This window comes from Actinacidiphila sp. bgisy145 (genome assembly GCF_057708125.1).
In genome coordinates this window covers 1-57297 of the sequence record NZ_JBYIRL010000002.1, presented here as the reverse complement: position 1 = coordinate 57297, position 57297 = coordinate 1, and the positions used below count along the sequence as shown (strand labels likewise).

The window sequence follows — 57297 nt, the reverse complement described above, 5'->3', positions numbered from 1 at the left end:
AGGTGATCGGCCGGCCGGCGCGCTCGGCGATGCCGAGCACCACCACGTTCGCGGACGCGCCGATCGCGGTGGCGTTGCCGCCGAGGTCCGCGCCGATCGCCAGCGCCCACCACATCGGGTGGTGCCGGTCCCCGCCCAGGTGCTGGACCAGGTCGGCGGTGACCGGCGCCATGGTCGCCACGTACGGGATGTTGTCCACGACGCCGGAGAGCACCCCGGAGCCGCCGAGCAGCAGCATCGAGCCGCCGAGCTCCCGGTCGCCGACCGCGTGCGCCAGGGTGTTGGAGACGTGCCCGATCACCCCGGTCTCCACCAGCCCGCCGATCATCACGAACAGCCCGGCGAAGAACGCGAGGGTCGGCCACTCGACCTCGGCCAGTACGTCCTGGGTGCGGACGGAGGCCACCGCCGTCAGCAGCCCCGCGCCCAGCAGGGCGACGACGCTGGGCTCGTAGCCGAGGACCGGTTGCAGCACGAAGGCGGCGACGACCGCGGCCAGCACCGCCAGGCCCTGCACGAGGGTGCGCCGGTCGCGGATCGAGGCGCGCGGGTCGAGCGCCATCACCTCGGCGGCGCGCTCCGCGTCGTAGCCGAAGGAGGTGCGGAACATCACCCGGGCCAGGCCGATCAGCACCAGTACGAGCAGCGCGGCGAGCGGGGCGAGGGTGAGGAGGAAGTCGTCGAAGGTCAGCCCGGCGCGGCTGCCGATGAGGATGTTGGGCGGGTCGCCGACGAGGGTGGCGATGCCGCCGATGTTCGAGGCGAGCACCTCGGTGATCAGGTACGGCGCCGACGGCAGGGCGAGGCGTTCGCAGACCAGCAGGGTGACGGGCGCGACCAGCAGCACCGTGGTCACGTTGTCCAGCAGCGCGGAGACGGTCGCGGTGATCACGGTGAGGGTCACCAGCACCCGGAACGGCCGGGCCCGGGCCTGCTGCACCGACCGGACCGCCAGGTACTCGAAGAGGCCGGTCGGCTTGAGGACGCCGACGATCACCATCATGCCCAGCAGCAGGAAGATGACGTTCCAGTCGATGCCGGAGCGCTCGGAGTAGAAGGCGGAACCGCCGTCGGTGGCGCCGATCAGCAGCATCGCCGCGGCGCCGCCGAGTGCGGCGGCGACCCGGTGTATTCGCTCGGTGACGATCAGGGCGTACGTCCCGACGAAGACCGCGACGGCGGCCCACGCCTGCCAGTCGGCGGTTCCGGCGGCTGTTCCCGAGGCCGTCGACAGCACCGGCACCAGCTCCTGTCAGCGAAGAGAGTTCTCCTGTCCTCGCCGACCAGACTTCCCGGCACACCAGCGGCCAACATACACGACGGGGTCCGTCCCCCGACAGGCTCCGCCCGCCGGGGGACACCCCCGCGAGCTGACGAGGTGTCAGCTCAGGTCACTTCTTGAAGGCGTAGTCCATGAGCTTCTTGGCGTCGGAGGTGCGCGCGTTCACCGAGGTGGAGGCGAGCACCGTGCCGATCACGGTCTTCTTGCCGCGGGTGGCGGCGAAGACCAGGCAGTAGCCGGCCTCGGGGCCCGAGCCGGTCTTCACGCCGATGGTGCCGGAGTAGGTGCCCAGCAGGGTGTTGGTGTTCGTCCACGACATGTAGCGGTAGCCGCCGGACTTGGTGGTGACCTTCTGCTTGGTCGACTTGGTCTTCACGACCGCGCGGAAGGTGCTGTTCTTCATCGCGTTGCTCGCGAGCTTGGTGAGGTCGCGCGGCGTCGAGTAGTTGCTGCCGTTGCCTATGCCGTCGAACGAGTCGAAGTGCGTGTTCTTCAGGCCGAGCGACTTGGCGGTGGAGTTCATCTTGCCGATGAAGGACTTGACGCGGGCGGCGCGGGTGGAGCCGGTGCCGAACTTGTCGGCGAGCGCGTAGGCGGCGTCGCAGCCGGACGGCAGCATCAGGCCGTAGAGCAGCTGCCGGACGGTGAGCTTGTCGCCGACGATCAGGTGCGCGGACGACGCGCCCTTGGCGACGATGTAGTCGCTGTACGCCTTCTGCACCGTCACCTTGGCGTCCAGGTTCAGGTTCTTGGTGGCCAGGACCACCCGGGCGGTCATGATCTTGGTGGTCGAGCCGGTGGAGCGGCGGGTGTCGGCGGCCTTGGTGTAGAGCGTGGCGCCGGTGCCGTTGTTCATGACGTAGCCGCCCTTGGCGGCGATCGACGGCGCCTTGAGGGTGGTGGCCGCGGCGGTCTTGGCAGCCGTGGCTCTGGCGGCGGTGACTCTGGCGGCCGTGGCCGGGGCGGACCGCGCGGAGGCGGGTGCCGCGTGCGGGGCCGCCGCCTGCGCCGCCGGGGCGGCGAGCGCGCCCGCCGCGACGAGGGCGGCGGCCGTGACCACCGCCGCCGAGGCCCGGCGGATGCTGCTGGTGTCGGTACTCACAACTGCTCCATAGGTCAGTGGGGCGGCATGCGGAAGTGCCGCTCACCGGAGAGACGTTGGGCACGGCCCAACGGTGCACCCGTGCCGCAATTATTTTCTGACGATCCGTCTTACCGATCCGCGAGCGCCGAACCAGCCGCCGGAGCAGCCGCCGCAGCAGGGGGCGGAGCAGAGGGGCGGACGGCGGGAAGGGGCGGAACCGGCGCCGGCGGGTTGCCGGGTGAAAGACGATCAGCGCGGAAGGAACTTCCGGGGCTGTCGGGCCGGTTCCGCCCCGCCCTCATGCTGATGCACTTGAGTCGCTGTTGCAAGGAGTTCGCAATAAAGGTCTAGGGTGGGTCGCGGCCGTCAGTTCCCACCCGCTGAAAGGGGCCGTGCCTGATGGGCACCTACGCGCTTCCCGACCTGCCGTACGACTACTCCGCGCTCGCGCCGGCGATCACCGGCGAGATCCTCGAGCTGCACCACGCCAAGCACCACGCCGCCTACGTCAAGGGCGCCAACGACACGCTGGAGCAGATCGCCGAGGCCCGCGACAAGGACGCGATCACCCCGACCGGCCTGGTCGGGCTGGAGAAGACCTTCGCGTTCAACCTCTCCGGCCACGTCCTGCACTCGATCTTCTGGCAGAACCTCTCCCCGGACGGCGGCGACCGCCCCGACGGCGCGCTGGCCACCGCGATCGACGAACACCTCGGCGGCTTCGAGGCGTTCAGGAAGCAGCTGACCACCGCCACCGCGTCGGTGCAGGGCTCGGGCTGGGGCGTGCTCGCCTGGGAGCCGGTCGGCAAGCGCCTGATCGTCGAGCAGGTCTACGACCACCACGGCAACGTCGGCCAGGGCACCACCCCGCTGCTGGTCTTCGACGCCTGGGAGCACGCGTACTACCTCCAGTACAGGAACGTGCGGCCCGACTACGTCACCAAGCTGTGGGACCTCGTCAACTGGACGGACGTCTCGCGCCGGTACGCCGCCGTGTCGGCCGCCGCTTCCGCGTGACCGCCCGGGCCGGGCGGAGGGCTCCGCCCGGCCCGGTCCGCACGTCCGGTCCGCCGGCCCCGTTCGCCCTGGTCGGCCACCCTTCTGCGGCCTCGCGCGCCCGGGGCGAGAATGGAGGGCGAGGCAGATCCGCCATGCCGAGCGAGGTGGTCGTGTGGACCAGGCAGCCATCAGCGTCTCCGGCCTCAGCAAGCGGTTCGGCGCCGTGACGGCGCTGGACTCGGTCGACTTCGACGTCCGGCCCGGCACCGTCTTCGGCCTGCTGGGCCCCAACGGCGCGGGCAAGAGCACCGCGATCCGCATCCTGACCACGATCCTGCGCCCCACCGGCGGCAGCGCCCGGGTGCTGGGCCACGACGTCGTCCGCGAGGCCGGCACCGTACGGAACCTGATCGGCCTGGCCGGGCAGTACGCGGCAGTGGACAAGAACCTCACCGGCCGGGAGAACCTGCGGCTGATCGGCCGCCTCACCCACGTACGGCGCTCCCGGACCCGGCAGCGCGCGGCCGAACTGCTGGAGCGGTTCGACCTGACGGCGGCCGCGGACCGGCCCGCGCGCACGTACTCCGGCGGGATGCGCCGCCGGCTGGACGTCGCCGCCGCGCTGGTCCCCGACCCGCCGGTGCTCTTCCTCGACGAGCCGACCACCGGGCTCGACCCGCAGAGCCGAATCGCGCTGTGGGAGATGATCCGCCGGCTCGTGGCCGACGGCACCACGGTGCTGCTCACCACGCAGTACCTGGAGGAGGCCGACCAGCTCGCCGACCGGGTCGTGGTCATCGACCACGGCCGGGCCATCGCCGACGGGACCCCCGCGCTGCTCAAGGCGGAGCTGGGCAACACCGTCATCGAACTCGACATGGGCGGCCCCGGCCGGGCGGAGCGGGCGGCCGGCGCGCTCAGGGGGCGGCTGCCCGAGCCGCCCGGCACCGAGGGCGACCGGCTGCGGCTGGTCTCGCACGACGGCTCGCGGCCGCTGCTCGGGGTGCTGCGCGCGCTGGACGAGCAGGGCCTGGTGCCCGAGGGCGTGGCGGTGCGCGAGTCCAGCCTCGACGACGTGTTCCTCCAGCTGACCGGGCACCGCAGCGGCCCGGCCGGCGAAGGCGGGCCCGGGGACGGGTCCGAGCGCGGGTCCGGTCGCGGGTCCGCGGGCGGCGCGTCCGGGGGCGGCGAGGCGTCCCGGGAGGCGTCGTGACCGGGGGCGTGCTGGCACCGGCGGCACCGGCCCGGCCGCTGTCCCGGCTGCTGCGGACCGCCGGGGACGGCGCGGCCGTCGCCTGGCGGAACCTGATCGGGCTGCGCCGGGTGCCGCGGCTGCTGGTCTTCTCCACCATTCAGCCGCTGGTCTTCGTCCTGATGTTCCGCTACGTCTTCGGCGGGGTCGTCGCGCCCGCGCTGCACGGGGTGTCGTACGTCGACTTCCTGATCCCCGGGATCTTCGTGCAGACCGCCGTCTTCGGCGCGATGAACACCGCGATCGGGCTGGCCACCGACATGCAGACCGGGCTGATGGAGCGGTTCAGGTCGCTGCCGATGGCCCGGTCGGCGGTGCTGGTCGGGCGGACCATGGCGGACCTGGTGCGGAACGTCTTCGTGGTGGCGCTGATGACGGCGGTGGGCTTCGCCATCGGGTTCCGCATCCACGCCGGGGTGCCCGCCCTGCTCTGCGGCATCCTGCTGGTCCTCGCGTTCGGCTTCGCGATGTCCTGGATCTTCGCGGTGGTCGGCATGGCCGTCGGCGACCCGGAGACCGCCCAGGCCGCGGCCTTCCCGGTGCTGGCGCCGCTGGTCTTCGCCTCCGCGGCGTTCGTGCCCGTCAACACGATGCCCGGCTGGCTCCAGGCGTTCGCGCAGCACCAGCCGGTCTCACGGACCGCCGAGGCGGTACGGGCCCTGGTGCTCGGCGGGCCGACCGCCACGGACGTGTGGCAGGCCCTGGCGTGGGACGCGGGCATCGTCGCGGTGTTCGCCCCGCTGGGCGTGTGGCTCTACCGCAGGGCGGTGTGACGGGGCGGGGGTGGGTGCGGCCGGGCTCGGGCGGCTTGACATGATGCCGGAATGAGCCGTGACCGCCGTACCGCACTTCGCTCCTCCCGGATTCCGCGCGCCGCCCGGGCGGTCGCGGGCGCGGCGGCCCTGGTCGCGCTCGCCACCGGCTGCACCCACTCCGGCTCCGCGCACGCGGCGCCCTCGCAGTCCCCGACGGCGGCGGACACGCCCGGGCGGGCGGTCGTGCACGAGGACGGCGTCGACCTCACGATCAGCGACGCCGTCGCGCACCTCGACAGCGCGGGCAACGGCACCCTGACGATGGCGGTCCGCAACGACAGCGGGGTACCCGAGCACCTCGACATGGTGGGCGCCCCGGACGCGGGCCGCGGTGCCATCGCCGGCCGCACCACCGGGAAGACCGGGGACCCCGGTTCGCTGATGGACGCGGGGATCTACCTGCCGGACGGCACCACGGTGACGTTCGGCGGCGCAGGCCCGACCGTCACCTTCACCGGGGTGCACGGGGTGACCGCGCAGCACACGCTGCCGTTGATGCTCCAGTTCGGAGTGGCCCGGCTGGTCCACCTGTCCGCGCGCGTGGTGACGACGGGCTGACAGCGGCGGGCGGCAGCCGTACGCCCGCTTGTACGCGTACGCCCGTACGTCCGTACTCCTCACGCACCCCGCGACTGCGCGGCACTGCGCGGTTTTGCTGCCCGGCTGCGCTGCCCGGCCTTCCTACCCGACCGCCGCGTCGTCGGAGGGGTCCGGGGCCTCGAAGAGGCGCTTGCGTTCCAGGACGACGACCGGGCAGTTCAGCGCCGTGGCGATCTTCTGGAGGTTGACCGGGGTGGCGCTGCGCCAGCCCGACTCGATCTCGCCCATCAACTGCTCGGAGATACCGACGAGGTCGGCGAGCGCGCGTTTGGTGAGGCCGGACTTCTCCCGCGCCCAGGTGACCGCCTCGGGCTCCTGGTAGAGCCGCCTCGGGCGGGAACGGCGGCGGGAAGTCATGGGGGACAAAGTAGCGCGTAGTAGGGCGGCCGATCAAGCAACTACGCGCGCACTGCGCGGCAAAAGCGCGCAGTAAGGCACTGACCCGCAGGTCGGGGACGGTTGCATGGCTCGCACGATGCGTGGAATTGGACTCGGAGCGCGTAGTAGTGCGAAGCTCGCGGTATGACTGAGGGCCTGCGGCCGCCCCCCGAGGGGCTGTTGCTCATCGCGGCGCGGGAGCGGCAGGACGAATCCGGGCACAGCGTCGCGCACAAGACCGCACTCAGCGCGGCGATCCTCAAAAAGCTCGGCTACCCCCCGAGCAAGCTTGGGCCGCTGAGCGAGACGTACTGGCGCAGCGTCGTCGGCGGGTTCGCATGGGTGGGCAAGAAGAAGGTCAAGGCCACGCCCTACGCCCGCGCAGTCGCCCGGTACGCCTACGCCCTCGGCGTGACCGCCGAGGAGCTGACGGCCGCGGGCCGCGCCGACGCCGCGGATCTCCTCCGGCTGATCCAGACCGAGGTCGCCAGGGAGGAGAAGGAGCGGCGCGACCTCGACGCCGCCCGCCGCGCCTCCGGCAACCCGGCCCGCGTGGAGGAACGTTGGCTCCTGCTGGAGCCGCTGCTGCGCCAGGCCCCGGTCGGCCTCGACGCCTACGAGCGCGACGACTTGCGCGACCGCGTCGACGGCCTCCTCACCAAGAGCGCGCAGTGGCAGGCGTCGCAGGACTCCGACCAGGACCCCGACTCCGCCGTACCGCCCGCCAGGTCCGCGAAACCGGCGAAGTCGGCCAAGTCGGCGAAGTCGGCGAAGCCCGCCAGGTCCAAGGCGGCGAAGACCGTCAAGAAGGAGAGCCGGAGCCCGCGCAACCGCTAGGGCCTGTCGTTTGGATCTCCGTGGGAGAAGGAGCGGGGTCCGGTGCGTGCAACTGCAAGGCGGAGGAGGGAGTCGACGCTGGGGGTCCCTCCCACGCCGCAGGCTGTGGGGGAGTCGGTGACCGACGAGAACGCAGCAGATGTGCGTGCCGGGCGACGCGACGCCGCGGAGATCCGAACGACAGGCCCTAGGCCGGGTCTGACCGCATCCCGCCTGGCCGGCGGGGGCTGGCCCGCACGCTCTCCCCTGCCTCCGGCGGGAGACGCCCCCAGCGTTGTCGGTCGTCGGCGCGGCCCGCTGCCTTCTGTCCCCAGAGCCTCGCCCGGGAGGGCCCCACCCTCCGCCTTGCGATCGGGCCGGCTCCCACGCCGCAGGCCACGGGGGGAGCACCACACCCCGTCGGCCTCCGCCCTTGGGCGGGGCGACGCCATCTGCCGGACACGGCCCAGCCGCGCCCCACTGCGCACCCGGCCGTCGGCACTGCGCGGGCGCTCGAACTGCGAAGTCGCGGCTGGCGTGGGACCGTGAGAAGGGCTTTGGCCTGTTTTGCCACGGGCCGTGCGCGAAAGGCGGAGTGCCATGACCCATCTCTCCGGCGGCGATGCGGAAGGCCACACGGAACGCCCTGCGGAAGGCGGCGCGCCCGGCGGGATGCCAGGAGGCATGCTGCCGGGCGGCGGGGCGCTGGCGGCGCTCGCCCGGGCCGCCTGGCAGGTGCTGCTCTTCGCGGGGATCGCGGCGATCGTGCTGGGCGTCATCGTCCTGGCCTGGCCCGGCGAGACGCTCCTGGTCGTGGGCGTCCTGTTCGGCATCTACCTGGTGGCCAGCGGTGTGCTCCAGCTCGCCGGCGCCTTCGGGCCGCACGTGCCCGGCGCGATGCGGGCCCTGCACTTCGTCACGGGCGCGCTGTGCGTGCTGCTCGGGCTGATCTGCTTCCGCGGCGCCGCCGAGTCCCTGCTGCTGCTCGCCCTGTGGATCGGCTTCGGCTGGCTGCTGCGCGGGATCATGATGCTCTCGGTCGCGATCTCCACGGAGGGCCTGCCGGCCCGGGGGTGGCAGATCTTCTTCGGCGCGATCACCCTCATCGCGGGCATCGTCCTGATCGTCTCCCCGTTCGGCTCGCTCGCCGCGCTCACGGTCGTCTCCGGTATCTGGCTGCTGGTGCTCGGCATCTCCGAGGTGGTGCACGCGCTGAGCCTCCGCTCCGTCTCGTCCCGGTGACGGCCGTCACCGTCCTGTCACAGGCCGTGGGCGCGGGAAACCCGAGGCCGTGGATCATGCTCTTCCCCGGTGTCAGTCGACACAAATGACCGGAATATCACCAGGGGAAGCCATGAACCGCCGTCTCGCGTCCGCCGCCGTCGTCCTCGGCTCGGCCGCCGCGCTGCTCAGCACCGCGGGGGCGTCGTACGCCGCCACGGGCGCGCCCGCCGCGCAGCCCGCCGCCGCCTCCGTCACCTGGCAGCCGTGCTCGGAGCCGTCCGGCTACGACCACTTCTTCGAGCTGCGCTCCGCCACCGTCCACCACGGCAAGGTGACCGTGCGGGTCACCCCGGAGACGTGCCGGGTGAACAAGCACGACGACGAGGACGTCGACTACACCGCGACCGGCGCCGCGCGCACCCTCGTGGTGCCCGCGTCCGCGTCGGTGAAAGTCCTCAAGGACACCACCTCGCCGCACAAGGTCACCCCGCGCTGGCTGGTGACCCACGACCTGGACCACGCCCACTTCTCCTACCGCCTCGACGCTCGGCACCAGGTCGGCGCGATGGAGCAGATCTACCACCCGTGAGGGACCGCTGACGCGGGGCCGGGGGGGGTGGCAGGATCTGTCGCCATGGACTTCTCCGAAGTGGTTCGACGGCGGCGGATGATCCGGCACTACTCCGACCGCCCGCTGGCTCCCGACGTGGTCGAGCGGGTGCTCGCGTCCGCGCTGCGCGCCCCGTCGGCCGGGTTCTCCCAGGGCTGGGCGTTCCTCGCCCTGACCGACCCGGCCGACCGGGCCCGCTTCTGGCCGTTCGTGCCGACCCGGGTGGAGCAGACCCCGACCATGCAGGACGCCCCGCTGGTCGTGGTGCCGCTCGCGCACAAGGCGGCCTACCTGGCGCGGTACGCCGAGCCGGACAAGGGCTGGGAGGACCGGGCGGAGGCGCGCTGGCCCGCCCCGTACTGGTACATCGACACCGGCATGGCCGCACTGCTGATGCTGCTGACCGCGGTCGACGAGGGCCTGGGCGCCTGCTTCTTCGGCATCATGCCCGAGCATCTCCAGCCGTTCCGCGAGGAGTTCGGGGTGCCCGAGGAGTACGCCCCGATCGGCGGGATCACGGTCGGCTACCGGGCGGACGACGTGCCCGCGCAGAACCCGCGCACCGCGCAGCGCCGCCGGGACCCGGCCGAGGTGATCCACCGCGGCAGCTGGGGCCGCCACGCCTGAGGCCGGACCCGGCCCCGAGCCCCGCCCGGAGCGGGGGCTACCAGCGGTTCAGTGCGGCCCGGGCGACGGCGACCGGATCGCCGCCCAGCACCTGCGCGGCGAGCGCCTGGCGCAGCAGCGCCGCGGCGAGGGCGAACGCCTCCGTACCGGACCCGAGCGGGTCGAAGGCGGCGCGGTCCACCCGCAACAGCCCTGGCGGAAGGGGGCGTTCGCCGGGCGGGGCGACGAGCGCGCCGAGGACGGCCGGCACGAAGTCGGAGGGCAGGCCCGCCGCGAGCGGGCCGCCCAGCTCGCTGCGGCAGCCGCAGGCCGCGTCCAGTTCCAGCGGTGTGCCGTGCCGCACCTCGACCACGGCGGAGCCCCCGGCGGCGCCCGGCGCGAAGGAGGCGCCGAGCAGCGCGCGCATCGTGGCCCCGCCGTACGCGCGGCGCAGCTCCACCACGGTGCGGGCGGGCCGGCCGCGCCGCCCGTCGCCGGGTCCGGGCCGCTCGCGCCGCGCGGTGTGCGCCGCGGGGTACGCCGCCGAGGGCTCGTCGGGGCGGATCGCGGCGCGCCGCCCGCCCAGTCTGCTGACGATCATCGCGGTGCCATCCCCCAGGCGCGCCGCCAGGCGTTGTTGAAGAGCCCGGGGTGGTTGTCGATCACCTCGGGGCTGTAGTTCCGGGCGGCCGGGTGGGTGCGCAGCGCCTGCTCGTAGGCGTCCTGCGGGCTCGCGCCGCCGTCCATCAGCCGGGACTCGGTGAGTTGGTGGCGCAGGAAGTTGACCTCGGCCTCGCCCAGCGCGCGGCCGGCGGCCAGGGCGGTGCGGACGGCGGTGACCATGGCGTCGTTGGGGGCGAAGCGGCCGAGTTCGGGGCGGGCCAGGTGGGCGACGACGCGGGCGAGGTGCGCGGAGGTGAACTCCCCTGCGGCGGGCAGAGATTCGGCCCAGGTGGGCGCCGGCGCGCGGAGGGTGGGGGAGGGCGGCGGCGGCCCGGCCGCAGGAGTGGGTGCCGGCCGCTTCGGGTCCGGCGGACGGTTCCGCCCGGGAGTGGCGGGCCGGGACGCCGCCTGAGCGGCCTGAGCCGTCTGGGCTGTCCGAGCCGTCTGGCCTGCCCGGCCGGCCCGCGCCGCTCGCCGCGCCCGTCCGCCGCGCACCGTACGGGCCGCCGCTGTGCGCAGTGCCCCGCCGCGCCCGGCGGACGGCCCGGCCGCGGCCGCCCGGCGCCGCCGCCAGTACCCGAATACCACGACCAGCAGCACCAGTTCGGGCAGCGCCCGGATCAGCGGCCGCACCCACCCCGTGCCGCTGCCGCTCTGTGTGGTGGTGCCCGCCGCGAGCTGCCGGGGGGTGGCCGCGCCGAGCCACACCGTCCGCGAACCGGCGTCCGCCGCGGGCCTGTCGAGCGACTTCCCTATGCTGGCGGGCAGTTGGGCGTAGTCCGACCGGAAGCCGGCGCCGCCGACTTGCTGGAAGGGCACCTTCGTCAGGTCGACCCCGCCGTAGACGTAGGTGCGGGTGTAGACGGTGTCGCCCTCGGTGGTCTTGTGCGTGACGTGGAACTCGCCCTTGGTGTACGAGTCCACGTAGTCGTGGAAGGTGTCGGTGGGCTTCCAGCCGGTCGCCGTGGTCCAGGGGGAGATGTCGCCCCGGTCCACCAGGCTGCCGTAGGAGGTTTCGCGCTCGCTGCTCAGCTCGCGGTACCACTCGGCGGCGACCCGGGCGAGGTAGACGCGGCGCAGGTCGGCGTAGGCCGGTGCGGTGTTGATCTCCTTCTTCAGCTTCGGCAGGACCAGGCTGTGGAAGAGCTGCTCGTTGTGGGTCTGCGTGGCCTTGTCCTGCTTGGGGCAGGACGCGGCGGCGGAGGTGCCGCGCAGTTTGAGGTACTGCGTCTCCATCTCGACGTTCAGCGGGGCGTCGAGGATGTAGAGCTTGTCGCCGTCCTGGTGCACCTTGGCGGTGCCGGGCACGATCCAGGTCCGGTACGACATGCAGTCGCCCGCCATCCCGTCCCAGAACTGCTTGCCCAGCGCGGTGTCGGGGTGGATCAGGGCGCCGATGCTCTTCTTCATCCGCAGGTCGGCCTGGAGCATGATCCGCCCGGCGTCGGTGCGGCCCAGCTTGGCGTCCACGATCCGGTCCGGCTCGGTGGGGTTGAGGTTCACCCAGAACGCGGACGGGTCCAGCTCCAGCCAGACGAAGAACGCGTCGGAGCTCTCGGTCGCCGCCGCGGCGCCCGTGGACTGGCGGTTGTCGCCGCCCAGCGGGTCCAGGCCGGCGCTGAAGGAGTACTGCAACCCGCTGCCGTCGCCGGGGTCTGCGAGGTAGCTCAGCCGCAGCGTGGAGAAGTCGATGCCGCCGTCGGCCTGGCCGGGCGAGGTGAGGGTCGAACCCAGGCCCGTGGCGTCGGACCCGGTGTCGGACCCGGCGGCGGACCCGGACCCCGCGGACGGGTCGCCGTCCTCGTCGCCGCAGGGCCCGGCCGCGCGGACGGTGTACGCGGCGGGCACGGCGGCGGTGCCGGCAGGGGACCTGGCAGCGGACCCGGCAGCGGACCCGGCGCTCCCCGCCGCCTTGCCCCCGGCTCCCGCACAGGGCGAGGACGGCGTGGTGAACGGCTCGGGCGCCGGCTCGGCCTCCTTCTCCATCGCCTTCCGCGCGCCCTCGATGTCGAGTTCCAGGTCCTGCTTGGCGCGGCCGTTGCGCTCGCTGCGGTACATCTCGTACTGGTCGCGGACCCGCTTCTCGGCCCGGTCCTGCGCCTTGGGCCCCTTGGCGGCGGCCGCCTTGCGGGCCGCGTCGATCTCCTTGTTCATCTGCGCGGTCTCCGCGACGCTCAGGTCGTAGGCCCGGCCGTACACCAGCGGCGTCTGCGGGTGGTAGAGCGGGGAGCACGTGGGGCACTGGCGGCGCTCGGAACCGCCCAGCGCGATGGCCTGCCAGGGGATGCCGAGCTTGGCGAGCTGCCGTTGGAGCACCACCTCGGAGTGCGGTCCCTTCGGGCTGTTGAGCGCGGACAGCGCCATGAGGTGCCCGCTGCCCGCCTGCGCCAACTGGGCTACCAGGGCCGGGTCCAGGTACTTCTTCAGCGGCTCGACCTCCGCGACCGACGCCTGCCAGGCGTTCTTGCTGGTGACGCTGAAGGTGGCGGTCTCCATCGCGAGCTTCTGGATCTGCTCGGCGGTCAGCATCAGGGGGTTGAGGAAGACGACGGCGCCGTTGCGCAGCGGGTCGAACGCCTTGTTCTTGTCGCCCTGGGGGAGTTCGTCGTAGAGCTTGAGGCGCAGTTCCATCACCGGCCGCAGCGGCGCGCTGAGCAGCGGGTTGTCCTCCGCCTTGGACAGGTCGGTGCCGTCCGCCGCGCCCGGCGGTCTCGTGCCGCCGGCCGGCTGCCCGCCGTCGGCCACGCCGCGCGGCGCCACGGCGACCGTCGCCGACAGGAGCAGCAGCAGGACGGTGAGGGCGCGCAGCACCGAAGGAACGACCGGGCGCGCCGACTTGGGCCGGTGCCTGTGTACGCGTGACCGAAGCATGTCCACCACGACGTCGTATCCCCCGTGTCGTCGGCCGGTACCGCCCGGCCCAGCGTCCCACCGGTGCCGAACGCCCGGCAAGGCGGCGGGCGGCACCGGAGTCGGCGGCGGGCCCGTATTGAAGCTTTCAACCGGCCCTGGCGGCAGGCAGATCGGGGTGGGGCGTCGCGTCGCCGCAGATCAATTCCTGGTTGAACTGTTGATTGAACGAGGCACCGGGGCTAGCGTGCGCCGGTGATTTGAATCGTCTCAGTCCGGAGTCGTGGGCAGCGGGGCCGTACGAGCGGGCGCCGCGGCACTGCCACGCGCCCGCAACGGGAAGAGGGGTCATGATCCATCGGTCGACAGGCAGGGGAACGCTGGCGGCACTGTCCGCGGGCATCACGCTGCTCGGCATGCTGACGGCGAACTCGGCGGCTGGGCAGCCCACTTCGGGCACCGCACAGACCGCGCACACCGCGGACAGCCCATGGACCGACGCCGGCTACCAGCCCCGTCCGGGGGACTGGCAGCCCTACGTCCTCGCGCCGCGCGGCCACAGCGTCGACCCGGTCGCGGTGACCTCGGTCGCCGCCCGCGGCGGCTCGGTCCAGGGCGACCCGAAGGCGCTGCTCGGCGGGGCCAAGTCGCCGCTGCGGCTGACCAGTCCGGGGGACCGTACCCGATCCCCGCTGGTGACCCTGGACTTCGGCAAGGACGTCGGCGGCAAGATCCGGATACGGGTGGCCGGCGCGTCCAGCACCCCGCCCCGACTGCACGTCTGCTTCAGCGAGTCGCAGCAGTACGCGGCCTCCGCCACGCAGAGCAACAGCGGCGAGGACGCCGTCGCCCCCGGCTGCGACACGGCCAACATCTGGAACGGCTACCCCGGCCAGCCCTACACCTACGACGCCGACAGCCACACCTTCACCCTCGACCCGGCGAAGCTCCCGGCGACCCTCACCGACAGCCAGCTGCGCGGCGGCTTCCGCTACGCCACCGTCTTCCTCGACGGCCCCGGCTGGGTCGACCTCGGCGCGGTCTCCCTGGACTTCTCGGCCGTGCCCGCGCAGGCGGACCCGGCCGACTACCAGGGCTGGTTCCTGTCCAGCGACAACGAACTGAACAAGGTCTGGTACAGCGGCGCGTACACCGTCCAGCTCGACACCTGGATGTCCGACACCGCCAAGAGCTGGCCCTACCAGACCGGCGAGGCCGACCACTCCGACACGCAGGTGCCCGGCGCCGACCCGGACCAGGAGGTCATCTTCGACGGCGCCAAGCGCGACCGGGTGGTCTGGCAGGGCGACCTCGCCATCCAGGCGCCGGTCACGTACCTGAGCACCGACGACGTGCCCGCCGTCGACAACTCCCTGTCCTCGCTCGCCTCCCAGCAGCTCTCCGACGGCTACGTCCCCGCCGAGAGCCTGGTCGGCCCGCACAACCAGGACGAGATCCGCACCTACGGCGAGTACGTCACCTGGTTCGTGTACAACCACTACGAGCACTGGCTCTACACCGGCGACCGGGCCTATCTGGCGCGGTGGTGGCCGCAGTTGACCAAGGCGATGGCCTGGCTGGAGTCGGTGCGGCAGCAGGACGGCAGCGGGCTGATCTCGTTCGCCGCCGCCAACTCCTGCGGCCACTACGGCTACAGCGACTGCGGCCACGAGACGTACGTCAACGCGCTGTACAAGCGGAACCTCGACGAGATGGCCGAACTCGCCGGCGCCCGGGGCGACACCGGCGGCGCCCGGACGTACGCCGCCCGCGCCACCGAGGTGAAGGACGCGATCAACTCCCGCCTGTGGGACGCCTCGACGGGCGCCTACCGGCTGTCCACCGAGATCCCGACCGCCTACCCGCAGGACGCCAACGCCGCCGCCGTGCTCACCGGCGTCGCCGACGACACCCGCTCCGCGCAGGCGCTGGCCTACCTGCGCGCCGCCAACTGGAGCACCTACGGCTCCCTGACCGTCTCCCCCAGCACTCCGAACCCCTCCATCCAGCCCTTCTACGAGCCGCTGCCCAGCGGGTTCGAGGTCAGCGCCCGGCTCGCCGCGGCCGACCCGACCGGCACCGAGCAGCAGCAGGCGCTCCAGCTGATCCGCACCTTCTGGGGCCACCAGCTCGCCGAGGACCCCGGCAGCACCCTGTGGGAGAAGGCGAACCCCGACGGCGACCCGGGCATCGCGCAGTTCACCAGCCTCGCCCACGGCTGGGCCGCCGGGCCGACGATCTCACTGACCACCCAGGTGCTCGGCGTCCGGCCGACCGCCGCGGGCTTCGCCGGCTACACGATCGCGCCGGCCCCCGGCGGCCTGACCTGGGCGCAGGGCAGCGTCCCCACCCCGCACGGCGCGATCACCGCGTCCTGGCGCTCCACCGCCGGCGGCTTCACCCTCACCGCGACCGCCCCGCGCGGCACCCGCGGCGTACTGGCGGTACCCACCGGCGGTCACCGGGTCAGCGTCGCGCTCGACGGCCGTACGGTCTGGAACGGCACCCGCGCGGTGGGCGGCGCCCAGGTCACCGCCGACGCCACCGGCGTCCGCGTCTCGGGGGTCGGCCCGGGGCACCACACCCTGACCTCGCACCTGCTGTGACGCCGCAGGGCAGGTGACACCCGGCCCGGACCAGCCGCCTCTTTGCCGGCCGGCCGCTTCTGCGCGGTCGGCCGGCCCGCGCCGGTCAGGCGTCAGGCGCAGTCGGGGCAGAGCCCGCGGTAGGTGACCTCGGCGGCGGAGACGGTGAAGCCGAAGCGCTCCTGCTCGGGCAGGGCGGCGAGCGGGTCGCCGGTGGGGTGCACGTCACGGACCGTGCCGCAGCGGGCACAGACCAGGTGCTGGTGCGGGCGGTGGGCGTTCGGGTCGTACCGCTTGGCGCGGCCGTCCGTGGTGACTTCCACCACTTCGCCGAGGGAGACCAGCTCGCCGAGGGTGTTGTAGACGGTCGCCCGGGAGATCTCGGGCAGCCGCTCGATGGCGCGCGCGTGCACCTCGTCGGCCGTGAGGTGCACGTGCTCGCCGTCGAGTACCTGGGCCACGACGCGCCGCTGCGAGGTCATCCGCCAGCCGCGGCCCCGCAGCCGTTCCACCAGGTCGCTCATGTCGGTTCACCTCTTCGGGTTCGCGGGCTGCCCGCAATTTACCAGGGCGGGTCCGAAACTTGACCGGATATGCGCTTGGCCGGCTTCTTGACTTGGACAGCGTCCATCGTAGGATCGGTTCCGGCGACAGCCAAGGGCCGGGGAGAGCCTCGTGCGGCGGAAGAGGCCGGCGTGGCGGGGAACAGGCGCGCGACACCCGGACGTCGGACCCGGCACGGCACTTCCCACCACCCTGCTGCCGCCGGTAGCCGTCCGCAGTGCCCGAGCACCGTGATCCGCCTGGTCCGGAAGGATTTCCATGTCTGACAACCCCAACAACGACGCGATCGTCGTGGACGCGAAGACGGAGGGTACGGGCGGCTGCCCGGTCGCCCACGAGCGCGCCCCGCACCCGACCCAGGGCGGCGGGAACCGCGGCTGGTGGCCGGACCGGCTGAACCTGAAGATCCTCGCCAAGAACCCCGCGGTGGCCAACCCGCTCGGCGAGGACTTCGACTACGCGGCGGCGTTCAACACCCTCGACCTCGCGGCGGTCAAGCAGGACATCGCCGAGGTCCTCACCACCTCGCAGGACTGGTGGCCGGCCGACTTCGGCAACTACGGCCCGCTCATGATCCGGATGGCCTGGCACAGCGCGGGCACCTACCGGATCAGCGACGGCCGCGGCGGCGCCGGCGCCGGTCAGCAGCGCTTCGCCCCGCTGAACAGCTGGCCGGACAACGGCAACCTGGACAAGGCCCGCCGCCTGCTGTGGCCGGTGAAGAAGAAGTACGGCCAGAGCCTGTCCTGGGCCGACCTGCTGATCCTCACCGGCAACGTCGCCCTGGAGTCCATGGGCTTCACGACCTTCGGGTTCGCCGGCGGCCGCGAGGACGTGTGGGAGCCGGAGGAGGACGTCTACTGGGGCCCGGAGACCACCTGGCTCGACGACCAGCGCTACACCGGCGACCGCGAGCTGGAAAGCCCGCTCGGCGCGGTCCAGATGGGCCTGATCTACGTCAACCCCGAGGGCCCCAACGGCAACCCGGACCCGATCGCCGCGGCCCGCGACATCCGTGAGACGTTCCGCCGGATGGCGATGAACGACGAGGAGACCGTCGCCCTGATCGCCGGCGGCCACACCTTCGGCAAGACCCACGGCGCCGGCCCGGCCGACGCCGTCGGCGACGACCCCGAGGGCGCGCCGATCGAGGCGCAGGGCCTGGGCTGGAAGAACAGCTACGCCACCGGCAAGGGCGCGGACGCGATCACCTCCGGCCTCGAGGTGACCTGGACCGACACCCCCACCAAGTGGGACAACAGCTTCTTCGACATCCTCTTCGGCTACGAGTGGGAGCTCGACAAGAGCCCGGCCGGCGCCAACCAGTGGAAGCCGAAGGACGGCGCCGGTCAGGGCACCGTGCCGCACGCCCACGACGCCACCAAGAAGATCGCGCCCGGCATGCTCACCACCGACCTGGCGCTGCGCTTCGACCCGATCTACGAGCCGATCTCCCGCCGCTTCCACGAGAACCCGGCCGAGTTCGCCGACGCGTTCGCCCGCGCCTGGTACAAGCTCACCCACCGCGACCTGGGCCCGAAGTCCCTGCTGCTCGGCCCCGAGGTGCCCGCGGAGACCCTGCTGTGGCAGGACCCGCTGCCCGAGGCGGAGGGCGAGGCGATCGACGCCGCCGACGTCACCGCGCTCAAGGCGAAGATCCTCGCCACCGGCCTGACCGTCTCCCAGCTGGTCTCCGCCGCCTGGGCGTCGGCCTCGACCTACCGCGGCAGCGACAAGCGCGGCGGCGCCAACGGCGCCCGGGTCCGCCTGGAGCCGCAGCGCGGCTGGGAGGTCAACAACCCCGACCAGCTCGCGGCCGTGCTGACCGCGCTCGAGGGCGTGCAGCAGGAGTTCAACGCCGCCGGCGCCAAGAAGGTGTCGCTGGCCGACCTGATCGTGCTCGGCGGCGCCGCGGCGATCGAGAAGGCCGCCAAGGACGGCGGGCAGGACATCGAGGTGCCGTTCACCGCCGGCCGCGTCGACGCGACCGACGAGCACACCGACGCCGAGTCGTTCGCCGCGCTGGAGCCGGGCGCCGACGGCTTCCGCAACTACGTCGGCAAGGGCAACCGGCTCGGTGCGGAGTACCTGCTGATCGACCGGGCCAACCTGCTCACCCTCAGCGCCCCCGAGACCACCGTGCTCGTCGGCGGCCTGCGGGTGCTGGGCGCCAACTACGACGGCTCGAAGCTCGGTGTGTTCACCGACGCCCCGGGCACCCTGACGAACGACTTCTTCGTCAACCTGCTCGACCTGGGCGTCACATGGACGCCGACGTCCGAGGACTCCACCACCTTCGAGGCCCGCGACGACGCCACCGGCGAGGTCAAGTGGACGGGTACCCGCGCCGACCTCGTCTTCGGCTCGAACTCCGAGCTGCGGGCGCTGGCCGAGGTGTACGCGAGCGACGACGCCAAGGGGAAGTTCGTCGCGGACTTCGTCGCGGCGTGGACCAAGGTGATGGACCTCGACCGGTTCGACCTGCGCTGAGGCTCCGCCCGGCTGAGCACTCGCGCAGCTGAGCACCCGCACCACTGAACACCTGCACCACTGAACACCTGCACCACTGAACACGCGGACCGCGTCCGGGCCACGGCCCCGGCGCGGTCCGCGCGTTTCCGCCCCCGCGCGCCCTGCTGCCCCGCGCGCCCCGCCGTACGCGCCCTGGTTGTCGCCATATAGGACGAATGGGGCGTGGCTTCGCGGGAATCGGGGGCCGCGGTCTGCATGATGGCGGGGCGGCTGACTGTCGCCGGCCGCGGGCCGCGAGCGAAGTGGGTGGAGCATGCCGGAGCAGGGACTCTCCTCGTACGGGTCGTACGGTTCGGCCCGCGGGGTCAACCGCCGGGCGCTGCTCCAGGCGGCCGGGCTGGGCGCCGGGGTCCTCGCGGCGGGCGGGATGGCGGCACCCCGGGCGGAGGCGGCCGGCCCGGCGGAAGGCGGCTCGGCGCCGGCCCCGTTGGACGCGGCGAGCGCGGAGCTGCCGCTGACCGGCGGCCCGGACTTCCCGATCGGCCTGTTCTGGCCGCCGCACCCGTACGAGACGACGCTCGCCCGCTACCAGGAGATGGCCGACGCCGGCTTCACCTTCCTGATCACCGGCAACTACCAGTTCGACGCGCGCAGCGCGGCGTACGCGCTCGGCCTTGCCGACCAGGTCGGGCTGAAGGTGCTGGTCGCGGGCGACCCGCGGATCGAGGCGCTCGCCCAGTACCTGACCGTCACCGACGACCGCACGGTGCCGTCGTCGATCACCACCGCCGACGCCGCCTCCTGGGTGCGTACCGCGCTGGGCAGTTACACCAGCCACCCCGCGCTCGCGGGCGTCAGCGTCTACGACGAGCCCTCGCGGGTCCGCTTCCCCAACGTCGGCGCGCTCACCGCCGTCGTACGCTCCGCCGCGCCCGGCCTGCTGCCGTACGCCAACATCAACCGCGGCAACGGCGCGTCGTACGCGGACTTCGTGCAGACCTACGTCGACACGGTGAAGCCCGCGCTGATCTCCTTCGACCGCTACCCGATCCTCACCGGCGGCATCGACACCGACTACTTCGACACGTGGGCGATCGTGCGGGCCGCGTCCCTGACGTCGGGCCTGCCCGCGTGGACGTACATCCAGTCCACCGGCTACAACAACCACCGGGTGCCCACCGCCTCGCAGTTGGCCTGGCAGGTCAACATCAGCCTCGCGTACGGCTGCAAGGGCATCCAGTACTTCACGTACTGGACCCCCGACCCGGCCCGCGGTGAGGGCTACACCCAGGCGCTGATCACCACCGACGGCAAGCGCACCCCGCTCTACGACGCCGCCACCGCCCTCAACACCGGCTGGCTGCGGCCGGTCGGGCGCGAACTCAAGCCGCTGGTCTCGCAGTCGGTGCAGCACGCGGGCGAGACGCCGCTGCCGCCCGGCACCACCGCCTTCACGCCGGACGACGTCGTCGCCGCGGTCACCGGGGACGCCGCCGTACTCGGCATCTTCGCGCCCGCCCCCGGCACCGCCGACGACGGCACCCGCCACCTCCTCGTCGTCAACCGCGACCCCGATGCCCCCGCGTCGCTCCAGGTACGGCTGGCCCCGGGCCGTACCGCCGCGGTCTTCGCGCCCGCCACCGGCACGTACGCCGAGCCGGGCGCCGCCGCCGTGCTCTCCCTCCAACTGCCCCCGGGAGCAGCCGCGTTGTACCGCATCGAGAGCAACTGAGCCTGTTCGTCGGCTGGCTCGGGCCGGCTCGGCTCGCGGTGGCAGGTCAGGTCATGGCGCCCGTCCGCTCGTTCTGGAGCGTCCACAGGTCGTGGAACAGGCCGGGGGCGTCGCGGAGTTCGGCGAAGGTGCCGTACTGCACGATCCGCCCCCGGTCGAGCACCGCGACCTTGTCGGCCACGGCGACGTTCGTCAGCCGGTGGGTGACCAGGACGACGGCCCGGTCGGCGGCGAGCGCGCGCAGCCCGGTGAAGATACGGTGCTCCGCGCGCGGGTCGAGTGCGGCGGTCGGCTCGTCGAGCACGAGTAGGCCGGCCTCGCGGTGGAAGGCGCGGGCGAGGGCGACGCGCTGCCACTGGCCGCCGGAGAGCTCCTGGCCGCCCCACCACTCGCGGGCGAGCAGGGTGTCCAGGCCCGAGCGAAGGGCGGCCACCACGTCGTCGGCGCCGGAGGCGCGGGCGGCGGTGTGCACGGCGGCGTCGGGGTCGGGATCAGGGTCGGGGTCGGGGTTGGGGTCGGGATCAGGGTCGGGGTCGGGGTTGGGGTCGGGATCTGGGCCGGGGTCGCCGGGACCGGCGGTTCTGGCCGTCACGGGCTGGCCGAGCGTGATGTTCTCGCGGGCGGTCAGCGGCCACTGGGCGTAGTCCTGCGGCACCATCGCGACCCGGTGCCAGGCGGCCTGCGGGTCGAGGCAGTGGGTGTCGGCCCCGTCCCAGGTGACGGCCCCGGTCGTGGGCAGGTAGAGCGCGGCGAGCAGCTTGCTCAGCGTCGTCTTGCCGGAGCCGTTCTCGCCGACCAAGGCGAGCACTTCGCCCCGGCGCACGTCGAGGTCGATGTCCCGCAGGGTCGGCGCGTCGGCGTCCGGGTAGGTGTAGCCGAGGCGCTCGGCGCGGACGACCGCGGGACCGGTGGGCACCACGCTGCCGCGCCTGGCCCGGTGCCCGCCGGCCTCGTCGAGGAAGTCGGACCAGTCGTCGAGGTACATGCCGGTGCGGAAGATGATCGCGCCGTAGCCGACGATGCCGTGCAGCCCCGACGCCACCGAGCGCAGCGCGAACGTCGCGGTGCCCGCCGAGGCGACCGAGATGCGCCCGGTACCGATCAGCGCGATCAGCGCCGCCCACACCGCGCCCGACGCGAGCCCGCCGACGAGGCTGCCGGCCAGCGAGGTGCGCGCCGCCTGCCACGCCGCGCGGTCGGTGGCGGCGTCCACCCGGGCGCCCGCGGCGCGGTACTTGCCGAGCAGGAAGTCGGCCATGGTGCCCGAGCGGATCTGGTCGGCGTTGGCCTTGTCGACCAGGTGCCAGCGCAGCAGCCCGAGCAGGCGCCGGTCGCTCAGGGTGTCCAGCGAGGCGAGGTAGTTCAGGCGGGCGGCCCGCACCCCGGCGACCGCCTGGGGCAGCGCCGCCAGCACCAGCAGGGGCAGCAGCAGCGGGTGCACCGAGGTGAGCACGGCAGCCGCGGCGACCAGTGACGCGGTCGCGGCCAGGATGTTCTGGGACTGGTTGAGCAGGTCCTGCGAGACCTCGACCCCGCGGTCGGCCGCGTCCCACCGGTCGTTGTAGCCGGGGTGGTCGTAGGCCGTCAGCTCCGCGTGGGTCGCCGCGTCCAGCAGCCGCAGCTCCGCCTCGCGGGCGATCCGCGGCGCCAGCCGCGTGGACAGGCCGCCCACCGTGATGCCCAGCACCGCCCGTACCCCGGCCGCCGAGGCGAGCAGGGCGATCGACGGCACCGCGTCGCGCAGCCGCGCCCCGATGTGCCCGGACGCGATCACGGCCGTCACGGTGCCGGTCACCGCGAGCAGGCCGAGCGCCTCCAGCACCCCCGAGAGCACCTGGCACACCAGCAGCGCGACCACCGCCCGGCGGTCCACCTGCCACGCCATCCCCAGCGCCCGCCCGATCAGTTGGGGCAGCCGCCGGGCCATCGCCCGCGAGGTGATGGCGTGCCCGGCACTCTGTAGCCGCCCTCCGGAGATCTCGAACCGCATCTCCTCCGAGGGCTCATCGACCTCGGTCTTCTCCTTCTTCTCCTCCTCCTGCGCCGCCACGTCAGAAGGAGCCTCCCCCTGAGCTTCCTCCCGAGCTGCGGGCACCTGATCGACCATCGGGTCCCTCCCCCCACGATCCGGCCCACCAGTCTGCCGGGCCCCCACCCAAACCCCCACCGGCGCACAGGCGCACCCATCCACCCCCAGCGCACGCCCCGGCGCCCGTGACGTGCGCCGCCCGCCGATGGTCGCGTAGATGCGCGTGGTGCGCGCGCACTGCGCGGCCTTACTGCGCGAGCGCAGAGAGGGGGTTGACGCAGGTCAAGGGGGTGAAAGGCGGCGCGCGGGCGGGGAGTTGGCGGAGGGGCGGGTGAGGGCGGCTACGCGCGAATGGGCGCGCCGAGGCTCGGAATGGGGCTACGATGCTCTCTGTTCGCAGGATCTGAGCCCAAAGTGAGCTTTTCGGGTGGATGGTCCTGTCCGGTTCGACGGCGAAGGGGTGCCCGGTGTCGGGTGGAGCGCAAGGCGGGGGTCCGGCGGTGAAGGATGCCGGCGGCCCCGGGAGATGGGCGCGGGCGGGGCGGTGGCTGCGGACGGCGGGGCGGGTCGCCGTGGTCGCGGTGGCGTTCGCGAAGAATCTGGGGGACGTGGTCGGCGGGATCGAACGGCATCTGTGAAAAGGCGGCCCGTGGGCTGCGGATTAACCGGTAATGAACCGGAAAACGGTCGCTGTCCAACCGGCCGCGCGGAGACTGGGTCACCCGTACCGCCAGCACTGTCCGCACCGCCCGTGCTGCTCGCGCCGTGGCCGAACGAAACGCCTCTGAGCTGCACGGTTCTCCCTGATGTGGAAGTCTCGCACCCTCCTTCACGGCCGCCGGCACGGAGTTTTCCTTTCCCGTGCCGTTTTCCGGGAATACGGCCGAGGCGGCGGTCGGGGAAATCGGAAACCCGATATTGACACCCCTGAATGGGCGCCCTAATCTCGGAAATCGGGGGCGCTCAGCACCCGAAACCACCTTTACTTCCCTGGAGGAATTCATGGCTACTGGGGCCGAGAAGTTCGAGGGCGTCGAGGTCATCTGCGGCGTCTACGACAAGGACCTCGCTCCGGCGTACTCGGGTGACGACGTGGAGGCGCACTCGGCGGAGAAGCTCCCGTCGGACAGCGTCATCTGCGGCGTGTACGACAAGGAGAACGCCTGAGCTCGAGGGGAGCGGGCGCTCACGCGCCCGTACCGCCGTCGACGCGCCGCCGTTGACGTACCGGTCCCGTGACGACCTGCCTCCCAGGTCGTGAGGCCCGGGCCGGGTGCGCCGCCGAGAGGCCGCGCACCCGGCCCGGGATCTTCCGTCCGTCACGTCCCTCGACAGGAAGCCCACGGCGAACGATGAGAGTCCTCGAAGGAAAGTCCGGCGTCTGGTACCTCGGCCCCGGCTCGACCGTGCTCATGCCGAAGCGGTTCCACGACGGCGGGCGGCTGACGGCCGAAGGGCGCGCCGAGTTGGCGCGGCAGGGCGTCGAGCAGCCCAAGCCGGCCAGCCGCTACAGCCTCACCGTGGTCACCTCGACCGCCTGCAACCTCGGTTGCCCGTACTGCTTCCAGAACACCGAGGCGGCAGAGCCCGGCCGCTTCGACCCGCCGCGCATCGCGCGCGAAGTGCTTGATCGCCCGATGATCGAGAAGATCGCCGCCTTCACCGAACCCCGGCTGCGTGCCTCGGGCCTCGACCGGCTGTTCGTGCTGCTGTTCGGCGGCGAGCCGCTGCTCAACCGCTGGGGCTGCGTCGAACTGCTCGGCCGACTCTCGCAGTTGGCCCCGCTGACCGCGTCCATGGTCAGCAACGGCGTCCTGCTGACCGCCCGGACGGCCGCCAAGTTGGAGGCGGCCGGGCTGCGTTCGGTGCAGATCACCCTCGACGGGCCGCGTGAACTGCACGACGGCACCCGCTTCACCCGGGCCGGCCGCGGCACCTTCGACAAGGTGCTCGCCAACTGCGCGGCCGTGCAGGAGGCCACGGACCTGCGGCTGTCGCTGCGGCTGAACACCACCGCCGAGGGGCTGCCGCTGCTCGGCGGGCTCGTCGCGGACCTCGCGCAGCGGCTCGACCCGGCCCGCTGCAACCTCGACATCGCCCCGGTCCTCAACTACGACGGCATGTTCGACCCGGTGATGAAGCGGTCGGCGGCCGACGTCGACGTGCTGCTGCGGGCCTATGCCGACGCGCTCGAACTCGGCTTCACCGTCGGCTGGCCGGGCGGCAGCGACTGCGGCTTCTGCGGTCGGCGCGACGGCAGCACCGGCGCGGTGATCAACGCCGACGGCACGCTCTACAGCTGCTGGGAGACGATCGGCAAGGCGGGCTACGAAGTCGGCAGCGTGGAGGGCGGCTACACCGACTACCCGGCCGAACGCTGGGTGAGCTGCGGGGAGTTCGCGGTCAGCGCCACGACGGCCGCACAGTCCCAGGCGTTCGACGATGCGCTGACCGTGGGGCTGCTGGAGATGCTGCGGGCCAGGATGCGCCGGGCGGCGGCGCAGAAGGCGGCTCAGGCTCAGGAGACGACTCAGGAAGCAGCTCAGAAGGAGGCTCAGGGGGCGACTCAGGTGGCGGTCCGGGACACGGCCCAGGAGGAGGCCCGGCCGCCCGCGCCCGCGTCCTTGGCGGTGACCGGCTCGTGAGGGTCCTGCTGTGCCCGCTGAGCAGCGGCGGCTTCCTCTACCCGGCGACGGCGGCGGCCCTGGAGCTGCACCGGCGCGGGCACGACGTCACGCTCTTCGCCACGGGCGCGGCGGGGCGTGCGGCAGCCGCCGCCGGGATCGCGGTGCTGCCCTCGGCGACCGATGGCGCACCGCACGCCTTCGACGTGAGCCGGTGGTTCCGCGACGGCGCGTCGCAGTACCGCGTCGTGCGCGAGGCGGCGCGGGCGCTGCGGCCCGATGTCGTGGTGACCTCGGTGCTCTGCCCGGGCGCGCTCCTGGCGGCGGAGACCCTGGACCTGCCCGCCGTAGTGCTCGGCCTGGCGTGCCACCTGTGGCCGTACGCGGAAGGGGCGCCGGGCGGTGGGGGCGGCGACGCCGACAGCGAGGACCGCGAGTGGCGGCTAACGGAGACTTTGCGCCACTACCAGGCGCTGCGCGAGGAGTTGGGGCTCCGTACTCCCGAACCAGCGGCCGCCGCACGGCAGTTGTACGGCGCCGCCTTCCTGTTGCGCGGCCACCCCCACCTCGAACGTCCAGGCGCCGTGCTGCCGCCGGGCGTAGGGCACGTCGGCCCGCTGTGGTGGGAGCCGCCCGCCGGGGACGACGAGGGCGGCGAGGACGGCGAGGGCGGCGAGGGCGCCGCACTCGCCGCACACCTCGACCGGGTGGGAAAGCCGGTCGTCTACGTCCACTTGGGGCGCACCTTCGGCGGCGAAAGCCTGTGGCGGTGGATCGACGAGGCGTTCACCGGCACCGGGCTCCAGGCCGTGGTGGAGCTCGCCCGCACCCCTGACCGCGCGCCGGCGCCCGGCTCCGACGTCATCACGGTCCGCCGGCCGCGGATGGGCGACCTGCTGGCGCGGGCCGAGGCCGTGGTCGGCAACGGCACCAGCGCACCGGTGCTCGGCGCACTGCTGCACGGCAAGCCGCTGCTGCTGCGGCCCAACGGCGGGGAGCAGCGGCTGCTCGCCGCCGCCTGCCTGCGGGCCGGGGTCGCGGCGCCGCTGCCCGAACGCCCGGCGGAAAGTGAGGCGTTGGTCCGCGCGGTTGCTGATCCCCGGCTGCGTACGGCCGTCGGCGCGCTCGGGGCCGCACTCGCCCAGGCCAAGAGCGCCGCCGCGGCCGCGCAGGTGATCGAGGAGGCCGCCCGTTGACGTCACCGCCCGAGACCCGCCCCGCCCTGTTCGCCCCGCCCGCCCCGTCCCGCCGGACCGAGGAGCGCCCGTGACCGCCAGCAGCCCCGCCGCCGTCCCCACCGACCACGCCGCCGTCGCCTACGACGCCACCGCGCCCTTCTACGACCAGCTCTCCCAGGGCGACGACTACACCGTCTTCGGCGACATCCTGGAGACGCTGATCAAGCGCGCCGACCCGCCCGGCAACCGCCTGCTGGACGCCGGCTGCGGCACCGGCCGCAGTACCGTCGCCTTCGCCGAGCGCGGCTTCGACCCGGTGGGCGTGGACATCAGCGCCGGCATGATCGCCGTCGCACGCGCCAAGTACGCGGACACCGGCATCGGCTTCCATGTCCACGACCTGCGGCTGCCGTTCACCGCGGACGGCACGTACGACGTCGTGCTGTGCATGAGCGACATCGTCAACTACCTCGCCGACCCGCAGCACCTGCGGGAGGCGCTGGCCGGCATCGGCAGGGTGACCCGGCCCGGCGGCGTGCTGGTCTTCGACGCCAACACCGCCCGCGGCTACGGCCTGATGACCTCCACGCACGTCTACGAGTACGACGGCCTGTACGCGACCATGAGCGGCCGGTTCCTGGCGCGCGAGGGGGAGCCGCGGCGCTTCCGCATGGTCATGAACGCCTTCCGCACCTCACCCGGGCAGCCCGACGTGTGGCGGCGCGAGCGGGTCGAGCACCTCCAACGACACCACAGCCACGAGGAGTTCGCCGAAGCGCTGGACGCCGCGGGCCTGGACCTGGTGGCCGCGCACGGCCTGGAGCGGGACGGCTCGCTGTCCGACCGGGTGGACGAGGACGCCCACACCAAGGGCCTCTACGTCGCCCGGCGCCGCGCTGCCGGCTGATCCGGCCCCGCCCGACCTGCCGGCCGCCCGACCGCCGTCCCACCTGCCGTCCGACGCTCGCACGATCCGGCTCGCACCCCGGGGGCATGACGTGATCAACCGCAGTTTCACCCTGATCTGGGTCAGCCAGGCGCTGTCCGACGTGGCCAGCGAGATGACGTCGCTCGCGCTGCCGCTGGCGGTGCTCGCGGCGACCCGCTCGGCCGTGGACGCGGCGCTGGTCGCCACCGTCGTCGGGATCGCCCAGCTCCTGGCGAAGCTGCCGAGCGGGCTGATCGCCGACACGTACCACCGCAAGCGGCTGATGCTGCTGTGCGACGCGGCGCGGGCGGCGGTCGCGCTGCTGCTGGCGCTCGCGCTGGCGACGGGGAACCTCACCACGATCGTGGCGGTCGGCTCCGCGGCGACGATCGCGCTGTTCTCCTCGGTGTTCGGGCCGGCCGAGTCCGGCGTGCTGCGCCAGGCGGTGCCGCTGGAGCGGCGGCGCGAGGCGATCACCCGCAACATCGTCCGCAGCAACATCGCCATCGCGGTCGGCCCGCCGCTGGGCGGCATGCTGCTCGCGGCCGGGGCGCCGACGGCGTTCTTCGCGGACTCCTGCTCGTACCTGCTGTCGCTGGCGCTGGTGGCGCGGGTCGCCTACACGCACGTCGCCCGGCCGCGCGCGAGCACGGCCGCCACGCACCCGCTGCGCAACACCGCCAACGAGCTGACGCTCGGCTTCGGCTGGGTCTTCCGCCGCACCGGCCTGGTGGTGCTCATCGCGTTCGCCGCCTACGTCAACCTGCTCGGCCGCTCCATCGAACTGCTCGCCGCGTTCGGGGTGTCGCACGACGGCGCGCACCCGGTCTCCGCCGGGCTGGTCCTCACCGCCGCGGGCGTCGGCGGCATCGCGGGCGGGCTGTGCGCGGGGTGGATTCTGAAGCGGCTGACGCCGACCGCGATCGTGGCCGCCGCGTCGGTGGCGTGGCTGCTGATGATGCCGTGCGCGTCCACGGGTGACGAGTTGACCAGCGCGGTCGCCGTCGGCATGGTGGTGTTCTCGCTGCCGTCGGTCGGCTCGCTGGTGGGGCTGACGATCAGCGTGGAGGCCCCGACCCACCTCCAGGGCCGGGTGGGCGGCGCGGTCACCCTGCTCGCGATCAGCATCGCGTGGGCCGGCCCCGGGCTGACCGGCTTCCTCATCTCCGCCCAAGGGCCGCTCACCGCCTCGGTGGTGCTGGCCGCACCGATGGTCGTACCGCTGATCGTCCTGGCGGCGAGTCCGCGGCTGCGCGCGGCAGTCGGCAAGATCGGCACCGTGCCCGCCCGCGAACCCGAGCCCGAGCCCGAACCCGAATCCGTCGCGGCCGCCGCCGAGCAGGACGTGCTGGCCCACGGCGAACCGGCGATCCAGGGTTCGCCCGCGGCCGCCACCGCTCGGCCGTCGCTCGAACTCGACGACCCCCTCGGCCCGTTCGCGATGCTCGCACTCGGACTCGGACGCGCCCGGCCCCTGCCCTGACGCGGGCCCGGCCGGACCGAGGGTACGGCGGCTGGCAGCCCGGGTCGCCGTGTCAGCCCGGCCCACCGGGTGAGTGGTCGAGAGCTTCGACCGGCGACGGCCGCACCGCCGTACCCGCACCAAACCGGGCAAGCCCGGCGACAACTCCACCCTCCTCAACGACCGCTCACGACCGGCTACTTGTGAAGCCGTCAGCCGCATGGTGCCCTTGTTCCCTCTGGTGCAACTGATGCCAAGGAGGCGGACGAGTCCCATGAACAAGCGAACAGTCGCCATGGCGGTGCTGATACCGGCCTTGCTGGGCACGACCTGCGGTGTCGCCTCGGCGCAGCCCGCGCCGAAGGCGGCCTCCTCGGTCGTCACCCTGACCTACGACGCCAGCCGGGCCGGCCAGTGGGCGAGCGCGATCACGCAGGGCGTGCAGAACTGGAACGACGCCGTGCACAACGTCCAACTGGTGCCCGCGACCTCGGCCGGCTCGGCCGACTACGTCTACGTCGCCACGAGCGGCTGGCCCGAGACCACGCTCGGCCCGATCTTCCCCGGCGGCAGCGGCGAGGTCGAGCTCGGCCAGGAAGCCGTCGACGAGGGCTACGACGTGACCCGCATCGCCGCCCACGAGACCGGGCACATCCTCGGCCTGCCCGACGACTACAGCGGCCCCTGCTCGGAGTTGATGTCCGGCCACGGCCCCGGCACCTCCTGCACCAACGCGCTGCCGTCCGCCGCCGAGGCCGCGCAGGTCGACGAGAACTACGCCGACGGCTCCGACGCGGTCCACCCGAACCACCACCAGACCGTCGTCGACGTCTGGACCGCGCCCACCCTCGCCGCCACCCGCTGACCGGCTCCGGCCGACCAGGTGCACGCGGCGGGCGGCCCGGCACCGCCCCGCCCGCCGCGGCCACCCGGACCTCGGTCGGCCAACTGCCCTACCACGCGTCCGGACCGGGACCCGGAGCTGCGCCCGGCCCCGGCCCCGGACCCGGCCCCGGGCGCAGGGTGAGCAGAGTGATCTCGCTCGGGGCGAAGACACGGAACGGCGGACCCCAGAAGCCGGCGCCGCGGCTGGTGTAGAGCTGGGTGCGCTCGCCGTGCCGGCTCAGTCCGTGCACCACCGGCTGGTCGATCCGGACGAGGAAGTTGAACGGCCATATCTGGCCGCCGTGGGTGTGCCCGGACACCTGGAGGTCGATCCCGGCGGCCGCCGCCTGCCCGACGTACTTGGGCTGATGGGCGACGAGCAGCACCGGCCGGTCGGGGTCCGCGCCCGCGAGCGCGTCCTCCAGGTTCGCGCGGTGCCCGGCGAGGCCGGACGACTCCGCCGTCACGTCGTCCACCCCGGCCAGGACCAGGGCGTCGCCGCCCCGTTCGACCGTCACGTGGCGGTTGTGCAGCGGCTCCCAGTCCAGCTCCGCCATCCGGTCCAGCCAGCCCTGGGCCTCGCTGAAGTACTCGTGGTTCCCCGTGACGTAGACCTTCGCGAGCCGGGCCCGGATCGTGCCGAGCGGCGCGGACTGCGCTCGCCGCTGCACCGGGGTGCCGTCGGCGATGTCGCCCGCGTGCACCACGATGTCCGCCTCCAGCGCGTTGACCGCCTCGGCGACCCGTACCGACCAGCGCTCACGGTCGATCGGCCCGTAGTGGGTGTCGGCCAGCAGCACCACGCGCGTCCCGTCCAGACCCGCGCCGAGCCGCGGTATCCGGATGTCCAGCCGCTTCACCCGGGGCACGCGCATCGCTTCGTAATGTCCCCAGGCCAGCAGGACGGCGCAGACCGCGGCGACCGCGACGGCGACGACCCGGGCCCGGTGGGCGCCGCCCGCGCCCGACCCGATCAGCACCAGGTGCACCAGACCGCCCAGCACCGACCAGGTGAACAGCACCCACACCGCACCGAGGGTGCTGTCCGCGATCCGGGACGCCCGGTCGCTGCGCCGCCGACCGTGACCCGCGGCCATCAGGAACGGGAACGCGACGAGGGACGCGCCGAAGACCACCGTGCCGACGACGAACACCGGCAGCGGCCAGTCGGTGCCCGAGCCGAAGAGCGTCCACCAGGGCAGGACGAACAGCAGGGCGAGGACCAGGAAGACCACGCCGCCGCCGAGCCGCCGGCGCAGCGACCCCCGGGGTCCGGGCGGTGCCTCCTCGGCCCCGCCCGCGACCTCCGCCGTCCCCACGGACTCGCTCTCCATCACCATGCCGCCACCCCTCACCTCAGCCGTCCCACCGTCAACTCCCATCATCCATCCATCCGGCAGGCCGCGGCGGAACGATCGCGGACGGCTGTGGATAACCCCGGCGCCCCTTGGAAAACCCGGTGAAAGCGCCCCCGAGCGGCCGTGACGACGCCTCCGAACACCCGTGAAAACGACGAAAGTTGGTCTAGTCCTCTTGACGTGGCGTGCGGCGCGCGGTTTGGTACGTACCAACTCAGGCCCGAGATGCACCTTCCCCCCACCACTTCACGCTTGAGGGGCTTTCATGCGCTTCGCGAAATGGGCGGCCTCCGCTGCCGCGCTCACGCTCGTGACCGCCGGTGCGGCCGTCGCCCTCGCCCCCGCCGGCAATGCCGCGTCGACCGCCGGCTACTCCGTGGCTCCCTACGTCGACATGTCGAACAGCCAGGAGGGCCTGCTCGACACCGCCATCACCGGCCACGGCCTCGGCTCGTACACCGCGGCCTTCGTCCTCGGCTCCGGCTGCAACCAGATCTGGGGCGACACCCTCCCCATCGGCGCCGACTCCTACACCGACCCGCTGATCGCCAAGGCGAAGTCCGAGGGCGCCTCGGTCATCATCTCCTCCGGCGGCGCGAGCGGGCTGCCGCTCGCCTGGACCTGCTCCACGCAGAGCTCGATCGACGCGGGCTACCAGGCGATCATCGACGACTACGGCGTCAACCGCCTCGACTTCGACATCGAGGGCGCCGCCATCGCCGACACGGCCGCCGCGGCGCGGCAGATGCAGGCGATGAAGGACCTCAAGGCGGCCAACCCCGACCTCCAGTTCTCGGTGACGCTGCCGGTCCTCACCAGCGGGCTGACCTCCGACGGCGTCAACATCCTCAAGGCCGCCAAGAGCGCGGGGATCAAGATCGACGTCGTCAACATCATGACCATGGACTTCTACGAGGGCACCGGCACCGAGATGGGCGACGGCTCGGTCGCCGCGGCCAAGGCCACGCTCGCCCAGATGCAGTCCGTCGACTCCGGCTACACCTACGCCAACCTCGGCATCACACCGATGATCGGCAAGAACGACGACGGCTCCACCTTCACCCTCGCCGACGCCCAGACGGTCGAGAGCTTCGCGGCCCAGAACGGCGTCGGGCGGCTGGCGTTCTGGTCGATCAACCGCGACCAGCCGTGCAGCGGCACCGCCAACTCCCTGCCCACGTGCAGCGAGATCAGCCAGAACAGCTTCGCCTTCACCGACACCTTCGTCCCGTTCGCGGGCGGCTCCGGCAGTACCACTGGCGGCTCCACGACGACCGGCGGTACCACGACCGGAGGTACGACGACCACCGGCGGCTCCACGACCGGCGGTACGACGACCACGGGCGGCACCACGACCACCGGCGGCTCAGGCGGCACCACCTGCACCGCCGCCTCCTGGAGTTCCAGCGCCGTCTACACCGGCGGCGACACCGTCTCCTGGAACGGCCACACCTGGCAGGCCAAGTGGTGGACCCAGGGCGAAGAGCCCGGCACCACCGGCGAATGGGGCGTCTGGCAGGACGAGGGCGCCTGCTGACCCACACCCCCCACCGTCCGGCCCGCCCCCTTCCCGGGGCCGGGCCGGACGCATGTCGGGACCTTTCTCGGACCCCGTAAGCGGCGGTTCCTTCTTGGCGGGAGGGGGCGCGCGGCTTACTAGGGAGAACGTTCGGTCTTGACAAGGGTCGCGGCTCCGCCTTTCATAGTGAAGAGACCGAACGTTCTCCCTCGCAAGGCGTCCGGTCGATGCCCGGCACCGAACCGCTTCCGCTGAAAGGCACTTCCGTGGACACCCTCACCGCGACCCCCGCCCCCGCTGCCATCCCCACCACCGTTGCCGTGGCCCTGCGGAAGCTGTACTTCGTGCGCTTCGCGTTCGCCGCGGTCTGGGCGGCCCTGCTGTTCACGACCTCCGGCAAGCTCGGGGCGCCCGCGGCCACCCTGCTGGTGCTCTACCCGTTGTTCGACGTCGCCTGCGCGGTCGTCGACCTCAGCTCCGCCCGCGGCAACGGCCAGCCGCTGCGCGGCCTCTACGCGAACGCCGTGCTCAGTACCCTCACCGCCATCGGCCTCGCCGCTGCCGCCACCTCCGGTATCCCCGCAGCCCTGCGCGTCTGGGGCGCCTGGGCCATCACCGCGGGCCTCGTCCAGCTCGGCGTCGCCGTCGCCCGCCGCCACCTCGGCGGCCAGTGGGCCATGATCGCCAGCGGCACCATCTCCACCCTCGCCGGCGCCTCGTTCATCGCCCAGGCCGCCAAGAGCGGCGCCTCCCTGCACACCCTCGCGGGCTACGCCTTCCTCGGCGGCGTCTTCTTCCTCGTCTCCGCCCTCCGCCTCTCCCGCACGGCCTGACGCCGAGGCGGGCCTCCGTCCCCTGCGGTAAGCGCAGCCGAACAGCAGGTCGGACCGGGGTTGCGCCGCTAGCCCCCGCATACTCGACAGTCCTGTCCGTCAACGAACGGACAGGAGAAGACATGCCTACCAAGAAGAACTCCCGCGCTCAGGCACAGCGCAAGGGGCGCCGCGCCTACATCGAACTGAGCATCGGGCACGTCCGGTTCACCGCCCCCAAGCCCACCGGGCGCCTCGCCGCCCGCATCCGCAGGGCAACCGCCCAGTGCCTGGGGACGTGGTACGTCTGCCTGACGGCCTTTCACCTGATCCCGCGCCGCTGAACCCTGTCGGGCCCCGGGGGCGGACGGCGGACCCGCCTCCCGGGGCCCGGGGACGGTCGCCACCGTCGTACCGGCGGCTGTCGGTGGGAGCCCTTAGCGTGGTCAGGGTGAGGACGGGGACGGGGAGTGCGGGCACGGTGCTGGTCGTCGTGCGGGGCAACAGCGCGTCGGGGAAGTCGTCGATCGCGGCGAGGCTGCGGGCCGGCTTCGGGCGCGGGCTGGCGTTCGTCGGGCAGGACAACCTGCGGCGTACGGTGCTGCGGGAGTGGGACCGGCCGGGCGCGTCGAACATCGGACATCCCCTTCGAGGAGACGCTCCGCCGCCACACCACCAAGCCGCAGGACGGGGATTACGGCGAGACGGAGATGCGCGGCTGGTACCGCCCGGCCGACCTCCTCCCCGGCGGCGTCGAGACGGTCATCGGTGCGGACAGTGCCCTGACGGCGAGCGTCGACCGGATTCTGCGCGACACGGGCCTGGCGGGCAGCCCCGGCCGAGAGTCCGGGGGAGGGTCACTTCCGCGGGGATGAGGGCGGTTCGGCCGCCGTCGTTGCGGTCATCGCGTCCTCGACGCTTCGGTGGACGCGGTCGCGGCCGAGCCGGGTGGCCAGGGGGTGGCGGTCGAAGTCACGGCGGGCGGCGGCGCGCAGGCGGGCCAGGTGCAGGGTGGCGCCGCGGTGGTGGAGGGCCTCGCGCAGTTCGTCGAGGGTGTCCAGGACGGGGACACCGAGGTGGTAGGTCGCGCTGAGGTCCAGGACGACCGTGTGCGGCGGCGGGTGGGCGGCGGCGGTGAGGGCGAGCAGGCCGAGGCGGGTGCGGTTGGCGTTGCCGAAGAAGAGCGCCCCGTCGGGGCGGACGACCAACACGCCGGGGACGGTCGTCGCGCACGGGTTCCGGTCGGTGTCCCCGTACAGCGGGCTGCCGGGGATCTTGCCGAGGACGGAGAGGCGGGTGGTGCTGGCGGCGGCGATGAACAGCAGCAGCGACAGCGCGACGGCCAGCAGGAGCCCAGGCAGCAGGTCGAAGAGGAGGACGCCGAACAGCGCGGTCAGCGCCACCCACAGGCTCGCGTGGTCGGCCTTGGCGTAGCGGCGCAGTTCGGCGGTCGACAGGAATCCGCGGACGGCGATGATGACGATGGCGCCGAGCACGGGTTCGGGCAGGTCGGTGAAGAGCGGGGTGAGGAACGCGCCGGTGAGCAGGATGAGCCCGGCGGCGATCAGCGAGGTCAGCCGGGTGCGGGCGCCGGCTGCCTCGGCGGCGGCGCTGCGTGAGGCGCTGCCGGAGACGGTGAAGCCGCGGAAGAGGCCGACGGCGATGTTCGACGCGCCGACCGCCGCCATCTCGCGGTCGGCGTCGACCTCGTCCCCGTGCTCGCGGGCGAAACGGGAGGCGATGCTGAACGCCTCGGCGAACACCACCAGCGCCACCCCGCAGGCGCCGCCGGCCAGCCGTCCCCAGTCGGCGGCGGGGATGCCCGGCAGGTGCGGGACGGGCACGGCCGAGGGGATCTTCCCCACCACCTCCACACCGTGCTGCTTCAGGTCGAGCCCCGCGGACACCACCAGGGCCACGACCAGCACGACCAGCGACGCCGGGGCCTTCGGCGCGTACCGCTCGATCGCCAGCAGGGCCGCCAGCGCCGCCGCGCCCACGGCCAGCGAGGTCAGGGACCAGTGCGGGAGGTGCCGCAGCAGTGTCCACAGCCTGGGGAAGAACTGGCCGTCGCCACTGGACGTCCCGGCGATCTTCGCGGCCTGGCGAACCACGATGGTCAGCGCCATCCCGAACAGGAAGCCGTTCAGCGCGGGTTCGGCCAGGAAGTTCGTCACGAACCCGAGCCGGGCGAGGCCCGCGACCAGCAGTACCGCCCCGGCGAGCACCGCGAGGGCCGCCGACAGCCCGACCGCCTGCTTCGGGTCGGAGCTGACGTCGGCGACGGTGGCGCCGGAGAGCACCGCCGCGGCCGACGTCGCCCCGATGATCAGGAACCGCGAGCGGCCCAGCAGGACGTACGCCACCAGGGCCACGGGCGCGGCGTAGAAGGCGTTCTGCGGGGGCACCCCCGCGATCTGCGCGTAGGCGACGCACTCCGGCACGATCAGCGCCCAGGCGGTGAGCGCGCCGAGCACGTCGCCGCGCGAGGCCCCGCCGCCGAGCACGGCCCGCGCCACCGACCGCGTTCGCGCAGGTGCGTGTGGTCGGTCGGCCACGCCTGCACCTCTCTGCTCAGCCGGGCCCTTTTCCTCGTTCATCCGGAGCCGGTGGCGGTTCAGGGAGTGACGATGGCGAAGGCGGGATCGGGGTCGTCGAGGACCTCTGCGAGGCGCCGGAGGACGCCGGGGTCGCCGTCGTACCGGACACCGTCGGTCTGCTTGCCGGCCAGCAGCGGCATCAGCCCGCCGCGGGTAAGGGCGACGGACAGGTCGGCGCCGTCGGTGGGGCGGTCGGTGCGGGTGTGGACGAGGACGCCGTTGCGGAGCGTGAGCCGGTACCGCTCGTCCGCGTCGGTGAAGTGCCAGTCGACGGTGAGGGTTGTGGCCCAGGCCCTGGGGCCGTTGACGCGGATGGCGAGGGAGTCGAAGACCTGTTCCACGGTGAGGGCGCCGGCCATGCTGCCCGCGGTGATGGGCGTGGGCTTGACGCCCTCGCGCAGTTCCTTGGCGCCTTGGAGGTAGTTGTTGCGCCAGGTGCCGCATTCGGCGCCGTGGCCGAGGCGCTCGAAGGTGGTGGCGAGCAGTTCCTTGGCGTCGGACCGGTCGGGGGCGGCGAAGACGGCGTGCTTGAGCAGTTGGGCGGCGAAGCGCAGGTCCCCGGCGTCCAGGTACGAACGCGCCTTGTCCAGGGTGGCGTCGAGGCCGCCGACGCAGTCCACGTACCGGCGGGCGGTCTCGGTCGGCGGGTGCTCCCACAGGGAGGAGGGGTGGCCGTCGTACCACCCCATGTAGCGCTGGTAGATGGCCTTGACGTTGTGGTTGAGGGAGCCGTAGTAGCCGCGCGCGTGCCAGGCGGACTCCAGCGCGGGCGGCAGCTGGATCAGCTCGGCGATCTCGGTGCCGGTGTGGCCCTGGTTGGTGAGCCGCAGCGTCTGGTCGTGCAGGTAGGCGTAGAGGTCGCGCTGCTCGGACAGGAAGGCGGTCAGCCGGTCGTTGCCCCAGGTCGGCCAGTGGTGGGAGGCGAACAGCACGTCGGAACCGGGGGCGAACAGCTCGACCGCCTCGGTCAGGTAGCGGGCCCAGACCCGGGCGTCCCGGACCACGGCGCCGCGCAGCGTCAGGATGTTGTGCATGTTGTGCGTGGCGTTCTCCGCCATGCACAGGGCCCGGCGCTCGGGGAGGTGGAAGTTCATCTCCGAGGGGGCCTCGGTGTCCGGGGTGAGCTGGAAGCGGAACCGTACCCCGTCGAGGGTCTCCTCCTGGCCGGTGCGGGTGACCTCCACGGTGGGCGGCCGTAGGCTGGGGGTGCCTCGGGAGGCGGTGAAGCCCAGGCCGACACCGATCAGGCCGGTCGGCCCCGGCGGCAGTTCGGCGCCGGTGTGGTAGATGCCGCGGCGCAGCATGGCGGTGCCGGCGTAGACGTTCTCGGCGACGGAGTTCGCCATGAAGCCGGGCGGCGCCAGGATTGGCACGTCGTCGTCCGGGCCGAGTACGCCGTCGATGCCGCCGAAGTGGTCGATGTGGGAGTGGGTGAAGACCACCGCGGTCACCGGCCGCTGCCCGCGGTGCGACCGGTACAGGGCGAGCGCCGCGGCGGCGCACTCGGCGGACACCAGCGGGTCCACGACCACCACGCCGCGTTCGCCCTCGATCAGCGACATGTTCGACAGGTCGTACCCGCGGACCTGGTAGACGCCGTCGGTCACCTCGAACAGCCCCGCCCGGGAGCACAGCTGGGACTGGCGCCAGAGGCTGGGGTCGGCGGTGTCCGGGCAGTCGCCGGCGAGGAACGAGGTCGCGTCGAAGTCCCAGACCACCTCGCCGCCCGCACCGGTGATCCGGTCCGTGTCAGGTGCGGCGACCAGACCGCGGTCGGCGTCGGCGAAGTCCTGGCGGTCGGCGAAGTCCAGCGGGTCGGTCGTGGTGGTCATGGTCGTCCTTTCGAGAGCTCGTCGGGGGCCACGGCCGGTGGTCCGCCGGTGGTCTGCCTGTGGTGCCGGTGGTCCGCCGGTGGTCTGCCTGCGGTGCTGGTGATCTGACGGTGGTCCGCCGGTTCTCATGAGGTCAGGCCGCTGATCGCGTCGCCGACGTACTTGGCGCCGAGTACGGCCAGGAGCGTCGTCATGATCGCCGCGTTGTGCAGGGCCATCCAGCCGCGCCACTCGCCCAAAACCGTCTGCGACCTGCTCCCGCCGAGCAGGTAGACGCCCAGCGGCAGCACCGTGCACAGCGAGGCGACGAGGACCATCAGCACTGCGGCGACGGTCTTCCCGCCGGCGCCCGCGCCCGAAGCGGCGATCGAGACCGCACCGCCGATCGCGAGCACCAGGTTCTTGGGGTTGGCGACCGCCAACGCGGCCGCGAGGCCCGCGGACCTGGCAGGCGTGAAACGGTCGACGGCCTTCATCCAGCCCGGGGTCGCCGCCTCCCGCCCTTCGCGCGGCCGCGCCCGCCACTGCTTGGCGCCGAGCAGCAGGAACACCAGCCCGAGCGCCAGCTTCACCCAGTACGTCCAGCGCCCGGGCCCGCCCGCGCCGTGCGAGGCGTCGCCCCCGGAGCCGGCCACCACCACGACCGCGACCAGCACGGCCAGCGCCACGATCCACCCGGCGGCGAACGCCACACCGTTGCTGCGCCCCTTCGGCGTCGCCAGCATCAGGATCACCGCGATCAGCGGCAGCGGGCTGATGGCGATACCGACCGCCGAGGCCAGCATCTGGCCGACCGCGTCACCCACGGCGGCCCCGCAGGCTCGTGCGGGCGGCGAGCGGAAGCGGTGCGCGGTGGGGAAGCGGTGCGCGGTGGGGAAGCGGTGCGCGGCGCGGCGGCCGGCTTCGGGTGGGGCCGGCCCCGACGTCCCTCGCCATCCGGTGCTCCTCTGCTCGGTTGCCCTCCACGCTCGGCACGGAGGGCCCCCGCGACCACCCCGGGGCCGCCGTACGGGTGACGGAAACCGGACGGGCAAGGTGCCGGGCGCCCGTCCGCCGTCCTTCGCCCGATCGGGGTGGAGGGCGCCGTAAGAGGGTCAGCGCAGGCCGGCGAAGAGGTCGTTCTCGGGTACGGCCGCGCCCGTGGTGTCCCGGACCCGGACGAAGGTCTCCATGCCCATCAACTCGCCGAACCGCTCCTTGCCCATCTTGAGGAAGAAGATGTTCTCGCCCTGACTGGCGTGCGCGGCCAGCGCGTCGAACTTCTGGCCGCTGAACGCGGTGGTGTCCACCCACGTGGTGATCTCGTCGTCCGGCAGGCCGATCTCGGCCATCGCGGCGGCCTCGGCAGGGTCCGGTTCGGGCATGTCCTCGCCGAACTCGCGCATGATCTCGCCGAACCGCCGCAGCCCCGAGCGGGGCATCGTGGTCCAGTAGACCTTCGGTGCCGGCTCGGTCATCTCCAGCGCCGCCATGGTGATGCGGTGCGCCTGGATGTGGTCGGGGTGGCCGTAGAACCCGTTCTCGTCGTAGGTGACGACCACGTCGGGCCGGTAGTGCCGCATGAGGTCCGCGAGCCGGGCGGCGCCTTCCTCGACGGGGGTCTGCCAGAAGGCCCCCGGGGCGTCGTTGCTCGCCCAGCCCATCATCCCGGAGTCGGCGTAGTCCAGCGTCTCCAGGTGGCTGATCTTCAACACGTCGCAGCTCACCGCGAGTTCCTGCCGGCGCATCAGGGCGACCGCGGCCGGATCGTGCCCGGGATCGCCGGGCTTGACGCCCTCCGGCCCGTCGCCGCACCGGCCGTCGGTACAGGTCACGAGAACCGTGCGGATGCCCTCCGCGGCGTACCGGGCGAGGACCCCGCCGGTGCCGGTGGCCTCGTCGTCGGGGTGGGCGTGCACTGCCATGAGCGTCAAGGGGCGGTCAGTCATGGGGCGGTCCTCCTGCGGGGATTACGTCGTGAACCGAAGAGTGTGGCGTCCGTACCAGCATGCCGGGGCGCGAGCCACGGTGGGACGGGCGCCCCTGCCCCTCGGTGCAGGACTCTCCTCGGTGCAGGACACCTCGCGATGCCGGACTCTCAGCACAAGGGGCTGCGGGGCAGCAGCCGGTCCGAGATGATCTTCTGCTGGATCTGGCTGGTTCCTTCGAAGACGGTGGTCAGGCGGGCGTCACGCCAGTAGCGCTCGACACGGCGTTCGGTGGTGTAGCCGTTGCCGCCGTGCAACTGCATGGCCTGGCCGGTGACCTCGACAGCCATCTCGGTGGCGAGGAGCTTGGCCATCGCCGCCTCCCGCTCGCAGGGACGGCCGAGGTCGATCAGGTGGGCGACCTGCTGGTAGAAGGCGCGCGCCTGGTCCACCCGGGCGGCCATCTCGGCGGCCATGAATCGCAGGGCCTGGAAGTCACCGATGGGGCGGTCGAACTGGTGGCGCTCCTGCAGATACAGCAGGCACTCCTCGACCGCTGCCCGGGCGAGGCCGACCGCCCGTGCGGCGGTGTGCACGCGCGCCGCGTTGAGGCCCTGTTCGATGGCGCGGAAGGTGTTGGCGTCCTTGCCCTTGTCCTTGACCTTGACCTTGCCCTCGTCCTCGTCCTCGTCCTTGCCGCCGGCGCGGGCACGGCCCAGATCGGCCACCAGGTTGGCGACCGGTACGCGCAGCCCGTCGAACTCGAGGTTCCACGTGAGGAAGCCGTGGTAGCCGATCTTGTCGATGGGGGTCCCGGTCAACCCCTCGGGAAAAGCACCGGGCTCCTTCTCGACGACGAGGGTGCCCATGCCGGCCGACCGCCGCTCGCCGGGCTCGGGGTCCCGGACCCGGCACAGGAGCTGGATGAAGTCCGCGGCTTTGGCGTTGCCGCACCAACGCTTGGTCCCGGTGACGACGAAGTGGTCCCCGTCGCGCACCGCGCGCGTGCTGACCCCCGCGAGGTCGGAGCCGGCGCCGGGCTCGGACAGGGCGGCGGCGCCGATCCACTCGCCGCGCGCGCTCTTCTCCAGCAGGCGGCGGCGCCTGGCCCCGTCGTCGAAGCCGGTGCCCATGCCCTGCGCCCGGGCGATGATGCTGGCGACGCTCATCCATCCGCGGGCCAGCTCCTCGGCGATCAGGCAGTACTCGAACACCCCGAGCCCCATGCCTCCGTACTCGGTGGGGATGAGGATGCCGAAGTAGCCCTGCTTGCCCAGCTTCTCGATGAGCGAGCGCGGCATCTCGCCCTTGTGCCTGTCGAGTTCGTCGGCGACCGGGCGCACCTCCTCGTCCGAGAAGCGGCGAGCCTCGGTCTGGAGGGCCACCCGCGCACCGGTGTCGTACGGGGGAGCCAGGACCGGGACCGGCGGAGCGATGACGGTGGGAGAACTCATGGGCCACTCCTTCGTATCCCGCATGACGGCATGCCATGCCGTTTCTACCCTTCGGGACTATGCGCCCGGCCCAGGTCCCGCGTCAACCTGCGCTAGCTGGTGAGATTCGCGCTGATCTCGGCCGCCGTCCTGACCGCCAGGTCCCCCCAGTGCGGCACCTTGCGGTGGTCGAAGCGGATGTCCGGCATCGAGATCGCGACGCCTGCGACGGGCCTGCGGCCGGGGCCGAGCACCGGCGCGCCGATGGCGCACACGTTGGCGCGGTTCTCGCCGATGTTGACGGCGTAGCCGAGCTCGCGGGTTTCGCGGATGTTCTCCCGGAGCCGGGCGGGGTCGGTGATGGTGTTCTCGGTGACCCGCTCCAGTCCGTGGGCGATGACGCGCTCCACGTCCGCGTCGCCCATGGCGGCCAGCATGCTGCGGCCGATCGCCGTGACGTGCAGCGGCCCCGAACTGCCCAGGCGGTTGTACGTGCGCACGGGCTGGTCGCAGTCCACCCGGTCGATCAGCACGATCCGCTCCAGGCCGTCGAGCACCGAGAGGTGGATGGTCTCCTGGGTGGTGTCGCGCAGCGCGGCCATGGGCTCGGCCGCCGCCTCCCGGACGCCGACCTCGCCCACCGCCCGCCTGCCGACGATCAGCGCCTTGGCCGTCAGGTTCCACCGGGTCTGCTCCTCCTCGGTGGGGCGCAGCCATCCCGCCTCGGCCAGCGTCACCAGGACGCGCTGCACGGTGGAGGTGGGCAGGTCGACCAGGCGCGAGAGCGCGCCCACGCCGATGGGCTGGTGCTCGGAGACGGCCTCCAGCACCCGGAGGCTGCGAAGCACGCTCTGCATGGCGGTTCTCCTTCATCGACGGTCGTTGCCGACGCATCGCTCACTGACATCGCTCACTGACGTCGCTCATTGACGCCGGGGGCGACCGGAGCCATGCTGGGAATCCAATTTCGGGATGGCATGCCACATCGTGGCATGAATTCCCCTTCGCTTCAACGAGGAGGTGAAGGCGTTGCTCCGGACCCCACCCGCGCACTCGTCGACCGCGGTGCTGGCCACCGCATCGAGTCGACTGCGCTTCGAGGACCTTCCGCCGCAGGTGGTCACCCTCGCGCGGCAGTGCCTGCTCGACGTGCTGGGCACCATGCTCGCCGGAGCCCGCGAGCCGGCGGCGCGCATCCTGGCGGACTTCACAGGCGCGGAGGTCGCGGGCGGCCCCTGCACCCTGGTGGGGATGCCCGGCACGGCCGCCGCGTCGTCCGCCGCACTGGTCAACGGCACGGCCGGCCACGCACTCGATTTCGACGACGTGATCGGCACCGTGGGCCATCCCTCGGTCGCCGTGGCTCCGGCCGCGCTCGCTGTGGCCGAGCGGACCGGCGCTTCCGGGCGCGCGCTGCTGACGGCGTTCGTGGCCGGGGTGGAGACCCAGGCGCGGATCGCCGCGGCGGTCGGCCCGGCGCACTACGCCCGCGGCTTCCACTCCACCGCCACCTTCGGCTCCTTCGGTGCGGCCGCCGCGGTCGCCCACCTGCTGGGCCTCGATACTCCGCGCACCACCACGGCGCTGGCGATCGCCGGGACCCAGGCCGCCGGGCTGAAAGCGGTCTTCGGCACCATGAGCAAGCCCTTGCACGCGGGCCGCGCGGCGGCGAACGGAGTCGTCGCCGGCGAGTTGGCCGTGCGGGGCTTCACCAGCGCCGACGACATCCTCGGGCACGCGCAGGGCTTCGCCGCGGCCGAGTCCGACGCCTTCCACGCCCGGGCGCTGTCGCCGAGGTTCGGCGATCCCTGGCACCTGGAGGAGGTGCGGTTCAAGACCCACGCCTCCTGCTTCCTCACCCACGCCTCCGTCAACGCCCTGATCGCACTCCGCGCCCAGGCCGGATTCGACCCGGGCGAGGTGGAGCACATCGGGATCGCGGTGCCGCCGGGACATCTGGACGTGTGCGGCATCCCCGAACCGCGCACCGGACTGGAGGCCAAGTTCAGCCTGACCGGCACGGCCGCGCTCGCACTGGTCCACCGGCGCGCCACACCGGACCTGTTCACCGACGCCGCGACGGCCGATCCGGCCGTCCTGGCGCTGCGCGAGCGGACAGCCGTCGTCCCCGACCCGTCGCTGTCCGGCCCCGTCGCCGAGGTGCGCGTCGCGCTGCGCGACGGACGCGAGCTGCGATCCGCGTGGGACATGCGTGCGCCGGCCTGGACCGAGGACCCCGCAGAGCAGGACGACGCCCTGGCGGCGAAGTTCACGGGACTGGCCGAACCGGTACTCGGCCCCGAGCGCGCCGCCTTGGTGGCGCGGGCCGTCGCCGGACTGGCCGGATTGGACGACGTGCGTGTGCTGTGCCGACAGCTGCGCGCCTGACCGGAGGGAACCCCATGTCGCAAGAACTCGCGGCGATCAGGAAACGCGCCCGACTCCTGGCCAAGGGCCGGTACTTCGAGGACTTCGAAGTGGACCAGGTCTTCGAGCACCACTGGGGGCGCACCCTGACCGAGGCCGACTCCGTCCTGTTCACCACCTTGACGCTGAGCTACAACCCGATCCACTTCAACGCGGAGACCGCCCAGAAGCAGGGGCACGAACGGCTCGTGGTCCACCCGAACCTGCTCTTCCTCACGGTGTTCGGGCTCAGCGTGGAGGACCTCAGCGAGAACGGCGGCCCCTTCCTCGGCGTCGAGGAACTCACCTTCCACCGGCCGGTCCTGGTGGGTGAGACGGTCCGCGCGCGCAGCCGGGTCCGCACCGCGCGGCGCTCCGACAGCCACCCGGGCATGGGCATCGTCGGCTGGCACACCGAGGGCCTGGTCGGCGGCGAGGTCGTGGTGGATTTCGTCCGCACCAACTTCGTGCGCACCGCCGGCGCGCCCGGCGTTCTGTGAGCTGAGGAGACACCCACGACTGAAAGGTAAGACAGACATGTACTTCGAGGACTTCACCGTCGGCGACGTCTACGAGCACGCTCGCGGCAAGACCGTCACCGAGATGGACGGCGTCCTGATCACCAACATGGTCATGAACACCGCCCAGGCCCACTTCAACGCCCACTCCCGCAAGGGCAGCGCCTTCCCGCACGTCCTGGTCTTCGGCGGGGTGACCATATCCATGGTCATCGGCCTGGCCACCCAGGACACCGGGGAGCACGCGCTCGCCGAACTCGGCCTGGACCGGATCAGGCTGCGCGCCCCCGTCACCCACGGGCACACCCTCTACGCCTACACCGAGGTCCTGGACAAGCAGGACGCCGACCGGCCCGACGCCGGTGTGGTCCGCTTCAAGCACTGGGGTGTCAACCAGGACGACGTGCTGGTCTTCGAAGGAGAGCGCACCACGCTCATCCAGCGGGCCGGAGCCCCGCGGTGAACGGCCCACTCGACGGAATCGTGGTGGTCGACCTGACCCGCGCGCTGTCCGGTCCCTACGCGACCATGCTCCTCGCCGACCTCGGCGCCGACGTCATCAAGGTCGAGTCCCCGGCCGGCGACTCCTCCCGAGGCACCGGCCCCTTCCCCAGCGACGACGAGGCCCACCACTACGGCGGCTACTTCCAGAGCGTCAACCGCAACAAGCGCAGTGTCGTCGTCGATCTCCGCTCTGCCGAGGGCACCGCGGCGGTGCGTCGGCTGGCAGCAGGTGCCGACGTGCTGGTGGAGAACTTCCGGGCCGGGGTCATGGACCGGATGAGCCTGTCGTACGAGTCCCTGCGGTGCGACAACCCCCGCCTGATCTACGGCGCGTTGCGCGGGTTCGGCGATCCGCGGACCGGAACCAGCCCCCATGTGGACCGGCCTGCCTTCGACGTCGTCGCGCAGGCCATGGGCGGCCTGATGGGCATCACCGGCCCCTCGTACCAGCCCACCAAGGTCGGCGCCGGCATCGGCGACGTCTTCCCGGCGGCGCTGCTGGCCGTAGGCGTCCTGGCCGCCCTGACCGACCGCGCCCGCACCGGGCACGGCCGCTTCGTGGACGTCGCGATGTACGACGCCGTCGTCTCCTTGTGCGAGCGGACCGTCTACCAGCACTCCTACACCGGCGCGGTCCCGACCGGCGAAGGCAACGACCATCCGCTGCTCTGCCCCTTCGGCCTCTACCGCACCGCGGACGGCTGGGTGACCGTCGCCGCCCCCCGCGACCACCAGTGGCGGGCACTGTGCGCCACCCTCGGACGGCCCGACCTCGCCGAGGACCCGCGCTACGCCACCAACAACGCGCGGGTCGCCGTGCGCGACAAGGTCCGCGCCGCCATCGAGGAGTGGACCACGGGGCGCACCTCCGCACAGGTGGTGGCGGCCCTCGCCGCGGACGTGCCCTGCGGTCCGGTGAACACCGCGGCGGACCTGTACGCCGATCCACACCTGCGTGCCCGCGAGATGCTCGTCGAGATCGAGCACCCCGGCAGCGCACGGACGGTCACCGTGGCCGGACAGCCCATCAAGTTCGCCGGCTCCGGCGCCGCCGTCCACCGCCGCGCTCCGCTGCTGGGGGAGCACACTGCCGAGATTCTCGGCTCGGGCGGTCCGAGCCGTCCCGGTGGCCCCGGTGGCCCCGGTGGCCCCGGTGGCCCCGCGGGCACGGACCGCTGATCACCAGCCGACCCGCTTTGCCGTTTCCCCGTCCCCTCCCCGTCCCCGTCCCCGTCCCCGTCCTTCATCGGAGGCATGCCATGCGGATGCGCCGCAGTGAACTGTCCACCCCCGGAAGCAACGAGAAGATGCTCGCCAAGGCCGCCGGCAGCGACGCCGACCTGGTCTTCTGCGACCTCGAGGACTCCGTCGCGCCCGCCGAGAAACCGGCCGCACGAGCCAAGATCGTGCACGCTCTGCTCAACCACGACTGGCGGCCGGCCACCCGGGCCGTGCGGATCAACGACCTGGAGACCCACTACGCCTACCGCGACATCCTCGACGTCGTCACCGGCGCTCGCGACGCCCTGGACATCGTCATCGTGCCCAAGGTCAAGTCGGCGCGGGACGTGTGGTGGGTGGACCGCCTGCTCACGCAGATCGAAGCCGACCTCGGCCTGACCAAGCGGATCGGCATCGAGGTCCTCATCGAGGAGGTCGAGGCGATGATCGCCGCGGAGGAGATCGCCCATGCCTCACCCCGCCTGGAGGCACTGATCTTTGGCCCCGGGGACTATTCCGCCTCCCAGGGCGTCCGGGTCACGGAGATCGGCGCCGCCGACGGCTACCCCGGCGATCTCTGGCACTACGCCCGCAACAAGATCGCCATCGCGGCCCGGTCCGCCCGGATCGCGGCCGTCGACGGCCCCTTCGCCGACTTCAGCGACCCCGACGGCTACCAGCAGCAGGCCCGCCTCGCCCACACCCTCGGCTTCTCCGGCAAGTGGGCCATCCATCCCAGCCAGATCGCCCTGGCCAACGAGGAGTTCCGCCCCACCGGCGAGGAGGTCGCCCGCGCCCGCAAGCTGGTCGCCGCCTTCGACGAGGCTCAGGCACGCGGACTGGGGGCGGTCGCCGTGGACGGAACCATGGTCGACATCGCCTCCGTGCGCCTGCTGCGCAACACCCTCGACCAGGCCGAGGCCCTCGGCCTGTGACCGCCGCCGAGCGGTTCCGCCTCAGCGCACGGTGATGACCAGCTTGCCGGTGGTGCGGCCCGTCTCCCCCAGCACGTGGGCCCGTGCGCCTTCGGCGAGGGGGAAGGTGCCGGAGACGTGAGCGCGAAGCTTGCCCCGGTCGGCGAGATCGGCGATGGCGCGCATACCGGCCCGGTCGTGCTCGACGGCCAGGTGGACGGCGCGGACCTGCGCCTTCTCGGCCGCGGCCTGGGTGTCCTCGGCGCCCGGCAGCAGGGTGACGAGGACGCCGCCGGGGCGGATCACGCGCACGGAACGGGGGGCGTTCTCCCCGCCGAGGGCGTCGAGGACGACGTCGTAGCGCGTGTCGGTGTCGGTGAAGTCCTCGGAGCGGTGGTCGATGCAGGCGTCAGCGCCGAGCCCGCGCAGGAAGTCGTGCTTGGGGGCGCTCGCCGTGCCGGTGACGTGGGCGCCGCGCTCCTTGGCGATCTGTACGGCGAGATGGCCGACCCCGCCGGCCGCGGCGTGGATCAGCACCCGTTGCCCGGCCCGGAGCCCCGCGGTGTCGACGAGGGCCTGCCAGGCGGTGAGCGCGGCCAGCGGCAGGGCGGCCGCCTGGACGTGGTCGAGCCCGGCGGGCTTGGCGGCGAAGGCGCGCGTGGGGCCCGTCACGTATTCGGCGTGGGAGCCGGCCCCGTACGGGTAGGGCAGCATGCCGAACACCTCGTCACCGGGCTTGAAGAGGGTGACGCCGTGGCCGGCTTCCACCACGGTGCCGGAGACGTCCCAGCCGAGCGTTCGCGGCGGGGGCGGCAGGAAGCCGCTCTGGGCGCGGTGCATGTAGTCCGTGGGGTTGAATCCGGCCGCGTGCACAGCGACCAGGATCTCTCCCAGGCCGGGCGCGGGCCGCGGAAGTTCGGTCAGCCGCAGCACCTCGGGTCCGCCGAGGGCGGTCTGACGCAGGGCGAGCATCACGGGAGCGCCGTCCCCGGCAGCGGAACTCCGGGGGTTGGCGGCCGCCGCCGGTTCCGGGGGATTGACGTGCTCAGAGGTGTCCGTGGAAGTCATAACCCCACCCTGACCGTGCGGCCCGGCCCGGGACGATGGCAGGAAAGTCATCTTTCGATACGATCGTGCCATGGCTGCCCCCACCGATGTCGGCCGACGCCTTTCCGACGCCGGCGGCCCGTCCACCGCCGGCGGCTCGTCCACCGCGTCCACCGTGCCCTCGCCGGCCCCGGAAGGCTCCGACCGCGCGGCCGACCCGGGCTCGCGGCCTGGCCCCCACAAGGTCGTCGTCCTCGCCCTCGACGGCGTCTATCCCTTCGAACTCGGCATTCCGCACCGGGTCCTGGGCTCCGCCGAGGGCCGCTACGAGGTGCTTTCCGCGAGCGTGGACGGGCGGCCCGTACGTACCAGTTCGGACCTGACCGTCACCCCCGGACACGGCCCCGAGGCGCTGGCCGAGGCGGACACCGTGGTCATCCCTCCGTACCCGATCTCCCGGGCCTCGGCCGCCGCACCGGACCCGCGGGCCCTCGCCGCCCTGTCCCGCGTCCGCCCCGGCACCCGTCTCGTGTCCATCTGCGCCGGCGCTTTCCTCCTGGCCGCCGCCGGTTTCCTGGACGGGCGCAGGGCAACCACCCACTGGGCTCTCTCCGACTGGTTCCGGGAACTGTTCCCCCGGGTCGAACTCGACGCCGGTGTGCTCTTCGTCGACCACGGTGACGTACTGACCTCCGCGGGGGCCGCCAGCGGGATCGACATCTGCCTGCACCTGGTGCGCCGGGACCACGGCAGCGAGGTGGCCAACCGGGTCGCCCGCCTTTGCGTCGCGCCGCCGTACCGGGACGGCGGGCAGGCGCAGTACATCGAGCGGACCCTGCCGCACGCGAGCGGAACCGGCACCGGTCCGACCCGCGACTGGGCACTTCAACGGCTGGAACTGCCGCTGTCGCTGAACGACCTGGCCGCGCACGCGGCAATGAGTACCCGCACCTTCGCCCGCCGCTTCCAGGAGGAGACCGGTCTGAGCCCCGGCCGCTGGCTGACCCAGCAGCGGCTGCGGCGGGCGCGGCACCTGCTGGAGTCCAGCGACCTGCCGGTGGAACGGGTCGCCCACGAGGTCGGCTTCGCCACCGCCACGTCGCTGCGGCGGCACCTGGCGGAGGAGGCGGGGGTCGTCCCGTCGGCGTACCGCCGCACCTTCCGCGCCTCCCGCCGCTGAGAGGGGGAGCGACGGGACCGCTCACGGCGAAGCGGCCCCGCCTCCGCCCCGCCTCCGCCCCGCCTTCGCCCCGGCCGCGGACCACCTCGCGCACCTGCGCACGCAGAAGCGGGGGCAGGCCGGGGCAACGAACAGCACCGAACGCGGTGGAGGACCACCTATGGCAAGCCACCACAGCGCCGCAACCAACCTCGAGACAGCAACCAGCTAGCCGAGCGTCCGGAGCACCTCGTTGATGTTGGCCCGGTACAGCCGAAGCTGTCGCAGGCCGCGAGCGTAGCCGTCGTGGTGCTGCGCGATGTCCGCGGCCTGTTTCTGCGCCTGGACCGTGTGCCAGGTCTCGACCGTGTGGTGGCGGCGCTTGCAGATGACGTCGGCAACCGCCGTGGCCCGCTCCCGCCGCGTGTGCGGGGTGTTGCCGTCGCTATTGCGGTGCCAGGCGGTGTCCGTGTAGGCCGCGATGGGGTCGGGATAGGGCGTGAATCCCTGCCCTGCCATACAGCGGGACCAGGTGTTCCATGCCGCGACCAGGCGCGGGTCACGCTCGACCGCCTTCTGGACCTCGACGACCCGGGTGCTCGCGTAGAGCCAGTCCCCCTTGAGGTCGATGCCGCGCACCAGTCGACGTCCTGCCTCGGCTTCGCAGGCCGGAAAGTCCACGAACTCGGCGCTGGTCATCCGGCGCCCCTTCGGCCGCCGGTCCGCGTCCTTCGCGGGGTCCCATCCGTAGCCCCAGCGGCGGGCACTGTCGAGCTCGAGGACCCCGTATTCGGTGCCGACCGCGGCGCCACGGATGGGGTCGACGGGGTAGCGCGGGTCGAGCGGGAAGCCCGGGTGGCCGTGGCCCGCCATGCACTGCCGGACCAGCAGCGCGGACGCCTGCTGGGACCGCTGGTAGTCCTGCGACGTGGACGTGTAGGGGTCGGCGGGAAGCGGGCCGGGAGCCGCCGCCGCACCGACGGCCTCCCCGCTCTGCGAGCCGGCGGCGCCCAGCGCCAGCAGTATCGCCATCCCCACCGCGATGCCGCGCCGTGCCCCCAGTCTCACCACAGCGAAAATGCTAACGCTCTGTCAGCCAGACTCCCACCGGCTTCACCCGGGGCCCCAGGAGCGGCGGCGACTGGTATCCGCCCGACCTGGAGCACTTCCAGTCCGGTGCGCCTTGGGCCGGATGGCGAGCCGAGACGAGGACGGTTCGAGGTCCTTCCCGCAGGTACGCCCACGTGCGCGGGACGTCGACCGAGACCGCGCACGTCGAAGGGCCCTCGCGAACCTTGGGTTCTAGCGGTCCTCGCAACACCCGTGATCTGTGGGAGTTGCGAGGACTGTGGCCGTTGAGCGTGATCTTGCGGGGTTGAGGGAGTGTTTCCTTGCGCGGCTGGATGCGGTGGGGAACGTGACCGTGGTGGCGCGTGAGCTGGGGGTGAACCGCAGCACCGCGTTCGGCTGGGCCCGCAAGGCCGGACGGAGCTCGGTACGTCTGCCGCGCCGGCATCCCGGGCGCGACGAGTACGAGGGGCTTCGGGCTGCTGGTGTCGCGCGTCGGGTGGCGGCCGGGCAGGTCGGGGTGAACGAGCGCACGGCCAAGGACTGGGACTGGGGCGTCAAGAAGAGCCGCAACGGCCGGGTCTATGCCGACGGGCGCCATGTCGACTACACCACCGGGACCGTCACGGTGGGCGGTGTGACCACGGCACCGGTGGGCCTGACGGCTCTGGACAAGCAGCTCCACCCGCGATTCCTGACGCTCGCCGAGCGCGAGAAGATCCGCGATCTGCGCGCGGCAGGGCAGTCCCTGCGGGCGATCGGACGGGCTCTGGGACGGCCGGCGAGCACGGTCAAGCGGGAGATCGACCAGAACTCCGGCATCCAGGGCTACCAGCCCTACGCCGCCCACCGGGCAGCCGCCGCACGCATGCCCCGCCCCAAGGACCGCAAACTGCTGCGCGCCGGACGGCTGCGCCGCTTCGTCCAGGACAGACTGCGCAGGAGGTGGTCACCGGAGCAGATCTGCCACGCTCTGACGACGGAGTATCCCGACGACGAGAGCATGCGGGTGAGCGTGGAGACGATCTACCAGGCGCTGTACTTCCAGGCCCGCGGCGGCCTGAAACGAGAAGTCCAGGCCGCCATCCGCTCCGGCCGCACCCGCCGCAAACCACGCCGGGACCCGCAGCAGCGCACTGCCCGGTTCATCGACCCGATGGTCATGATCAGCGACCGCCCCGCCGACGTCGAGGACCGGGCCGTGCCCGGCCACTGGGAAGGCGACCTGATCATCGGCGCCGGCGGCCGTTCCGCGATCGCCGCCCTCGTCGAGCGCAGCACCCGCTACACCCTGCTGGTCCACCTGCCCGGCGGCGCCCACGACGCCGAAACCGTCCGCGACGGCCTCGTCACCACGATCCAGACCCTGCCCGCCCACCTACGCGGCTCCCTCACCTGGGACCAGGGCGCCGAGATGGCACGCCACCAGCAGTTCAGCATGGCCACCGGCATGCCCGTCTACTTCTGCGACCCCGCCAGCCCCTGGCAACGCGGCACCAACGAGAACACCAACGGCCTGCTACGCCAGTACTTCCCCAAAGGCACCGACCTGAGCGTCCACACACCCGAAGACCTCGAACACGTCGCCCAAGAACTCAACGGCCGCCCACGCAAGACGCTCGACTGGGACACCCCAGCCGAGCGTCTACGTGATCTACTGACCACCTAAAACCAAGTGGTGTTGCAACGACCCCTGGAATCCAAGAACAAGGGGGCCTTCGGACGTCGCGTCATACCTTCTTGACGACGACCGTGTCTGGGACCAGCTTCTCCACGTCGTCGACATCGGAGGTGAAAACGGTGACCTGGCCCTGCTGCCGACGCGCGACGACCGCGAGCACCGCATCGATCGCGTACTTGTGACCGTGCAACTTGGTATCGGCCAGGAGTCGGCGGGCCTGTCGGGCTTCGTCTTTTCCGATGTCGGCGACTTTGAGGCGGGAGAGCACCCAGTCCCATCGCTGCTCGGTGATCCGGCCGTCGTACGCCTCGACCAACGTCATCGGGGATGTCACCACCTCGGCTTCGCCCCGGGCCGCGAGGTCGAGCCAGGCGATCATCTTCCGGTCGCCGCGTACGGCGAGAGACAAGGCTTCGCAGTCGAGGACGAAGACCCGGAGCGGAGGCCGGTGCTCGCTACCCTGCTTCTTCACGCGGCCTCTCCGGCGCTGCCAGGTCGGCGGTGCGCGTGCTCGGCGTCGAGGCGGTTCAGCTCGTCGAGGGCCGCCGCGCGTTCATCCCCGGTGACCGGACCGTGCTCTTCCTCCAACCAGTTGACGAGTTCCACCAGGCGATCTCGATCGCGCTTGGCCCGCAGTGCCTCGGCAACGTAAGCCGACAGACCGCGCTCGGCGGCTTCCGCCCGGATCTCGTCGAGGAGATCCTCAGGGATGGTCACCGTCACCTTCTTGCTCGCCATACAAGGAACCATACTCGCGGTATTGAGAACCTGCCATTCCGGCCGGCCGGTCGCTTTCCGGTGCTCACAGGGGCGACGCGGGCATGACGCTCGCAATGCGGGGCAGCGTGAAGACGCGCTCGTCGTCCCGAAGATGGCACCACGTGCGGAGCCAGGCCGGGTCCACGGCGAGTTCGCTGATGCTTCGCACGCTGTGACCGCCGGATGCGGGGTCGTACGCGATGGTGATCACCTGACCGGTGTCGGCGGCGTGGGCGAGCTGGGGAACGTCGGTCTCGTCGCACGGTGCCGCTTTGCCGGGGCGGGACAGTTCGCGTGCACCGACACCACCGGACTTGAGCCTGGCGGGCGGCTCGGCAGCGCACACCGACAGCACGGATGCCGTGAGCGCGGTGAACGCCGTGAGCGCGGCCGCCGCCTCCCGTTCCACTTCCTCCGCGGTGACCGGCTGGGTCCGCGCGACTGGGGGTACGGGTTCGAACGGCGCATGCCAACCGGGTCCACGCAGGGCCACAGCCACCTGGGCGGGCATCCGGGTCGGCCCGCACCAATCCCGGTCCTGGACCAGCGGCCCCGCTCCGCCGCCCACCGGGCCGCTCGCCCGACGGTGGGGTCCGGAGAGCCGAACACCTGGAACTGCGGGCCCTGGGACCCGGACTTCGCCATGCGTTCAAGCAGCTTCCGCGTATCCGTGGGGGCCTGCGCGGCCACCGCGACGACGCGCTTGGCATCGCTGTGGTGATCCACCAGAGCGGCGAGACACTGCTGCTTGTTGCCGGGCGGCTTGACGCCCAGCGAAGCCAGCATTCCGCGCAACCGACCCCGGACCCTGCAAGCGATCTGCCAGTTCCCCCAGCGACCTCGGCTCCGGGGGCGACACCGTGTCCGAACGCGCCGCCAGCACCCGTGCCAAACGCGGCAGGTCCAACTCCACCAACCACGATGCCAGCCTCGGCCTACCTGACTTACCGAAGACGGCACGCCTCATCTCGCACGAGCAGAGACATGCCGTCGGGGTCTGCCGCACGGCCCGGCTCAAGCTTGGCGCACCCAAGCCGACCGGATCAGACGGGGCGGCGGCACCCTTGAGAGAGTCGATTGAAATGCACTATCTGCCGGAAATAAACAAGACCAGAACTGAGACCGCGCAACGACGAAGCCCCCGGCCGCGGAGCGGTCGGGGGCCACGTTTCGGCTGGTGGGCCGGTGCGGAGGATACGAGATTCGAATTCGTGAGGGGTTGCCCCCAACACGCTTTCCAACGGGTCACGAGAATGTACACGAGGTGGCAGAGAGGTTCCGACTTGGACTGCTGTGATCGTTGGGGGCTGGTTTGGACGGGGCCGGACGGGGGCGAATGAGACCAACAATGAGACCACCGCGTCCCGCAGCCGATGCTGCGGGATCGCCACTGCCGCTTCTGACCAGCAACGCTTCAGCCTTGCATGTCTCCGAGTGGGCGACAGCAGGACCGGTCAGCAGCTGCCGCTGCCCCTCGGTTCACTCGTCACGGAGTCGGATCGCCATCACGGTTCCGTCGGCGCGGATGGACACTGCGTTCCACTGTTCCGATGTGCTCCGATCCGGCCACTGCCCGCGTAGGGCGTGTACCTCGCGTCGATAGTCGTTGACGCGCCCATGGTGGAGGTACATGTACAGATCCTTCTGGAGCCCGGAGAACGCCTCTACTCGAGTGCCGTTGAGGCGGTAGATGTGGTCGGTGCCGACGAAGTCGACTCCGTGGATGCGGTGCTCCGCATCGCGCAGTCCGGCCGTGTTGGCGTGGGCGTCGTGCTGGAAGTGGCGTTGCCCTTGTTCCTTGGTCAGGTATTGGGCGGTGGGCTTGCCGCCTCCGGTGAAGGCCGTGAGCGTGGCCGCTTCTGTCCGTGCCAGCACGACGCTGAACCAGGCGAAGGAGTCGGGGAGCACCTGGAACCCGGGGACGGTCGTCTCACCGTGGTCCGTGGGCCGCACGATGTCGGCTGTGCGGTTCTCCTGCTCCAGGAAAAGGTCCAGGTCGGCTCCCGATGTCTCTCCCGGTTGGCGGAGAACGGTCGTGCCTGGCGCCTCCAGAGCGTGCACGGCGAGACCCTCTTTGGTGGGGATCTCCGTGCCGATGAGCAGGTACGGGACTGTGCCGTAGGGCCCGATGTGTACGGACTCCACGTGGGCGCCGGCCGTGGCGAGCTGCTTCTGTACCTGATGGGCGCTGCTGTGGGTGCCCTTCGAGGAGAGGAGGAGGACTTTGGACGGCTGTCCTGGTTGCCATGCCTCGACGAAGAAGTGGGGCCGTCGCTGACGCGGCTCCGGGCGAGCACCGATACCGGAGCCGCGTAGAGTCCAGCCGGCCTTCAGGGCGACGTCCGCCGGGATCACGGAGACCGAGTGGTCGGGGTACCGGGACCTGATGATGTTCTCTGCCAGCAGTGAGGCGAAGCCGGTGCCGATTTCTCCGGACTGCGTGGCCTTGTAGAAGCGCAGGAGATCGCGCCCCTCGGACGACAACTGCAGGTAACCGCCTCGGTTGGATTCCAGGGCCTGGTTGTAGCGCAGGCTGCCCCAGTGCTCGGCAAGTCCTCGCCCCGCGCCTTGGCGGGCGGCAGCGGCTCCGAGGCCGATGGCGTGGATGACCTGCCAGGGTGTGAGTGTCAATGATCGCGGAGCTGTCCGGACGGCTCGGTAGTCGGTGCGTCGGCGCAACGGGCCTCGCCCGTCTTCTACCCGCTTCTCGTCCTCCTCCCCTGCTGCCTTGGTGATCTGGGCGGCGAGTTCGGTGGACGAGCGGACCTGGACGTGGGAGGTGGTGCTCAGTTCTTGGAGGATCTCGGTGACGGCCTTGGGTTCGTCCTTGTTCACCAGCAGCCCTTCCGTCGAAGTCGTGTGATGTGAGCCAGAGGACGGTAGGGCGGGGCGGGGGAGTGCAAGCAAGTACGCACGACGGGGCGCACGCCGGGATGCGGCCAGGCCCTGCGGCCCTGCCGGTGACGATGGGGTGAGGATCTCTACCTGCCACGCAACCACGTCTCAAGAGTGGCCAAGTCCGCGACGGTGAGGCCACGGCGGTGGTCGATGCGGTGCAGGAGGGTTCGGGCGGGGTGGTGGACTTCGGCCCAGGTGCGGTCGGCGTCGGTGATCTCGTTGTCGAGTCAGCCGAAGGGGCGAACGGGAGCCCAACAGAGAACAGTGCGGGCCTTCCAGTGCAGGCTGGCCGGCAACATCGTCCTCCACCACCAGAGCAATACCCGTCAACCCGACGCCCCCTGACCCAGGAACACTTGGAAGTCTGAGGGTTGGCGACTGCTCACCAATCAGCTGGCAAGGCCGTGATGTCAGTACGCGACCCTAGGCTGGCCCAATGGGATTCAGATCCAGCTTCTCGCTCCTGCGCATGGTGGAGGCAGCAAAAGAGCTCACAGAGCACGCGGTAGTCCAGCAGCGAATCGACACGGTGTTGCGGATCATGGGGACAGACCGCACGTACGGCAAGGGTCGACCGTTGGTGGTCGCCCTGAACGATGTGGCCCAAGAGGCCATCCTCTGTGGCGACTTTGGGCTCGCCCAGCGCTTCCAACACTTCGCCGGCTACGCCGAAGGAGAGATGTTCCTCGAAGTGGTGGAGGGGTACTACGACGAAGACGCTCAGCAGCGTGGCGAGGAGTTTCTCCGGAGGATGGCCGCTCTTGGTGCTGACCGGGCGGTTGCAGCGCTCGATGTGCTCTGCCGTGACAACCCGTACGCGACAGCCGCAGATGCCCGCGATCTCTTCCGTGGCATTGCTCAGTCCGCCGACCATCTGGGAGCCGAGGCTGGCGAGGGTGGGATCCGACTGTCCACGCGGGAGGTGAGACGACTCCAACGGTACGGCCACCTTGAGTTGGTCCTGCGAAGTCTGCCGCGTCCGGTCCCCGCGGAGTCTGCCAGGTTGCTGGGCGATGTCCTGGCGGATGCCGATGCGGGGCTTTTGGCCCAGTTTCTTGAGCTCAAGGCCAGGCGGGCCGGTCTCGCGGCCCTGCGGACTGCGGTGGACGATCCGTCCAGTTCCGAGAGTGCGCTTCACGCCTGCCTGAAGAATCAAGCATGGATCTTCGGCGGGGCCTATGTGAGTGAGCTGGCGCGCCGCCAGTACACCCCGGATACCATTCTGGACATCCCGCTCCTGCGTGCCGACGGTTCGCTGCACGTCGTCGAGCTCAAGCGCGTCAACATCAAGAGCTTGATCATTCGCCCCAGCGGCCATCTGATGCTGGGTGCGCCACCTCACCAAGCAGTTTCCCAGGCGCAGAACTACCTGCGGACGCTGGATGAGGACCGGCGGACCATCCTGGCTGACTACGGAGTCGACAGTCGCCGGGCCTCGGCCACCATCGTGATCGGCCACTCGCGCTACGTGGGAGGAGGCATTGCGCCGTCGGAAGTCGCAGAAACCCTGCGTACCTACAACACGCATGCCACTCGGATAGAAGTGATCACCTACGAGACCCTGCTCGATTCGGCCAGCAGGATGCTTGCGTTGTCGTCCGAGCAACACGACTCGGAAGAGACTGAGGAGTCCAACGCATGACTGACGCCCAGCCCTCGATCGAGCAGTTCCTGGCTCGCCTGTGCGGTGGCTCGATCACAGCGAAGGACTACGTGGGCTACTTCCTGAACGAGCACGGTGAGGAACTCGTCTTCGCTCAGTGTCGAGGGGAGAAGACGGCGCGCCTCTGGCACAGTGATGCCGATTGGCAGCTGTTCCGCGTTGGCGACCACTCGATCCGGGTCGGCGAGGTCATGGACGGGCTGATCGCCGTCAGCGGCTTGGTCATCAACCAATCGGAGGCAACTTGGCTGTCCTCCTGCTTGGCGGCCTCCCGCCACATGCGCCAGCCCTAGCCATGACGCGGGCGGGCGCGGCCCGACAACGACGTGGGGCCCCGGCGCGGGGAGAGGTGGGGGCGGA

The 57297-nt window shown here is 72.1% G+C and carries 49 protein-coding genes and 1 pseudogene (1 of these 50 only partly in view); 30 read left to right on the top strand and 20 right to left on the bottom strand.

What is annotated here, in order from left to right; translation table 11 throughout:
* Together AC3ERT_RS02010 and AC3ERT_RS02005 are read right to left on the bottom strand one after the other, a co-directional pair.
* Positions 1 to 1237: the 5' portion of an ArsB/NhaD family transporter gene (locus AC3ERT_RS02010; protein ID WP_335971401.1), read on the bottom strand. The gene continues 95 nt to the left of window position 1, outside the view; only the first 1237 of its 1332 coding nucleotides appear in the window; its start codon is at positions 1235 to 1237; its stop codon lies beyond the left edge, outside the window.
* Between the two features lie 154 nt (positions 1238 to 1391).
* Positions 1392 to 2384, bottom strand: coding sequence for a D-alanyl-D-alanine carboxypeptidase family protein (locus AC3ERT_RS02005; protein ID WP_335971399.1), 993 nt, complete (start codon positions 2382 to 2384; stop codon positions 1392 to 1394).
* 381 nt (positions 2385 to 2765) lie between these two features.
* On the opposite strand from AC3ERT_RS02005, the gene AC3ERT_RS02000 reads away from it, so the two are divergent.
* The 4 genes from AC3ERT_RS02000 (at position 2766) to AC3ERT_RS01985 (ending at position 5990) form a co-directional block, all read left to right on the top strand.
* Positions 2766 to 3383: a superoxide dismutase gene (locus AC3ERT_RS02000; protein ID WP_335971398.1), complete on the top strand. Its 618-nt coding sequence runs from the start codon at positions 2766 to 2768 to the stop codon at positions 3381 to 3383.
* 154 nt (positions 3384 to 3537) lie between these two features.
* A complete protein-coding gene (locus AC3ERT_RS01995; RefSeq protein ID WP_435172376.1) occupies positions 3538 to 4578 on the top strand; it encodes an ATP-binding cassette domain-containing protein in 1041 nt (346 codons plus the stop codon).
* Positions 4575 to 5390: an ABC transporter permease gene (locus AC3ERT_RS01990; protein ID WP_335971395.1), complete on the top strand. Its 816-nt coding sequence runs from the start codon at positions 4575 to 4577 to the stop codon at positions 5388 to 5390. The genes AC3ERT_RS01995 and AC3ERT_RS01990 overlap by 4 nt, the downstream gene beginning before the upstream one ends.
* Positions 5391 to 5441: 51 nt before the next feature.
* Entirely contained in the window at positions 5442 to 5990 is a 549-nt protein-coding gene (locus tag AC3ERT_RS01985; RefSeq protein WP_435172375.1) for a hypothetical protein, read from the top strand.
* Positions 5991 to 6113: 123 nt separating this feature from the next.
* Here the strand turns inward: AC3ERT_RS01985 and AC3ERT_RS01980 are convergent, their stop codons facing one another.
* Positions 6114 to 6389, bottom strand: a complete 276-nt coding sequence (locus AC3ERT_RS01980; RefSeq protein ID WP_435172374.1) for a helix-turn-helix domain-containing protein — start codon at positions 6387 to 6389, stop codon at positions 6114 to 6116.
* 165 nt (positions 6390 to 6554) lie between these two features.
* Between AC3ERT_RS01980 and AC3ERT_RS01975 the strand changes: the two genes are divergently transcribed.
* The 4 genes from AC3ERT_RS01975 to AC3ERT_RS01960 all read left to right on the top strand — a co-directional run bounded on the left by AC3ERT_RS01975 (position 6555) and on the right by AC3ERT_RS01960 (position 9687).
* The gene (locus AC3ERT_RS01975; RefSeq protein WP_435172373.1) at positions 6555 to 7247 is read left to right on the top strand and encodes a hypothetical protein; all 693 of its coding nucleotides are present in this window, start codon (positions 6555 to 6557) and stop codon (positions 7245 to 7247) included.
* Positions 7248 to 7826: 579 nt separating this feature from the next.
* Entirely contained in the window at positions 7827 to 8468 is a 642-nt protein-coding gene (locus AC3ERT_RS01970) for an HdeD family acid-resistance protein (RefSeq protein WP_435172372.1), read from the top strand.
* Positions 8469 to 8580: 112 nt separating this feature from the next.
* Positions 8581 to 9039: a hypothetical protein gene (locus AC3ERT_RS01965; RefSeq protein WP_435172371.1), complete on the top strand. Its 459-nt coding sequence runs from the start codon at positions 8581 to 8583 to the stop codon at positions 9037 to 9039.
* 45 nt (positions 9040 to 9084) lie between these two features.
* Positions 9085 to 9687 (top strand): nitroreductase family protein, encoded by a 603-nt coding sequence (locus AC3ERT_RS01960; RefSeq protein ID WP_335971384.1) that lies wholly within the window; start codon positions 9085 to 9087, stop codon positions 9685 to 9687.
* Positions 9688 to 9724: 37 nt separating this feature from the next.
* Here the strand turns inward: AC3ERT_RS01960 and AC3ERT_RS01955 are convergent, their stop codons facing one another.
* Together AC3ERT_RS01955 and AC3ERT_RS01950 are read right to left on the bottom strand one after the other, a co-directional pair.
* Positions 9725 to 10267, bottom strand: coding sequence for a hypothetical protein (locus AC3ERT_RS01955; protein ID WP_435172370.1), 543 nt, complete (start codon positions 10265 to 10267; stop codon positions 9725 to 9727).
* Entirely contained in the window at positions 10264 to 13140 is a 2877-nt protein-coding gene (locus AC3ERT_RS01950; RefSeq protein ID WP_435172369.1) for a hypothetical protein, read from the bottom strand. The genes AC3ERT_RS01955 and AC3ERT_RS01950 overlap by 4 nt, the downstream gene beginning before the upstream one ends.
* 389 nt (positions 13141 to 13529) lie before the next feature.
* On the opposite strand from AC3ERT_RS01950, the gene AC3ERT_RS01945 reads away from it, so the two are divergent.
* Positions 13530 to 15785, top strand: a complete 2256-nt coding sequence (locus tag AC3ERT_RS01945; RefSeq protein ID WP_435172368.1) for an alpha-L-rhamnosidase-related protein — start codon at positions 13530 to 13532, stop codon at positions 15783 to 15785.
* A 92-nt stretch (positions 15786 to 15877) separates the two neighbouring features.
* Here AC3ERT_RS01945 and AC3ERT_RS01940 read toward each other — a convergent pair whose 3' ends face one another.
* On the bottom strand, positions 15878 to 16288 hold the full coding sequence (locus AC3ERT_RS01940; RefSeq protein WP_335971376.1) for a Fur family transcriptional regulator: 411 nt from the start codon (positions 16286 to 16288) through the stop codon (positions 15878 to 15880).
* Between the two features lie 298 nt (positions 16289 to 16586).
* On the opposite strand from AC3ERT_RS01940, the gene katG reads away from it, so the two are divergent.
* The gene (gene katG, locus AC3ERT_RS01935; protein ID WP_335971375.1) at positions 16587 to 18818 is read left to right on the top strand and encodes a catalase/peroxidase HPI; all 2232 of its coding nucleotides are present in this window, start codon (positions 16587 to 16589) and stop codon (positions 18816 to 18818) included.
* Positions 18819 to 19113: 295 nt separating this feature from the next.
* Positions 19114 to 20532, top strand: a complete 1419-nt coding sequence (locus AC3ERT_RS01930; RefSeq protein WP_435172367.1) for a hypothetical protein — start codon at positions 19114 to 19116, stop codon at positions 20530 to 20532.
* Positions 20533 to 20578: 46 nt separating this feature from the next.
* Here AC3ERT_RS01930 and AC3ERT_RS01925 read toward each other — a convergent pair whose 3' ends face one another.
* Positions 20579 to 22639 (bottom strand): ATP-binding cassette domain-containing protein, encoded by a 2061-nt coding sequence (locus AC3ERT_RS01925; protein ID WP_435172366.1) that lies wholly within the window; start codon positions 22637 to 22639, stop codon positions 20579 to 20581.
* A gap of 924 nt (positions 22640 to 23563) precedes the next feature.
* On the opposite strand from AC3ERT_RS01925, the gene AC3ERT_RS01920 reads away from it, so the two are divergent.
* The 6 genes from AC3ERT_RS01920 (at position 23564) to AC3ERT_RS01895 (ending at position 29618) form a co-directional block, all read left to right on the top strand.
* Positions 23564 to 23728, top strand: a complete 165-nt coding sequence (locus AC3ERT_RS01920; RefSeq protein ID WP_335971369.1) for a hypothetical protein — start codon at positions 23564 to 23566, stop codon at positions 23726 to 23728.
* 185 nt (positions 23729 to 23913) lie between these two features.
* Positions 23914 to 25206, top strand: coding sequence for a radical SAM protein (locus AC3ERT_RS01915; protein WP_435172365.1), 1293 nt, complete (start codon positions 23914 to 23916; stop codon positions 25204 to 25206).
* Positions 25203 to 26381, top strand: a complete 1179-nt coding sequence (locus AC3ERT_RS01910) for a glycosyltransferase (RefSeq protein ID WP_435172364.1) — start codon at positions 25203 to 25205, stop codon at positions 26379 to 26381. The genes AC3ERT_RS01915 and AC3ERT_RS01910 overlap by 4 nt, the downstream gene beginning before the upstream one ends.
* A 70-nt stretch (positions 26382 to 26451) precedes the next feature.
* Positions 26452 to 27270, top strand: a complete 819-nt coding sequence (locus tag AC3ERT_RS01905; RefSeq protein WP_335971362.1) for a class I SAM-dependent DNA methyltransferase — start codon at positions 26452 to 26454, stop codon at positions 27268 to 27270.
* A gap of 91 nt (positions 27271 to 27361) precedes the next feature.
* Positions 27362 to 28774: an MFS transporter gene (locus tag AC3ERT_RS01900; protein ID WP_435172363.1), complete on the top strand. Its 1413-nt coding sequence runs from the start codon at positions 27362 to 27364 to the stop codon at positions 28772 to 28774.
* A 253-nt stretch (positions 28775 to 29027) separates the two neighbouring features.
* Entirely contained in the window at positions 29028 to 29618 is a 591-nt protein-coding gene (locus AC3ERT_RS01895) for a snapalysin family zinc-dependent metalloprotease (protein WP_435172362.1), read from the top strand.
* An 88-nt stretch (positions 29619 to 29706) separates the two neighbouring features.
* On the opposite strand, the gene AC3ERT_RS01890 is transcribed toward AC3ERT_RS01895, so the two are convergent.
* Positions 29707 to 30978 carry a metallophosphoesterase gene (locus AC3ERT_RS01890; RefSeq protein ID WP_435172361.1) on the bottom strand — a complete coding sequence of 424 codons (1272 nt, stop codon included), beginning with the start codon at positions 30976 to 30978 and terminating at the stop codon, positions 29707 to 29709.
* 283 nt (positions 30979 to 31261) lie between these two features.
* Here AC3ERT_RS01890 and AC3ERT_RS01885 point away from each other — a divergent pair, with 283 nt between their 5' ends.
* The 4 genes and pseudogenes from AC3ERT_RS01885 (at position 31262) to AC3ERT_RS01870 (ending at position 34202) form a co-directional block, all read left to right on the top strand.
* The gene (locus AC3ERT_RS01885; protein ID WP_435127686.1) at positions 31262 to 32533 is read left to right on the top strand and encodes a chitinase; all 1272 of its coding nucleotides are present in this window, start codon (positions 31262 to 31264) and stop codon (positions 32531 to 32533) included.
* Between the two features lie 248 nt (positions 32534 to 32781).
* Positions 32782 to 33348: a hypothetical protein gene (locus tag AC3ERT_RS01880; protein ID WP_435172613.1), complete on the top strand. Its 567-nt coding sequence runs from the start codon at positions 32782 to 32784 to the stop codon at positions 33346 to 33348.
* Positions 33349 to 33470: 122 nt separating this feature from the next.
* Complete coding sequence (locus tag AC3ERT_RS01875; protein ID WP_335971353.1) at positions 33471 to 33671, top strand: hypothetical protein; 201 nt, start codon at positions 33471 to 33473, stop codon at positions 33669 to 33671.
* Between the two features lie 77 nt (positions 33672 to 33748).
* Positions 33749 to 34202: pseudogene (locus AC3ERT_RS01870) on the top strand (P-loop NTPase family protein).
* On the opposite strand, the gene AC3ERT_RS01865 reads toward AC3ERT_RS01870, so the two are convergent.
* From AC3ERT_RS01865 to AC3ERT_RS01840, 6 genes are all read right to left on the bottom strand, one after another.
* Positions 34185 to 35885 (bottom strand): SulP family inorganic anion transporter, encoded by a 1701-nt coding sequence (locus AC3ERT_RS01865; protein WP_435172360.1) that lies wholly within the window; start codon positions 35883 to 35885, stop codon positions 34185 to 34187. The pseudogene AC3ERT_RS01870 and the gene AC3ERT_RS01865 overlap by 18 nt on opposite strands.
* A gap of 59 nt (positions 35886 to 35944) precedes the next feature.
* The gene (locus AC3ERT_RS01860) at positions 35945 to 37759 is read right to left on the bottom strand and encodes an alkyl/aryl-sulfatase (RefSeq protein WP_435127694.1); all 1815 of its coding nucleotides are present in this window, start codon (positions 37757 to 37759) and stop codon (positions 35945 to 35947) included.
* A 125-nt stretch (positions 37760 to 37884) separates the two neighbouring features.
* On the bottom strand, positions 37885 to 38565 hold the full coding sequence (locus AC3ERT_RS01855; protein WP_435172359.1) for a GAP family protein: 681 nt from the start codon (positions 38563 to 38565) through the stop codon (positions 37885 to 37887).
* A 288-nt stretch (positions 38566 to 38853) separates the two neighbouring features.
* Positions 38854 to 39687: a PIG-L family deacetylase gene (locus tag AC3ERT_RS01850; RefSeq protein ID WP_435172358.1), complete on the bottom strand. Its 834-nt coding sequence runs from the start codon at positions 39685 to 39687 to the stop codon at positions 38854 to 38856.
* 149 nt (positions 39688 to 39836) lie between these two features.
* Positions 39837 to 41120: an acyl-CoA dehydrogenase family protein gene (locus AC3ERT_RS01845; RefSeq protein ID WP_435172357.1), complete on the bottom strand. Its 1284-nt coding sequence runs from the start codon at positions 41118 to 41120 to the stop codon at positions 39837 to 39839.
* A gap of 92 nt (positions 41121 to 41212) precedes the next feature.
* The gene (locus tag AC3ERT_RS01840) at positions 41213 to 41956 is read right to left on the bottom strand and encodes an IclR family transcriptional regulator (protein WP_435172356.1); all 744 of its coding nucleotides are present in this window, start codon (positions 41954 to 41956) and stop codon (positions 41213 to 41215) included.
* A gap of 172 nt (positions 41957 to 42128) precedes the next feature.
* Here AC3ERT_RS01840 and AC3ERT_RS01835 point away from each other — a divergent pair, with 172 nt between their 5' ends.
* The 5 genes from AC3ERT_RS01835 to AC3ERT_RS01815 all read left to right on the top strand — a co-directional run bounded on the left by AC3ERT_RS01835 (position 42129) and on the right by AC3ERT_RS01815 (position 46683).
* A complete protein-coding gene (locus AC3ERT_RS01835; RefSeq protein ID WP_435172355.1) occupies positions 42129 to 43487 on the top strand; it encodes an MmgE/PrpD family protein in 1359 nt (452 codons plus the stop codon).
* A gap of 14 nt (positions 43488 to 43501) precedes the next feature.
* A complete protein-coding gene (locus AC3ERT_RS01830) occupies positions 43502 to 44005 on the top strand; it encodes a MaoC family dehydratase (protein ID WP_435172354.1) in 504 nt (167 codons plus the stop codon).
* Positions 44006 to 44042: 37 nt separating this feature from the next.
* Positions 44043 to 44486 (top strand): MaoC family dehydratase, encoded by a 444-nt coding sequence (locus tag AC3ERT_RS01825; protein ID WP_335971335.1) that lies wholly within the window; start codon positions 44043 to 44045, stop codon positions 44484 to 44486.
* Entirely contained in the window at positions 44483 to 45706 is a 1224-nt protein-coding gene (locus AC3ERT_RS01820) for a CaiB/BaiF CoA transferase family protein (protein WP_435172353.1), read from the top strand. Before AC3ERT_RS01825 ends, AC3ERT_RS01820 begins: the two co-directional genes overlap by 4 nt.
* Before the next feature lie 86 nt (positions 45707 to 45792).
* A complete protein-coding gene (locus AC3ERT_RS01815; protein WP_435172352.1) occupies positions 45793 to 46683 on the top strand; it encodes an HpcH/HpaI aldolase/citrate lyase family protein in 891 nt (296 codons plus the stop codon).
* A gap of 21 nt (positions 46684 to 46704) precedes the next feature.
* Here AC3ERT_RS01815 and AC3ERT_RS01810 read toward each other — a convergent pair whose 3' ends face one another.
* On the bottom strand, positions 46705 to 47730 hold the full coding sequence (locus AC3ERT_RS01810) for an NADP-dependent oxidoreductase (RefSeq protein ID WP_435172351.1): 1026 nt from the start codon (positions 47728 to 47730) through the stop codon (positions 46705 to 46707).
* 70 nt (positions 47731 to 47800) lie between these two features.
* Between AC3ERT_RS01810 and AC3ERT_RS01805 the strand changes: the two genes are divergently transcribed.
* Positions 47801 to 48889, top strand: coding sequence for a GlxA family transcriptional regulator (locus AC3ERT_RS01805; protein WP_435172350.1), 1089 nt, complete (start codon positions 47801 to 47803; stop codon positions 48887 to 48889).
* A 207-nt stretch (positions 48890 to 49096) separates the two neighbouring features.
* On the opposite strand, the gene AC3ERT_RS01800 is transcribed toward AC3ERT_RS01805, so the two are convergent.
* Positions 49097 to 49939, bottom strand: a complete 843-nt coding sequence (locus AC3ERT_RS01800; RefSeq protein ID WP_435172349.1) for a hypothetical protein — start codon at positions 49937 to 49939, stop codon at positions 49097 to 49099.
* Between the two features lie 430 nt (positions 49940 to 50369).
* Here AC3ERT_RS01800 and AC3ERT_RS01795 point away from each other — a divergent pair, with 430 nt between their 5' ends.
* Positions 50370 to 51605, top strand: coding sequence for an IS30 family transposase (locus tag AC3ERT_RS01795; protein WP_435172612.1), 1236 nt, complete (start codon positions 50370 to 50372; stop codon positions 51603 to 51605).
* A gap of 61 nt (positions 51606 to 51666) precedes the next feature.
* On the opposite strand, the gene AC3ERT_RS01790 is transcribed toward AC3ERT_RS01795, so the two are convergent.
* From AC3ERT_RS01790 to AC3ERT_RS01775, 4 genes are all read right to left on the bottom strand, one after another.
* Positions 51667 to 52089, bottom strand: a complete 423-nt coding sequence (locus AC3ERT_RS01790; RefSeq protein ID WP_435172348.1) for a PIN domain-containing protein — start codon at positions 52087 to 52089, stop codon at positions 51667 to 51669.
* On the bottom strand, positions 52086 to 52355 hold the full coding sequence (locus AC3ERT_RS01785) for a ribbon-helix-helix domain-containing protein (protein WP_435172347.1): 270 nt from the start codon (positions 52353 to 52355) through the stop codon (positions 52086 to 52088). Before AC3ERT_RS01785 ends, AC3ERT_RS01790 begins: the two co-directional genes overlap by 4 nt.
* 64 nt (positions 52356 to 52419) lie before the next feature.
* The gene (locus AC3ERT_RS01780; protein WP_488180717.1) at positions 52420 to 52785 is read right to left on the bottom strand and encodes a hypothetical protein; all 366 of its coding nucleotides are present in this window, start codon (positions 52783 to 52785) and stop codon (positions 52420 to 52422) included.
* A gap of 1070 nt (positions 52786 to 53855) precedes the next feature.
* The gene (locus AC3ERT_RS01775; RefSeq protein WP_435172345.1) at positions 53856 to 55211 is read right to left on the bottom strand and encodes a hypothetical protein; all 1356 of its coding nucleotides are present in this window, start codon (positions 55209 to 55211) and stop codon (positions 53856 to 53858) included.
* Between the two features lie 499 nt (positions 55212 to 55710).
* Between AC3ERT_RS01775 and AC3ERT_RS01770 the strand changes: the two genes are divergently transcribed.
* Together AC3ERT_RS01770 and AC3ERT_RS01765 are read left to right on the top strand one after the other, a co-directional pair.
* Positions 55711 to 56916, top strand: a complete 1206-nt coding sequence (locus AC3ERT_RS01770; protein WP_435172344.1) for a Shedu anti-phage system protein SduA domain-containing protein — start codon at positions 55711 to 55713, stop codon at positions 56914 to 56916.
* Complete coding sequence (locus tag AC3ERT_RS01765) at positions 56913 to 57230, top strand: hypothetical protein (RefSeq protein ID WP_435172343.1); 318 nt, start codon at positions 56913 to 56915, stop codon at positions 57228 to 57230. The genes AC3ERT_RS01770 and AC3ERT_RS01765 overlap by 4 nt, the downstream gene beginning before the upstream one ends.
* Positions 57231 to 57297: the final 67 nt, after the last annotated feature.

Coding starts and splice junctions, on each gene's coding strand:
- AC3ERT_RS02000 (WP_335971398.1), top strand. CDS start 2,766: ATGGGCACCTACGCGCTTCCCGACCTGCCGTACGACTACTCCGCGCTC.
- AC3ERT_RS01985 (WP_435172375.1), top strand. CDS start 5,442: ATGAGCCGTGACCGCCGTACCGCACTTCGCTCCTCCCGGATTCCGCGC.
- AC3ERT_RS01980 (WP_435172374.1), bottom strand. CDS start 6,389: ATGACTTCCCGCCGCCGTTCCCGCCCGAGGCGGCTCTACCAGGAGCCC.
- AC3ERT_RS01975 (WP_435172373.1), top strand. CDS start 6,555: ATGACTGAGGGCCTGCGGCCGCCCCCCGAGGGGCTGTTGCTCATCGCG.
- AC3ERT_RS01970 (WP_435172372.1), top strand. CDS start 7,827: ATGACCCATCTCTCCGGCGGCGATGCGGAAGGCCACACGGAACGCCCT.
- AC3ERT_RS01965 (WP_435172371.1), top strand. CDS start 8,581: ATGAACCGCCGTCTCGCGTCCGCCGCCGTCGTCCTCGGCTCGGCCGCC.
- AC3ERT_RS01960 (WP_335971384.1), top strand. CDS start 9,085: ATGGACTTCTCCGAAGTGGTTCGACGGCGGCGGATGATCCGGCACTAC.
- AC3ERT_RS01955 (WP_435172370.1), bottom strand. CDS start 10,267: ATGATCGTCAGCAGACTGGGCGGGCGGCGCGCCGCGATCCGCCCCGAC.
- AC3ERT_RS01945 (WP_435172368.1), top strand. CDS start 13,530: ATGATCCATCGGTCGACAGGCAGGGGAACGCTGGCGGCACTGTCCGCG.
- AC3ERT_RS01940 (WP_335971376.1), bottom strand. CDS start 16,288: ATGAGCGACCTGGTGGAACGGCTGCGGGGCCGCGGCTGGCGGATGACC.
- katG (WP_335971375.1), top strand. CDS start 16,587: ATGTCTGACAACCCCAACAACGACGCGATCGTCGTGGACGCGAAGACG.
- AC3ERT_RS01930 (WP_435172367.1), top strand. CDS start 19,114: ATGCCGGAGCAGGGACTCTCCTCGTACGGGTCGTACGGTTCGGCCCGC.
- AC3ERT_RS01925 (WP_435172366.1), bottom strand. CDS start 22,639: ATGGTCGATCAGGTGCCCGCAGCTCGGGAGGAAGCTCAGGGGGAGGCT.
- AC3ERT_RS01920 (WP_335971369.1), top strand. CDS start 23,564: ATGGCTACTGGGGCCGAGAAGTTCGAGGGCGTCGAGGTCATCTGCGGC.
- AC3ERT_RS01915 (WP_435172365.1), top strand. CDS start 23,914: ATGAGAGTCCTCGAAGGAAAGTCCGGCGTCTGGTACCTCGGCCCCGGC.
- AC3ERT_RS01895 (WP_435172362.1), top strand. CDS start 29,028: ATGAACAAGCGAACAGTCGCCATGGCGGTGCTGATACCGGCCTTGCTG.
- AC3ERT_RS01890 (WP_435172361.1), bottom strand. CDS start 30,978: ATGGTGATGGAGAGCGAGTCCGTGGGGACGGCGGAGGTCGCGGGCGGG.
- AC3ERT_RS01885 (WP_435127686.1), top strand. CDS start 31,262: ATGCGCTTCGCGAAATGGGCGGCCTCCGCTGCCGCGCTCACGCTCGTG.
- AC3ERT_RS01875 (WP_335971353.1), top strand. CDS start 33,471: ATGCCTACCAAGAAGAACTCCCGCGCTCAGGCACAGCGCAAGGGGCGC.
- AC3ERT_RS01860 (WP_435127694.1), bottom strand. CDS start 37,759: ATGACCACCACGACCGACCCGCTGGACTTCGCCGACCGCCAGGACTTC.
- AC3ERT_RS01850 (WP_435172358.1), bottom strand. CDS start 39,687: ATGACTGACCGCCCCTTGACGCTCATGGCAGTGCACGCCCACCCCGAC.
- AC3ERT_RS01845 (WP_435172357.1), bottom strand. CDS start 41,120: ATGAGTTCTCCCACCGTCATCGCTCCGCCGGTCCCGGTCCTGGCTCCC.
- AC3ERT_RS01840 (WP_435172356.1), bottom strand. CDS start 41,956: ATGCAGAGCGTGCTTCGCAGCCTCCGGGTGCTGGAGGCCGTCTCCGAG.
- AC3ERT_RS01830 (WP_435172354.1), top strand. CDS start 43,502: ATGTCGCAAGAACTCGCGGCGATCAGGAAACGCGCCCGACTCCTGGCC.
- AC3ERT_RS01825 (WP_335971335.1), top strand. CDS start 44,043: ATGTACTTCGAGGACTTCACCGTCGGCGACGTCTACGAGCACGCTCGC.
- AC3ERT_RS01815 (WP_435172352.1), top strand. CDS start 45,793: ATGCGCCGCAGTGAACTGTCCACCCCCGGAAGCAACGAGAAGATGCTC.
- AC3ERT_RS01810 (WP_435172351.1), bottom strand. CDS start 47,730: ATGACTTCCACGGACACCTCTGAGCACGTCAATCCCCCGGAACCGGCG.
- AC3ERT_RS01805 (WP_435172350.1), top strand. CDS start 47,801: ATGGCTGCCCCCACCGATGTCGGCCGACGCCTTTCCGACGCCGGCGGC.
- AC3ERT_RS01785 (WP_435172347.1), bottom strand. CDS start 52,355: ATGGCGAGCAAGAAGGTGACGGTGACCATCCCTGAGGATCTCCTCGAC.
- AC3ERT_RS01770 (WP_435172344.1), top strand. CDS start 55,711: ATGGGATTCAGATCCAGCTTCTCGCTCCTGCGCATGGTGGAGGCAGCA.
- AC3ERT_RS01765 (WP_435172343.1), top strand. CDS start 56,913: ATGACTGACGCCCAGCCCTCGATCGAGCAGTTCCTGGCTCGCCTGTGC.